General features: G+C 65.6%; 55 protein-coding genes, 1 pseudogene and 1 riboswitch (2 of these 57 running past the window's edge). Of the genes and pseudogenes, 31 read left to right on the forward strand and 25 right to left on the reverse strand.

Annotation, left to right across the window (positions count from 1 at the left end):
* From BLQ76_RS13760 to BLQ76_RS13775, 4 genes are all read left to right on the forward strand, one after another.
* Positions 1-763 carry the 3' portion of a branched-chain amino acid aminotransferase gene (locus BLQ76_RS13760; protein WP_090674813.1) on the forward strand. 104 nt of this gene lie to the left of the window's left edge, so only the last 763 of its 867 coding nucleotides appear in the window; the start codon falls outside the window, past its left edge; its stop codon occupies positions 761-763.
* A 114-nt stretch (positions 764-877) separates the two neighbouring features.
* A complete protein-coding gene (locus BLQ76_RS13765) occupies positions 878-1480 on the forward strand; it encodes a superoxide dismutase (protein ID WP_090674259.1) in 603 nt (200 codons plus the stop codon).
* Positions 1481-1629: 149 nt separating this feature from the next.
* Positions 1630-2082 (forward strand): c-type cytochrome, encoded by a 453-nt coding sequence (locus BLQ76_RS13770; RefSeq protein ID WP_090674262.1) that lies wholly within the window; start codon positions 1630-1632, stop codon positions 2080-2082.
* 12 nt (positions 2083-2094) lie between these two features.
* Positions 2095-3015 (forward strand): cytochrome c, encoded by a 921-nt coding sequence (locus BLQ76_RS13775; RefSeq protein ID WP_090674265.1) that lies wholly within the window; start codon positions 2095-2097, stop codon positions 3013-3015.
* Between the two features lie 7 nt (positions 3016-3022).
* Here BLQ76_RS13775 and BLQ76_RS13780 read toward each other — a convergent pair whose 3' ends face one another.
* Entirely contained in the window at positions 3023-5137 is a 2115-nt protein-coding gene (locus tag BLQ76_RS13780; RefSeq protein ID WP_090674267.1) for a S9 family peptidase, read from the reverse strand.
* A gap of 287 nt (positions 5138-5424) precedes the next feature.
* On the opposite strand from BLQ76_RS13780, the gene BLQ76_RS13785 reads away from it, so the two are divergent.
* From BLQ76_RS13785 to BLQ76_RS13825, 9 genes are read left to right on the forward strand one after another with little or no spacing between them, the layout of a single operon-like run.
* A complete protein-coding gene (locus BLQ76_RS13785; RefSeq protein ID WP_090674270.1) occupies positions 5425-7797 on the forward strand; it encodes a putative monovalent cation/H+ antiporter subunit A in 2373 nt (790 codons plus the stop codon).
* Positions 7794-8213 carry an MnhB domain-containing protein gene (locus tag BLQ76_RS13790; protein WP_090674272.1) on the forward strand — a complete coding sequence of 140 codons (420 nt, stop codon included), beginning with the start codon at positions 7794-7796 and terminating at the stop codon, positions 8211-8213. Before BLQ76_RS13785 ends, BLQ76_RS13790 begins: the two co-directional genes overlap by 4 nt.
* A 3-nt stretch (positions 8214-8216) precedes the next feature.
* Positions 8217-8594 carry a Na+/H+ antiporter subunit C gene (locus BLQ76_RS13795; RefSeq protein ID WP_090674275.1) on the forward strand — a complete coding sequence of 126 codons (378 nt, stop codon included), beginning with the start codon at positions 8217-8219 and terminating at the stop codon, positions 8592-8594.
* A gap of 14 nt (positions 8595-8608) precedes the next feature.
* Positions 8609-10297 (forward strand): proton-conducting transporter transmembrane domain-containing protein, encoded by a 1689-nt coding sequence (locus BLQ76_RS13800; protein ID WP_090674815.1) that lies wholly within the window; start codon positions 8609-8611, stop codon positions 10295-10297.
* Entirely contained in the window at positions 10294-10767 is a 474-nt protein-coding gene (locus BLQ76_RS13805; RefSeq protein WP_090674278.1) for a Na+/H+ antiporter subunit E, read from the forward strand. Before BLQ76_RS13800 ends, BLQ76_RS13805 begins: the two co-directional genes overlap by 4 nt.
* Positions 10764-11123, forward strand: a complete 360-nt coding sequence (locus tag BLQ76_RS13810) for a cation:proton antiporter (protein ID WP_090674280.1) — start codon at positions 10764-10766, stop codon at positions 11121-11123. Before BLQ76_RS13805 ends, BLQ76_RS13810 begins: the two co-directional genes overlap by 4 nt.
* A complete protein-coding gene (gene mnhG / locus BLQ76_RS13815) occupies positions 11120-11497 on the forward strand; it encodes a monovalent cation/H(+) antiporter subunit G (RefSeq protein ID WP_090674282.1) in 378 nt (125 codons plus the stop codon). The genes BLQ76_RS13810 and mnhG overlap by 4 nt, the downstream gene beginning before the upstream one ends.
* Entirely contained in the window at positions 11494-11865 is a 372-nt protein-coding gene (locus tag BLQ76_RS13820) for a DUF423 domain-containing protein (RefSeq protein ID WP_090674284.1), read from the forward strand. Before mnhG ends, BLQ76_RS13820 begins: the two co-directional genes overlap by 4 nt.
* A 49-nt stretch (positions 11866-11914) precedes the next feature.
* Positions 11915-12703: an SDR family NAD(P)-dependent oxidoreductase gene (locus BLQ76_RS13825; protein ID WP_090674286.1), complete on the forward strand. Its 789-nt coding sequence runs from the start codon at positions 11915-11917 to the stop codon at positions 12701-12703.
* A 6-nt stretch (positions 12704-12709) separates the two neighbouring features.
* Here the strand turns inward: BLQ76_RS13825 and BLQ76_RS13830 are convergent, their stop codons facing one another.
* Positions 12710-14119 (reverse strand): virulence factor family protein, encoded by a 1410-nt coding sequence (locus BLQ76_RS13830; protein WP_090674298.1) that lies wholly within the window; start codon positions 14117-14119, stop codon positions 12710-12712.
* Complete coding sequence (gene mprF / locus BLQ76_RS13835) at positions 14116-16722, reverse strand: bifunctional lysylphosphatidylglycerol flippase/synthetase MprF (RefSeq protein ID WP_090674301.1); 2607 nt, start codon at positions 16720-16722, stop codon at positions 14116-14118. Before mprF ends, BLQ76_RS13830 begins: the two co-directional genes overlap by 4 nt.
* Positions 16723-17648: 926 nt before the next feature.
* Here mprF and BLQ76_RS13840 point away from each other — a divergent pair.
* The 3 genes from BLQ76_RS13840 to BLQ76_RS13850 all read left to right on the forward strand — a co-directional run bounded on the left by BLQ76_RS13840 (position 17649) and on the right by BLQ76_RS13850 (position 20809).
* Complete coding sequence (locus BLQ76_RS13840) at positions 17649-17831, forward strand: DUF3606 domain-containing protein (protein WP_090674818.1); 183 nt, start codon at positions 17649-17651, stop codon at positions 17829-17831.
* 198 nt (positions 17832-18029) lie between these two features.
* Positions 18030-19361, forward strand: a complete 1332-nt coding sequence (locus BLQ76_RS13845) for a DUF4365 domain-containing protein (protein ID WP_090674304.1) — start codon at positions 18030-18032, stop codon at positions 19359-19361.
* On the forward strand, positions 19361-20809 hold the full coding sequence (locus tag BLQ76_RS13850; RefSeq protein WP_090674307.1) for an argonaute/piwi family protein: 1449 nt from the start codon (positions 19361-19363) through the stop codon (positions 20807-20809). The genes BLQ76_RS13845 and BLQ76_RS13850 overlap by 1 nt, the downstream gene beginning before the upstream one ends.
* An 82-nt stretch (positions 20810-20891) precedes the next feature.
* Here BLQ76_RS13850 and BLQ76_RS13855 read toward each other — a convergent pair whose 3' ends face one another.
* The 9 genes from BLQ76_RS13855 to BLQ76_RS13905 form a co-directional block, all read right to left on the reverse strand.
* On the reverse strand, positions 20892-22820 hold the full coding sequence (locus BLQ76_RS13855; RefSeq protein ID WP_090674310.1) for a TniQ family protein: 1929 nt from the start codon (positions 22818-22820) through the stop codon (positions 20892-20894).
* Between the two features lie 473 nt (positions 22821-23293).
* Positions 23294-23599, reverse strand: a complete 306-nt coding sequence (locus BLQ76_RS22800) for a LysR family transcriptional regulator (RefSeq protein WP_090674314.1) — start codon at positions 23597-23599, stop codon at positions 23294-23296.
* Positions 23600-23852: 253 nt separating this feature from the next.
* Entirely contained in the window at positions 23853-24629 is a 777-nt protein-coding gene (locus BLQ76_RS13870) for a hypothetical protein (RefSeq protein WP_090674316.1), read from the reverse strand.
* A gap of 377 nt (positions 24630-25006) precedes the next feature.
* Complete coding sequence (locus BLQ76_RS13875; RefSeq protein ID WP_090674319.1) at positions 25007-26953, reverse strand: AAA family ATPase; 1947 nt, start codon at positions 26951-26953, stop codon at positions 25007-25009.
* Positions 26954-27270: 317 nt separating this feature from the next.
* Positions 27271-27570: a hypothetical protein gene (locus BLQ76_RS13885; RefSeq protein WP_139184012.1), complete on the reverse strand. Its 300-nt coding sequence runs from the start codon at positions 27568-27570 to the stop codon at positions 27271-27273.
* Between the two features lie 337 nt (positions 27571-27907).
* Positions 27908-30286: a bifunctional diguanylate cyclase/phosphodiesterase gene (locus BLQ76_RS13890; protein ID WP_090674327.1), complete on the reverse strand. Its 2379-nt coding sequence runs from the start codon at positions 30284-30286 to the stop codon at positions 27908-27910.
* Between the two features lie 361 nt (positions 30287-30647).
* A complete protein-coding gene (locus tag BLQ76_RS13895) occupies positions 30648-31217 on the reverse strand; it encodes a DedA family protein (protein WP_090674330.1) in 570 nt (189 codons plus the stop codon).
* Positions 31218-31366: 149 nt separating this feature from the next.
* Entirely contained in the window at positions 31367-32290 is a 924-nt protein-coding gene (locus tag BLQ76_RS13900; protein WP_090674333.1) for a Brp/Blh family beta-carotene 15,15'-dioxygenase, read from the reverse strand.
* A 20-nt stretch (positions 32291-32310) separates the two neighbouring features.
* Entirely contained in the window at positions 32311-33018 is a 708-nt protein-coding gene (locus BLQ76_RS13905; RefSeq protein ID WP_090674335.1) for a bacteriorhodopsin, read from the reverse strand.
* 287 nt (positions 33019-33305) lie between these two features.
* Here BLQ76_RS13905 and BLQ76_RS13910 point away from each other — a divergent pair, with 287 nt between their 5' ends.
* Genes BLQ76_RS13910 through cyoD form a run of 6 tightly spaced genes read left to right on the forward strand, consistent with a single transcriptional unit; the run spans position 33306 to position 40055 of the window.
* A complete protein-coding gene (locus BLQ76_RS13910; RefSeq protein ID WP_210184177.1) occupies positions 33306-34307 on the forward strand; it encodes an SDR family oxidoreductase in 1002 nt (333 codons plus the stop codon).
* Positions 34308-34319: 12 nt separating this feature from the next.
* The gene (locus BLQ76_RS13915) at positions 34320-36104 is read left to right on the forward strand and encodes a glycoside hydrolase family 15 protein (protein ID WP_090674341.1); all 1785 of its coding nucleotides are present in this window, start codon (positions 34320-34322) and stop codon (positions 36102-36104) included.
* A 49-nt stretch (positions 36105-36153) separates the two neighbouring features.
* The gene (locus BLQ76_RS13920) at positions 36154-37065 is read left to right on the forward strand and encodes a cytochrome ubiquinol oxidase subunit II family protein (RefSeq protein ID WP_170842597.1); all 912 of its coding nucleotides are present in this window, start codon (positions 36154-36156) and stop codon (positions 37063-37065) included.
* Positions 37052-39118 (forward strand): cbb3-type cytochrome c oxidase subunit I, encoded by a 2067-nt coding sequence (locus BLQ76_RS13925; RefSeq protein ID WP_090674346.1) that lies wholly within the window; start codon positions 37052-37054, stop codon positions 39116-39118. The genes BLQ76_RS13920 and BLQ76_RS13925 overlap by 14 nt, the downstream gene beginning before the upstream one ends.
* On the forward strand, positions 39115-39741 hold the full coding sequence (locus BLQ76_RS13930; protein WP_090674348.1) for a cytochrome c oxidase subunit 3: 627 nt from the start codon (positions 39115-39117) through the stop codon (positions 39739-39741). The genes BLQ76_RS13925 and BLQ76_RS13930 overlap by 4 nt, the downstream gene beginning before the upstream one ends.
* Positions 39738-40055 (forward strand): cytochrome o ubiquinol oxidase subunit IV, encoded by a 318-nt coding sequence (cyoD, locus tag BLQ76_RS13935; RefSeq protein WP_090674350.1) that lies wholly within the window; start codon positions 39738-39740, stop codon positions 40053-40055. Before BLQ76_RS13930 ends, cyoD begins: the two co-directional genes overlap by 4 nt.
* Here the strand turns inward: cyoD and BLQ76_RS22375 are convergent.
* From BLQ76_RS22375 to BLQ76_RS13950, 3 genes are read right to left on the reverse strand one after another with little or no spacing between them, the layout of a single operon-like run.
* Positions 40040-40372: a hypothetical protein gene (locus BLQ76_RS22375; protein WP_090674353.1), complete on the reverse strand. Its 333-nt coding sequence runs from the start codon at positions 40370-40372 to the stop codon at positions 40040-40042. The genes cyoD and BLQ76_RS22375 overlap by 16 nt on opposite strands.
* Positions 40357-40806: a cupin domain-containing protein gene (locus BLQ76_RS13945; RefSeq protein WP_090674356.1), complete on the reverse strand. Its 450-nt coding sequence runs from the start codon at positions 40804-40806 to the stop codon at positions 40357-40359. The genes BLQ76_RS22375 and BLQ76_RS13945 overlap by 16 nt, the downstream gene beginning before the upstream one ends.
* Positions 40803-41276 carry a DoxX family protein gene (locus BLQ76_RS13950; RefSeq protein WP_090674359.1) on the reverse strand — a complete coding sequence of 158 codons (474 nt, stop codon included), beginning with the start codon at positions 41274-41276 and terminating at the stop codon, positions 40803-40805. The genes BLQ76_RS13945 and BLQ76_RS13950 overlap by 4 nt, the downstream gene beginning before the upstream one ends.
* Before the next feature lie 154 nt (positions 41277-41430).
* Here BLQ76_RS13950 and BLQ76_RS13955 point away from each other — a divergent pair, with 154 nt between their 5' ends.
* Positions 41431-43011 (forward strand): GMC oxidoreductase, encoded by a 1581-nt coding sequence (locus tag BLQ76_RS13955; protein ID WP_090674362.1) that lies wholly within the window; start codon positions 41431-41433, stop codon positions 43009-43011.
* Positions 43012-43286: 275 nt separating this feature from the next.
* Here the strand turns inward: BLQ76_RS13955 and BLQ76_RS13960 are convergent, their stop codons facing one another.
* Positions 43287-43817 carry a hypothetical protein gene (locus BLQ76_RS13960; RefSeq protein ID WP_090674365.1) on the reverse strand — a complete coding sequence of 177 codons (531 nt, stop codon included), beginning with the start codon at positions 43815-43817 and terminating at the stop codon, positions 43287-43289.
* Positions 43818-43825: 8 nt separating this feature from the next.
* The gene (locus BLQ76_RS13965) at positions 43826-45265 is read right to left on the reverse strand and encodes an SMODS domain-containing nucleotidyltransferase (protein ID WP_244519631.1); all 1440 of its coding nucleotides are present in this window, start codon (positions 45263-45265) and stop codon (positions 43826-43828) included.
* Positions 45266-45336: 71 nt separating this feature from the next.
* On the opposite strand from BLQ76_RS13965, the gene BLQ76_RS13970 reads away from it, so the two are divergent.
* From BLQ76_RS13970 to BLQ76_RS13975, 3 genes and pseudogenes are all read left to right on the forward strand, one after another.
* A complete protein-coding gene (locus tag BLQ76_RS13970) occupies positions 45337-46470 on the forward strand; it encodes an SAVED domain-containing protein (RefSeq protein WP_090674370.1) in 1134 nt (377 codons plus the stop codon).
* A gap of 88 nt (positions 46471-46558) precedes the next feature.
* A complete protein-coding gene (locus BLQ76_RS21745; RefSeq protein ID WP_139184014.1) occupies positions 46559-46963 on the forward strand; it encodes a hypothetical protein in 405 nt (134 codons plus the stop codon).
* Positions 46939-47625, forward strand: a pseudogene (locus tag BLQ76_RS13975) (IS3 family transposase); the annotation flags it as partial. The gene BLQ76_RS21745 and the pseudogene BLQ76_RS13975, both read left to right, overlap by 25 nt.
* Positions 47626-47753: 128 nt before the next feature.
* Here the strand turns inward: BLQ76_RS13975 and BLQ76_RS13980 are convergent.
* The 7 genes from BLQ76_RS13980 to BLQ76_RS14010 form a co-directional block, all read right to left on the reverse strand.
* On the reverse strand, positions 47754-48533 hold the full coding sequence (locus BLQ76_RS13980; RefSeq protein ID WP_090674373.1) for an LssY C-terminal domain-containing protein: 780 nt from the start codon (positions 48531-48533) through the stop codon (positions 47754-47756).
* Between the two features lie 534 nt (positions 48534-49067).
* Positions 49068-49580, reverse strand: coding sequence for a DUF305 domain-containing protein (locus tag BLQ76_RS13985; RefSeq protein ID WP_090674375.1), 513 nt, complete (start codon positions 49578-49580; stop codon positions 49068-49070).
* Between the two features lie 72 nt (positions 49581-49652).
* Complete coding sequence (locus BLQ76_RS13990) at positions 49653-50105, reverse strand: DUF305 domain-containing protein (protein ID WP_090674378.1); 453 nt, start codon at positions 50103-50105, stop codon at positions 49653-49655.
* A 232-nt stretch (positions 50106-50337) separates the two neighbouring features.
* Positions 50338-50667: a hypothetical protein gene (locus BLQ76_RS22380; RefSeq protein WP_244519648.1), complete on the reverse strand. Its 330-nt coding sequence runs from the start codon at positions 50665-50667 to the stop codon at positions 50338-50340.
* Positions 50549-51154, reverse strand: coding sequence for a DUF411 domain-containing protein (locus BLQ76_RS22545; RefSeq protein WP_244977959.1), 606 nt, complete (start codon positions 51152-51154; stop codon positions 50549-50551). Before BLQ76_RS22545 ends, BLQ76_RS22380 begins: the two co-directional genes overlap by 119 nt.
* A gap of 151 nt (positions 51155-51305) precedes the next feature.
* The gene (crcB, locus tag BLQ76_RS14005; protein WP_090674383.1) at positions 51306-51737 is read right to left on the reverse strand and encodes a fluoride efflux transporter CrcB; all 432 of its coding nucleotides are present in this window, start codon (positions 51735-51737) and stop codon (positions 51306-51308) included.
* Positions 51738-51795: 58 nt separating this feature from the next.
* Positions 51796-51859, reverse strand: a riboswitch (Fluoride riboswitch).
* Between the two features lie 90 nt (positions 51860-51949).
* Positions 51950-52753 carry a substrate-binding domain-containing protein gene (locus tag BLQ76_RS14010; protein ID WP_090674385.1) on the reverse strand — a complete coding sequence of 268 codons (804 nt, stop codon included), beginning with the start codon at positions 52751-52753 and terminating at the stop codon, positions 51950-51952.
* A gap of 188 nt (positions 52754-52941) precedes the next feature.
* On the opposite strand from BLQ76_RS14010, the gene BLQ76_RS14015 reads away from it, so the two are divergent.
* The 5 genes from BLQ76_RS14015 to BLQ76_RS14035 are packed head-to-tail and all read left to right on the forward strand — an operon-like array spanning position 52942 to position 56253.
* A complete protein-coding gene (locus BLQ76_RS14015; RefSeq protein ID WP_019998808.1) occupies positions 52942-53358 on the forward strand; it encodes a nuclear transport factor 2 family protein in 417 nt (138 codons plus the stop codon).
* A 7-nt stretch (positions 53359-53365) separates the two neighbouring features.
* Complete coding sequence (locus BLQ76_RS14020; protein WP_090674387.1) at positions 53366-53881, forward strand: RNA polymerase sigma factor; 516 nt, start codon at positions 53366-53368, stop codon at positions 53879-53881.
* Positions 53878-54690, forward strand: coding sequence for an anti-sigma factor family protein (locus BLQ76_RS14025; RefSeq protein WP_090674389.1), 813 nt, complete (start codon positions 53878-53880; stop codon positions 54688-54690). The genes BLQ76_RS14020 and BLQ76_RS14025 overlap by 4 nt, the downstream gene beginning before the upstream one ends.
* A gap of 10 nt (positions 54691-54700) precedes the next feature.
* Complete coding sequence (locus tag BLQ76_RS14030) at positions 54701-55600, forward strand: LysR family transcriptional regulator (protein ID WP_090674391.1); 900 nt, start codon at positions 54701-54703, stop codon at positions 55598-55600.
* The gene (locus tag BLQ76_RS14035) at positions 55597-56253 is read left to right on the forward strand and encodes a uracil-DNA glycosylase (protein ID WP_090674393.1); all 657 of its coding nucleotides are present in this window, start codon (positions 55597-55599) and stop codon (positions 56251-56253) included. Before BLQ76_RS14030 ends, BLQ76_RS14035 begins: the two co-directional genes overlap by 4 nt.
* 13 nt (positions 56254-56266) lie before the next feature.
* On the opposite strand, the gene BLQ76_RS14040 is transcribed toward BLQ76_RS14035, so the two are convergent.
* Positions 56267-56390, reverse strand: partial view of a DsbA family protein gene (locus BLQ76_RS14040; protein WP_090674820.1) — the 3' end only. It continues 536 nt past the right edge of the window; only the last 124 of its 660 coding nucleotides appear in the window; its start codon lies beyond the right edge, outside the window — the gene reads right to left on this strand; it ends in the stop codon at positions 56267-56269.

The raw sequence follows: 56390 nt of genomic DNA on the forward strand, positions 1-56390 counted from the left end.
GTCGGTCTTCGACGGCGCGCGCTGGTTCGAAGGGCTGGCGCCCGACCTCGACCGTCACGCCGCCCGCGTGAACCGCTCCGCCGAAGCGCTCGGCCTTTCGCCCACGATGGCCTCGGATGACATCGTTCGTCTGACCCGCGAAGGGCTCCAGCGCTTCGACGGCGAGACGGCGGTCTACATCCGCCCGATGTACTGGGCCGAGGACGGCGGCTACATGGGCGTTCCCGCCGATCCGGCCTCGACGCGTTTCTGCCTGTGCCTCTATGAATCGCCGATGATTCCGTCCGCCGGTTTCACGCTGGGACTATCGCCCTTCCGTCGGCCGACGCCCGAGTCGATGCCCACGCTCGCCAAGGCGGGATGCCTGTATCCCAACAACGCCCGCGCCATTCTCGAGGCGAAAAGCCGCGGCTTCGATAACGCTCTTGTCCGCGACCTGATCGGCAACGTCGCGGAGACCGGCACGTCGAACATCTTCCTCGCGCGGGACGGCGCGGTGTTCACGCCGGTTCCCAACGGATCCTTCCTGAACGGCATCACGCGCCAGCGCGTCGTCCAGCTTCTGCGCGAGGACGGCGTGGAGGTCCACGAAACGACGCTGACGCCGCAGGACTTCGCGCAGGCCGACGAGATCTTCTCGACCGGCAACCATTCCAAGGTCGTGCCGGTCACGCGCTTCGAAGACCGATCGGTGCAGCCGGGACGCGTCTTTGAACGGGCGCGCGAGCTCTACTGGCGCTTCGCGCGCGCAAGCGCGGCCTGACGCTGACATCCCGGCGCCGCGGCCCTAGCTAAGGCCCGGCCCGAACCTCAAGTTCCCGTCGCGGGTCCGGCTCGCGACGCGGAATCGAACGAGAAACCGCAAGGAGACGAACCGATGGCCTTCACGCTTCCCGAGCTTCCCTACGCCTACGACGCGCTTCAGCCCTACATGTCGAAGGAGACGCTGGAGTACCATCACGACAAGCACCACCAGGCCTATGTCGACATGGGCAACAAGCTGGCGGGCGACGCCGGCATGGCCGATGCCTCGCTCGAGGAGATCGTCAAGCAGAGCTTCGGCAAGAACCAGCCCCTCTTCAACAACGCCGGCCAGCACTACAACCACATCCACTTCTGGAAGTGGATGAAGCCGAACGGCGGCGGCAAGGCGTTGCCCGGCAAGCTGCAGACCGCATTCGACTCCGACCTCGGCGGCTACGACAAGTTCCGCAACGACTTCATCGAGGCCGGCAAGGGTCAGTTCGGCTCGGGCTGGGCGTGGGTCGCGGTCAAGGACGGCAAGCTCGCCATCATGAAGACGCCGAACGGCGAGAACCCGTTGGTGCACGGCGCCGAGCCGATCCTGGGCGTCGACGTGTGGGAGCACTCCTACTACATCGATTATCGCAACGCCCGGCCGAAGTACCTCGAAGCCTTCGTCGATAACCTCGTGAACTGGGACTACGTCCTGGAGCGTTACGAGGCGGCCGCGCGCTAAGGCTGCCGACCCGTTTTTCGATGCAAGGGCCCGCCGGTGGGTTTCACCGGCGGGCCCTTGCGCATGATGGACACGGGATCGAAAACGCGCTTCCCTCCGTTTGGAATTCGTCCAAACCATGACTGGACGTTTGTCCGGGGAGGATCGGAATGAAGCGCACCCACAAGGTTCTGGCCGGCGTCGCCGCAGGGTTCCTGTTGATCGGTTCCGGCGCACTGGCGCAGAACACCGACGTCATCAAGGAGCGTCAGCAGGTCATGAAGATGAACGCTCAGGCCGGCAAGCAGGCCAACGCGATCATCAAGGGCGAGACGCCCTTCGACGCCGCGAAGTCGGACGAGTTGTTCCGCATGCTGAATGCCGACGCGCGCAAGTTTGCGACGCTCTTCCCGGACGATTCCAAGACCGGCGGCAACACCGAAGCCTCGCCTGCGATCTGGGAAAAGCCGGCGGAGTTCAAGGCGGCCAACGACAAGTTCATCGCGGATACGCAAGCCGCCGTGGATGCCAAGCCGCAGGACGTCGCGAGCTTCGAGGCATCCTTCAAGACCGTCGCCGCCAACTGCCAGAGCTGCCACCAGCAGTTCCGCCAGCGCAACTGACGCATCCCGGCCATGCGTCGCGCAGCTGCGATCGCCGGGGTTGTCGTACTCGCCTTGGCCGGGGCGGCGACCTGGGCCCTTGTTCCGGCTCGTCTGCCGGCCACGGCGGTCGCCGCGGAAGGGACGGGCGATGCCGCGCGCGGCGAACAGGTGTTCTGGGCTGGCGGTTGCGCATCCTGCCATGCGACGCCGGGAGGCGAGGCGACGCAGCTGGGCGGCGGCGAACCTCTGGTGACGCCGTTCGGCACGTTTCACGCGCCCAACATCTCGTCGGACCGCGAGGCGGGTATCGGCGCGTGGTCGCTGGCCGACTTCGCGAATGCCATGCAGCGCGGTGTCGATCCAGCGGGCGCTCCGCTCTACCCGGCGTTTCCCTACACGTCCTATGCCCGCATGAGCGCCGGGGACGTCGCGGACCTCCACGCCTATCTCCTGTCGCTTCCGAGCGTCTCGGGCGTCGCGCCGCCCAACGACCTGCGCTTCCCCTTCAACATCCGCCGCGCGGTCGCCGTCTGGCAGAAGGTCTTCCTCGATCCTGAACCCGTGGCCGCGTTGACCCCCGACGCCTCGGATGAGGTGAAGCGCGGTCAGTATCTCGTCGAAGGACCCGGCCATTGCGGCGAATGCCACACGCCCCGCTCATTCGGCGGGTTGGGGGCGGTGGACCGCAGCCAATGGCTGGCCGGCGGTCCGGCGCCGGACGGCAAGGGCAGCATACCCAACATCACGCCGGGCGGACCGATCGGTGCGTGGTCGCAGGACGAGATCGCGGAGTATCTCGCCACGGGCTTCACGCCGGACTTCGATAGCGTCGGCGGCTCGATGGCCGAGGTTCAGGCGAACCTCAGCCATCTGCCGCGATCGGATCTGGATGCGATCGCGGCCTATCTGAAGGCCGTGCCCGCGATCGCCGGCACGGCAAGCGGTCGCTGACCGCCCCCTACCGGCGCGGCTCGGCCTCCGCCAGCCCCATCGCCTTCAGCGAGAACGAGTAGATCATCGCGACCTCATCGAGTTTGGCGAAGCGACCGGACGCGCCTCCATGGCCCGCTCCCATGTTGGTGCGCAGAACCACCGGCGCGTCGTTCGTCTTGCGTTCGCGCAGCCGCGCGACCCATTTCGCCGGCTCCCAGTAGGTGACGCGCGGGTCGGTCAATCCGGCCAGCACGAGGATCGGCGGGTAGGCCTGTGCGCGGACGTTGTCGTAGGGGCTGTAGTCCGCGATCGTCCGATAGTCGGCCGACGAGACGATGGGGTTGCCCCATTCCGGCCATTCGGGCGGGGTGAGCGGCAACGTGTCATCGAGCATCGTGTTGAGCACGTCGACAAAGGGGACGACGGCCACCATCGCGCCGAACTTCTCGGGCGCCATGTTGGCGACGGCGCCCATCAGCATGCCACCCGCCGAGCCGCCCTGCGCGACGATCCGCTCATGGCTCGTGAACCCTTCCGCGACGAGATGGTCGGCGCAGGCGACGAAGTCCGTGAAGGTGTTGCGCTTGTGCTCGCGGCGACCCGCCTCGTACCAGCGGAAGCCCTTGTCCTTGCCGCCCCGGATGTGGGCGATCGCCCAAACGAAGCCGCGATCCACCAAGGACAGGCAGTTCGTGTTGAACGACGCCGGGATCGTGATGCCGTAGGAGCCGTAGCCGTAGAGCATCAGCGGTGCCGAGCCGTCGAGCTTCGTGTCGCGGCGGTAGAGAAGCGAGATCGGAATGGTCTCGCCGTCGGCCGCCGGTGCCATGATGCGCCGCGTGACGTACGCGTCGGGATCATGTCCGCTCGGCACGTCCTGCGTCTTGAGCAATGTCCGCTCGCGCGTCTCCACGTCGTAGTCGAAGGTCTGGTTCGGCGTCGTCAGCGACGAGTACGAGAAGCGGATCGTCGTAGTGTTGAACTCGTAGGTGCCCGCCAGCCCGAGCGAGTAGGCTTCCTCGTCGAAGCTGATGACATGTTCGGCGCCATCGGCGAGGCGCTTCACCACGATGCGCGGCAGGCCGTCGCGCCGCTCCAGCCAGACGAGGTGACGCTTCAGAACGAGATGATCGAGGATCAGGCGACCCTCTTCGTGCGGAACGAAGTCGGTCCATTCGGCGCGCGAGGCGGCATTGGCGGGCGCCGTCACGATCTTGAAGTCGCGCGCTCCGTCCGCGTTGGTCAGAATGAAGAGACCGTCGTCGCCCTCGTCGACGTCGTACTCCACGCCGACCTCGCGCGGCGCGACGAGACGCGGCTCGGCGGCCGGGTTCGCCGTCGGAATGAGCCAGGCTTCGGACGTCTCGTGGTCGTGGATGTCGATGACGACGTGGCCACCCGACTGCGTGGTGCCGACGCCCATGAAGAAGCCCGCGTCGAGCTCTTCGTAGACCAGCGTATCGTCGGCTGGGTCCGAACCAACGGTGTGGTGGAAGATGCGGCTCGGCCGGTGATTGGCATCGAGGCGGGTATAGAAGAAGCCGCTCGAGCGACCGTTCCAGGCAACGCCTCCGCCGGTATCGGCCAGACGCTCGGCGTGGTCCTGTCCGCTTTCTAGGTCGCGGATCGCGAGCGTATAGAACTCCGAACCCTTGTCGTCGTAGCTCCAGGCGAGCCAACGGTGGTCCGGTGAGTGCTCGACGCCGCCGAGCGAGAAATAGTCCCGTCCTTCCGCCTCGATCTGGCCGTCGAGATACACCGTGAGCTCGCCGCCCTCGCGCGAGCCGCGCACGAAGCGCGGATACTCGGCGCCCGTCTCGTAGGCGACGCCGTAGCGGAACGGGCCATCGGGGGCCGGCACCGAGGAGTCGTCCTCCTTGATGCGGCCTCGCATCTCCGCGATTAGCTTCGCCTTCAGCGGTTCGAGATCGCCCAGCATCGCGTCCGCATACGTGTTCTCGGCATCGAGGTGCCGGCGGATCGCGGGGTCGAGCAGGCTCGTGTCCTTGAACATCTCCTGCCAGTTGTCCGCCCGCATCCACCCGTAGTCGTCCGTCCGTCGCTCGCCATGGAGTTCACTCTCGATCGGGCGGATCTCGGCCTGCGGTGGTCGGGTCGAAGCGGTATCGATGTTGGACATGATCTCTACGGACGCGGCGTGTTACTGGAGCACCCCGGCCGACGGCAAACGGCGGCCCGGGCGATGGAGCAGGACACGGTCCGGGCGAACGTCTGCGACCGCACGAACATGTGCAGGCCCGGCCATCGCGAATCGTGCCGCCGATAGCTAGGCAGAGGCAACGCCTGCCACAAGCGTTCAACCCATCGGATGACGCGGAAGCCTTGAAACGACGCCACTTCGGCGCATGTTAACAGCTATCGGACACATGGCCGGAGGCCTGACGCAAACGGGGAAACCACGCGCGGATGAACACGCTTTCGGACAGCCTGCTGTTTTTGGTCGTCGCGCTTCCCTTTCTCGGTGCTGTTCTCGCACCGCTCTCCATCATCCTTCTCGACCGCTGGGGAACGATCGCGATCGCGCTGTTTCCAGCTGCCGCTCTGGCGATCCTGTTTCAGCAAAGCGCGCAGGTGCAGGACCGGGTCGCGATCCTCTTCGGCTTCGACTGGATCCCGAGTTTCGGCGTCCGTTTCTCGTTCCGTCTGGATGGCCTGTCCTTCGGCTTCGCCTTCCTGATCCTCTTTATCGGCGCGCTGGTGGTCCTGTATTCGGGCGGCTACATGCCCAAGGGCGCGCGGCGCGGTCGCTTTCTCCTGTTCATCATGCTCTTCATGGGCGCGATGCTCGGGCTCGTTCTGGCGGACGATCTCGTCACGCTGTTCGTGTTCTGGGAGCTGACCTCGATCGCGTCCTTCCTTCTGATCGGCTTCGATCATGAGCGCGAGGCGGCACGGCGCGGCGCGATCCAGGCGCTTGTCATCACGGGCGGTGGCGGCTTGGCGCTCTTGGCCGGCCTCGTTCTAATCCGCGAGTCAACCGGGCTCTCTTCGATGACCCAGCTCATCGACGCGCCGGACGCGCTGCGCGTGGGGACGTCCTACGTTCCCATCCTGCTTCTGGTTCTGACCGGCGCCTTCACCAAGTCGGCACAGATGCCGCTGCACGTCTGGCTGCCCAACGCCATGGAGGCGCCGACGCCGGTCTCGGCGTATCTGCACTCCGCGACCATGGTGAAGGCCGGCATCTATCTCCTGATGCGAACCTTCCCGATGCTGGGCGGGACCGATCTTTGGAGCACGATTCTGCCGGTCTTCGGCGGCATCACGCTCGTGGTGGGGGCGACGCTCGCGCTCCGTCAAAGCGACATCAAGCTGATGCTGGCCTATACGACGGTCGCCTCGCTGGGTCTGCTCGTGATGCTGATCGGCATCGGAACGCCTCTCGCGATCGAGGCGGCGGTTCTCTACCTCTTCGCCCATTCGCTGGCGAAGGCCTGTCTCTTCATGGTGGCAGGCTCGATCGATCACGGCGCGGGAACCCGCGACATCCGCGCATTGGGCGGGCTTGCGGGCAAAATGCCGGTCACCTTCGTCTGCGCCCTTCTGGGGGCCGCGGCCATGGGTGGGCTGCCGCCGCTCTTCGGCTTCCTGGCCAAGGAAGAGGTCTACGCCGCGACCGCGACCGCCGATCCGATCGGATTTGTCACGACCGCCGCCGCGCTGGTCGGAAACGCCCTGATGTTCGCGGTCGCCCTTCAGGTCGCGATCCGCCCCTTCGTCGGGCCGTTGCCCTCGGGTCTTCGGCGTGCGCACGAGACCCACGTCCTCATCTGGATCGGGCCGCTCGTGCTCGGCATCATCGGACTGCTTGCCGCGATCTTCTCGGTCACCACGCATCAGTTCATCTCGAACCCGATGTCGCCGCCGGATCCGTCCGGCGCGCTGGCGGTCGATATCGCGCTCGGCTTCCATTGGGGTCCGGCCCTCATTCTCTCGATCGCGACGGTTGTTCTAGGCGCCGTGCTTTTCTGGCGAGCGGCGCGGGCGCGGGCGACGATCGCCGGCTGGTTGACCCGGATCGGCTGGGGGCCGGATCGGGGGTTCGACCAGTTCATGCGCGGGCTCGTTCAGGTCTCCTACAAGGTGACGATCGCCCTGCAGCCCGGTCTTCTCGACGTCTACATGCGCGTGACGCTCGCCGTGATCGTCGGCACCGTCTGGGTTACCATGGTCTGGACCAACAGCCTGCCGAGCTGGCCGGGCATGCCGCACCTCTTCTTCTACGAATGGGCGGTGATCGGCATCATCGTGATCGGCGTCCTCGTCGTGGTCCTGGCGGCGAGCCGCCTGACGGCGGTCGTCTCGCTCGGCATTCAGGGACTGGCCGTGGCGCTCCTCTTCATGCTGCTCGGCGCGCCGGACCTGTCCTTCACCCAGTTCATGGTGGAGGTTCTGTCGGTCTCGATCCTGGCGCTCGTCATGACGCGTCTTCGCCTGATGCCGGCCGACAAGCGCCCGTGGCGCGACATGGGCGCGGAGGCCGCGCTTTCGGTCGCCGGCGGCCTGGGTCTCGCCCTGTTCCTGCTCGCGATCGTCCAGCGCCCGTTCGATACCGCCGTCACCGACTTCTACGAGCGCTACAGCTATACGATCGCCCATGGTCGTAACATCGTGAACGTGATCCTCGTCGACTTCCGCGGCGTCGACACGATGGGCGAGATCGCGGTCGTTCTCACGACGGGCGCGGCGATCCTCGCGTTGGTCCGCATACGGGCGGCCAAACCCGATGCGCGTCATTCGCGCAAGCGGCGGCGCCGGGCAGGGGAGCTGCAGGCATGAGAACCGTGATCTTCCGCGTCGCGGCCCCCTATCTTACCGCGCTGATGCTCCTGTTCTCGTTGTTCGTGCTTCTGCGCGGACACAACGAACCCGGTGGAGGCTTCATCGGCGGGCTCATCGCGTCCTCGGCCATCGCGGTCTACGGCATGGCGTGCGGGGTGGAAGCGGTTCGCAACGCGCTCCATTTCCATCCGATCGCCTATGCGGGTCTGGGCCTGCTCCTTGCCGTGTTCGCCGGCTTCATGCCGCTTCTGGGCGGCGAGCAGTTCATGACCGGCCTGTGGCTGTTCCTGAACGTGTCGGGAAGCGAACTTGCGCTTTCGACGACGCTCCTCTTCGACATCGGGGTGTTTCTCGTGATCGTCGGCGCGATCTCCGCGATCGCGCTGTCGCTCGAAGACTCGCAGGCGGGCTGAGGCATGGAGGTCGCGCTCGTCGGTCTGATCGGCATCATGTTCTCGGTCACGATCTATCTGCTGCTGTCGCGCTACATCATCCGCATGCTGCTGGGCGTCGTGCTTCTCGGCAACAGCGTCAACCTCACGCTGTTCGTGGCCGGCCGCATCGATCCGATCGCGCCTCCCCTCATACCGGCCCAACTGACGACCCCGCCGCAGGATGTCGCCAACGCCCTGCCGCAGGCGCTGGTGCTGACCGCGATCGTGATCTCTTTCTCGTTCTTCGTGTTTTTGCTGGTGCTGGCCTATCGCGCCTATCAGGACCTGGAGACCGACGACACGCACGAGATGCGGGTCGCCGAGCCGGAGGACGAGGGGCTGCCGCCCCTCGGATACTGATGGAAGGCGGGACGATGAACGAGACCCAGGCCCTGATCGACGCCGCGATGGTAACGCGCGACTACACGTCGGATCAGGCTCTGGTCGTCTTTCCGGTGCTGATCTGCTTCGTCTTCGGCGCGGTGCTTCTCATGGCGCGGCGCCGTATGGACCTGCATCCGCCGATCGCGGTGACGGGACTGGCGCTTCTCCTGGTCGCCGACCTCGCGCTGCTCGCCCGCATCGCGGGCTGGGGTCCGATGTCGATGGCGATGGGCGGATGGCGTCCGCCCTTCGGCATCTCCTTCACCGTCGACCTTCTCAGTGCGCTGTTTCTCACGGTCGCGGGCTTCGCCGGCCTGGCCTGCGGCATCTATGCGGTCGCCTCGATCGATGAGGAGGGACGCCGCTACGGCTTCTTTCCGTTCCTGTTCATGGTTCTCGGCGGCGTGTCCGGCGCCTTCCTGACCGGCGACATCTTCAACCTCTACGTCTGGTTCGAGGTGATGCTGATCGGGTCCTTCGGGCTTCTGATCCTGGGGTCGGAGCGCGAGCAGCTCGACGGCGCGACGAAGTACGGTTTCCTGAACCTTCTCGGCGCGACGCTCTTCCTGCTGACGATCGGCTATTGTTACGGCGTGTTCGGAACGCTCAACATGGCCGATATCGCGCTGAAGTCGGCGAGCCTCGAGGGCAACGGCGTTCTGCTCACGATCGCCTCGCTCTTTCTGGTCGCCTTCTCGATGAAGGCCGCCGCCTTTCCGTTGAACTTCTGGTTACCGGCCTCCTACCACACGCCTCGTTTCGTCGTGTCGGCCCTGTTTGCGGGTCTTCTCACGAAGGTCGGCATCTACGCGTTGATCCGCGTCGTCCTGATGCTGTTCCCGCCGGAGCGCGGCGGCATCGGATTGATACTGGCATGGATGGCGGCGCTCACGATGCTCGTCGGGTCGCTGGGTGCGCTCGCCCAAAGCGACCTGCGCCGGCTCCTGAACTATGTCGTGATCGCCGGCATCGGTACGATCCTGGTGGGTCTGGCGGTTCCGCCCGTTCTGGAAAGCAACTCGGCCGCCATCACCACGGGCGCCGCGGCGGTCCTGCGCGAGCAATCCGGGTTGCCCTTCAACAACGGCGTCTCCAGCGATGGCCCGCTCGCGACGGGCTTGTCCGGCGCGATCTTCTACGCCGTCCACTCGATCGTGGTCATGACGGCGCTGTATCTCGCCGCCGGCGTCGCCGCCTTCCGGACCGGCACGTCCTCGCTGCACGAGATGGGCGGCATGTGGCGGCGCCACCCGCTGTTTTCGGTTCTGTTTCTGGTGCTGCTTCTGGGCGTTGCCGGGTTGCCGCCCTTCTCGGGGTTCTGGCCGAAGCTTCTTCTGGTCCGCGCGTCGATCGCAGCCGATCTGCCTTGGCTCGCGACCACCGTCCTGGTGTCCGGCTTCCTTCTGACGATCGCGAGCGCCCGTATCTTCGCGCTCGCCTTCTGGCGTCCGCTGCCTGTGCTGGCCGACGCGAACGAGCCGCATCCCCACTCCGAGGACGGCTTCCGTGCGCCGCCGCCCGGACGCCCGCTCGCGCTCGTGCCGCTCGTCGCTCTCAGCCTGTTCGTGGTCGCGATCGGTATCTGGCCGGAGGGACTGGGACGGTTGAGCTTCGAGGCCGCGCATCAGGTGCTCTCGCCGAGCGCCTATCTCGCCTCGGTCCTGGGAACCGCGCCATGAATCCCTTCGTCGCCAATCTTCTGCTCGCTCTGGTCTGGCTGGTGGTGACCGGCACCTTCAGCCTCGGCAACCTCATCTTCGGTTTCGTCTTGGGGGCCGGCAGCCTGTTCCTGATCCGCGAGCAGATCGGCGCGGTGTCCTATTTCCGCCGTGGCAAGAAGATCGTCTCGCTCATCCTGTTCCTGATCTACGATCTGGCGATCTCGGCCTGGCGCGTGGCGCGAACCGTGCTGAACCCCAAGCTCGATGTCCGGCCCGGCGTGTTCCTGTATCGGCACCGCGTCTCCTCCGAGTTCGAGATCGCGCTCCTGTCGAACCTCGTCGGCCTGACGCCGGGAACCCTGATCTTCGACATTTCTGACGACGAACGAACGCTTTTCATTCACGCGCTCGATTGTTCGGATCCCAACGCCCGCCGTCGCGAGATTCGCGACGGATTCGAGCGCCGGATCTTGGAGCTCTTCGCATGAACCTCCTTCAGTTCTCCGACCTCTTCCTCGACGTCTGCCTGTCGATCGCGCTCGCGCTTTTGTGCCTGGCCCTGTTACTGACCGTCGCCCGCATCTGGAAGGGACCGACCCTGCCGGACCGGGTCCTCGGTCTCGATGTCCTGACGTCCTCCGCCATCGGCTTCATCGCGGTGATCGGCATCGACACGGGCTTCACGCTCTATGTCGACATCGCCATCGCGCTCGGCCTCGTCGGCTTCCTCGCCACGATCTCGTTCGCGCGCTTCATTCTGACGCGTGGCGACACGGAACGCTCTCCGGTCTATGGCGCGCCTGAACCCGCCGACTTGCGCGCCCGCCGCGAGGAGGACGAATGAGCGGCATCGGCAACATCCTCGCCGGTATCTTCGTGGTCATGGGCGCGGGCTTCGCCCTGATCGCGGCGATCGGTATCCTGCGCCTGCCTGATTTCTACACGCGCATCCACGCGGCCTCGAAGGCGGGAACGGTTGGTTCGGTCCTGGCGCTGCTCGCGCTCGCCATCGTATCCGACGAGTCCGCCGAGGTGCTGCGCGCGATCGCCGCCATCGTGTTCTTCTTTCTGACCGCGCCGATCTCCGCCCATCTTCTCGGTCGATCTGCTTACACGGCGGGCTATCGCATGTGGGAGGGGTCCGTGCGCAACGAGATGCAGGAACTCAAGGAAACGGGCCGGGTGGAATCGGCGCCGAGTTCCGAGGCGCCGAGTTGAGGCCGGGGCGCCTCGATCGGCTCGCCGTCGCGCTGGCCGGCCTCCTCGGCGCGCTGGCGACTGCAGGCGCGGCGCTGGCCGCTCACGGGCGCACGGAGGGGTCGTTCCTGGCGATCGCGGCCGCCGTCGCCTTCGTCCATGCGCCCGCGCTGCTGGCACTGGGCCTCGCGGGCTCGGCCTTGCGGGCGCGAGCCCTTCCGATCGGGTTGATGACGCTGGGCACGCTACTCTTCTCCGGTGACCTCGCATCGCGCGCTCTGCTCGGTGGCCGGGCTTTCCTGAACGCGGCGCCGACCGGCGGAACGCTGCTGATCCTCGGCTGGCTGTCGCTCGTGGTTCTGGCAGCTCTGCCCGCACGCCGAGCTTGACGCAGGCGCTCCTTCCGCTTCTACGCGAAGCGCAAACGGGAAGGGCACGATGATGACCGGGTTCGACAGGGCGCTGTTCGAAGGGCGAAGCGTGGTGGTGACGGGTGCCGGACGTGGCATTGGCGCCGCCGTGACGGCTGGCTTCCTGGCCTGCGGCGCGCGCGTCGTCGCTCATGCGGGGCGTGATCTCACCCATGCCGAGACCGACCTTCTGCCCCGATTGTCGGATGGGGAGCGCGCACGGCTTCAACTCGTAACGGGCGACCTTGCCAAGCCCGATGGCGGCGAGCAACTGGCAGCCGCCGTACTGGCTGCGGCAGACGATGCGGTGGATGTGCTCGTCAACAACGCCGGGACGATGGGCGGCCGCGTCCTGGCGGGCGACACCACACCCGGCTTCTACGACGAGGTGCTCGACCTCAACATCCGGCAGGTCGTGACGTTGACGGCGGCGTTGTTGCCGGCGCTGCGGCGAGCGAGCGATGCGGCGATCGTCAACACGGTGTCGATCTCGGCGCGGCAGGGCGGCAGTGCGGGTTCGTCCCTGTATTCGGGCACCAAGGCCTTCGTCGCCGCCTGGAGCAAGTCGCTCGCCAAGGAGCTGGCGCCGGACGGCATTCGCGTCAACGCGGTCTCGCCCGGTACGATCATGACCGACTTCCACCGGCGCTACTCCTCCGAGGAGAAGCTGCGCGCGACGGCCGAGACCATTCCGCTGAAGCGTCTCGGGACGGCCGAAGACTGTGCCCCGGCTTATCTTTTCCTCGCTGCGCCTGCGCTGTCCGGCTACCTGACGGGGCAGGTGATCGAGGTGAACGGCGGTCAGCTCATGGCCTGACGACCCTCACGGCGTGGTCGCCGTGACGGCAGCCGTCACGGCCGCGGGCGGTCCGCCCTTGAGGGCGGCGAGAATGCGCTCGGCCATCGCATCGTAGTTGCCGTCGAAGTGATGGCCACCGTCGATCGGCAGCTTCGTCACGCTGGCGAGCTTGGGATCCAAGCAGGCCGTGTCGGTCTCCTCCGTGCCGTAGACGCAGAGCAACTTGGCGGCCGGGATCGACGCCGCCGAGGCGACGACGCCCCGGTCGCCCGTGGACATGCCGAGCCAGCCGCCGACGGAGATCTGGAAGCCGGTCTGGAGCGAGGGTGCGAGCAGGCCCACCAGTGTGACCCGATCTTGCAGCGCCTGCGGCAGGAAACCGTAGGCGAAGGGCAGGGTATCGGCGCCGAAGGAGTAGCCCATCAGGGCGACCGGGATGCCGGGCCGCGGCTTGGCATCGGCGAGCATGTCGCCGATGTCGGCGGCCATCTGCTCGGGCGTCTTTTCGCTCCAGAAGTAGCGCAGGGAATCGACGCCGATCACCTCGACGCCGTGCTCGGTGAGCCAGTCGCCGATCGTCTTGTCGAGATCGCGCCAGCCACCGTCGCCCGAAAAGAAGATCACGGTCGCGACCGGATCGCCCTTGGGTTTGCCGACCACGATCGGGAGCGCAGAGTTGTCGGCCTCGGCGATGCGCACCGCGGCGTCGACGCCCGCGTCCTGTCGCTCATCGGCCGCCGCACCGATCTCGGTGCCCGCGTGAAGCGTTCCCGTCAGCGGTGTCGGTGCCGCCGTGCCCGCATCCAGCACGAAGGTGAAGGGCTGGGGCAGTTCCGCCGCGCGGTCGTAGCTGAACGTGTTGTGGCCTTCCGGCGTCGCCTTGGCGCCTTCGCAGACCGGCAGGCGCGAGCGCGCCGTATCGGAGGGCTGGATCGCGACGCCGCCCGCGAGCGTCGCCGCCGGTGCGTCGGCCACGGCGGCATAGGCCATGGTGCCGCCTTCGCCCCGTCCGATCACGACCGGATGGAAGTAGGTGTCGAGCTGCAGCGCGCGCAACGCTTCCTTTGCGATCCCTTCCAGGTCGGAGCCGAGATAGATGCAGTCGTCGCCCGTCTCGATCTCGGACTCGACGCCCGCGCGCCACCGGTCGAGGTCGACCGGGAGAACGATCAGCCCGCTGTCGACGAGGTCCGCCGCCAGCGATCGATCGGCGGCCGTCAGTCCGCCGCCGTCGGAGATCAGGACCGCAAGACCCGTCGCGTCGCCATCGGGCGACAGGACCGGCACGTTGGTCATGTTTTCGTAGGAGACGGTCGTGGCCGGCACGGCCTCGGCGGTATCGGTGCCGACGGCCTGCATGACGAGCGCGCCGGTGGCGACACCCGCGACGACCACCGCGCCGATGGCGGAGAGAACGAGAGCGATGCGGTTCATGGCAGCTTCGGGCGTCCTGAGATGAGCGTGGTCACGTCGACGAGGACCTTGGCCGTGTCGAAGCCGCCGGGACAAACGAGGTAGTGCGGCGTCCAGACCGGCCCGAACTTCTGCTTGAACGCCTTCAGGCCGTCGAAATGGTAGAAGGATCCGCCGCGCCGGTAAAGAAACGAGCCGAAGCGGTTCCAGCGCGAGGCGCCGCGCCGGTCAACGAGGCCCGAAAGCGGTGCCGCTCCAAGATCGAACCATTGGTACCCTTCGGCCTTGGCATGCAGCATCAGACGCGTGAAGAGCGCGTCCATGATGATGCGCGAGACGTTGGGCAGGAAGCGCATGAGATCGATCGATATCTCGTGCCTGTCGGCTCCGCGCCAGAGGTTCGCGAAGGCGACGATCCGCCCCTCCTTCCGGAGCACCGCCATGTCGAAGTGCTGGAGGTAGGCGGGGTCGAAGTAGCCGAGCGAGAACCCCTTCTCGGAGCCCGACTTGATCGCAAGCCAGGCGTCCGAGACGGCGCGCAGCTCGTCCATCGCAGCGACGACCTCCTCGCGGCTAATGATCGAGAACTCCAGCCCCTCGCGCTCGGCGCGCCGCACGGCCGTGCGTAGGTCCTGACGCTTCGGACCGTCCGTGTTGAACTTCGTCAGATCGACGCGCGCGACCTCGCCGAGCTTCAGGGCCACGAGACCCATGTCGAGAAACAGGGGCAGGCTTTCGGGGCGCACCTGGTAGAAAACCGGGCGCTCGGCTTCACGATCGGCCTTGTCGCGAAAGCTCCAGGCCAGGTCCGCCATGATGTCGGGCGGCGCGACGGGCTCGCCGAGCGCGATCAGGCTGCCGCCCGAGCGCGCGTACATCACGAAGCCGCGCTTGTCGGGTGAAAACAGGAAACGCTTGTCGCCGAGGAGCGCAAGGGCCGATGCCGTATGAGGCGAGGCGGCGACGATCGGCGCCACCTCCGGGGGCACGTCGGAGCGCTTCTGGACGCGTTCGGTGCGCCGATGGATCGCGACGTCGAGACCCACCGCGGCCAGCACCGCGAAGGCGACGACACTGGCGCGCAGGAAGCGCGGCGCGTTGGCCTCGGTGGCGAAATCGAACCAGAGCGTGTTGGCGTAGTCGACGTGGCGATAGGCCAGAAGTCCCAGCCAGACGCTGGCGATCAGGGTCGCGCAGACGGCGGCAAGCCAGCCCCAGGTGATCGCAAAGGGATTGATGCCGGAGCGGCGGTAGAAGGCATGGCGGAAGCCGAGCAGCAGGACGGCGAGAACGAGAAGAATGACGGCTTCTTCCCAGTCGAGGCCCTTGAGGAGCGAGAAGAGCGCGCCCGCCACAAGCAGACCGATCGAGACGAGCCACGCGCGCCAGAGACGCTTGGCAAGACCGCGTGCGATGACGAGCAACGCAACGCCGACCACGGTCGCGGCCAGATGCGACATCTCGATAAAGGGCAGCGGCACGAAATCGTTGAGGACGGTCAACCGGTCGGCGATGCCCGGCGTCGAGCCCGAGGCGAGAAGCACAATGCCGCCCGCAAAGGCGAGGACGGCAACGGTCGGCGGCACCATGGGTTCGAAGACCCGTACGAACTCGCGCGTCGGTCCCTTGATCGCATCGCGCCGACGCACCGCCTCGACCACGAGAAGCGCGACCACCGTGAGGACGAGCGGCAGAACCGTGTAGATCAGGCGATAGATCAGGAGCGCGGCGACGACATCGGCGCGATTCTGAAGGCCGAGGCTGATGACGATCGTCGCCTCGAAGGCACCCAGACCGCCCGGCGCGCTGGAGGCGACACCCACCACCACCGCCACCGCGAACACCACGGCGAAGAGCACGAAGGAGCCGACGCTGTTCTCGGGCAGGAGCACGTAGAGAACGCCAGCCGCGGCCGCGAGGTCGACGATGCCGGCCGCGATCTGCACCAGCGCGCCGTTGCCCGAGGGCAGCGGCAGCGACAGCTTGCCGACGCTGGCGCGGCGGTCTCCGTAGGACAGCCAGACCACGAAGCCGACGACACCGATCACCAGCGCGGCGCCCAGCGCGATCTCGGCGGCAAGGCCCAGATCGCGCAGGACGGGCACCTCGGTCGGATCCACCAGCAGCGCCGCGCCCACCATGAGCGCGAGCGCGAACCAGAGGGCGAACCAGGACGTGCCGACGATCCGTCCGATGTCGGCCAACTCGATGCCGCCGGACTTGTAGACGTGGTAGCGCAGGGCGCCACCGGTCAGAAGCGGGAAGCCGAGCGCGTTCGACACCGCGTAGCCGGCCGCGCCCACCGCTGCGGCCACCGGCCGGGTGACGCGTCCCGGCGCGATCGTATCGACGGCGACCACGTCGTAGAGCGAGACGGCGGCGAAGCTCAGCCCCGTCAGAAGAACGGCCATCACGAGATCGGCGGTGCTGACGGCGGAGAGGGCACCCCGCACGTCGGCGAGCGAGATCTCCGACACCATGCGCTCCAACGCCACGAAGGCCGCGAGCGTGATCGCGACTCCGATGACGATCGGAAGAAACCGCTTCCACGCCGGTGCGGCTTCAGCGTTGGGAAGCCCCGGTGCGGACAGGGACGCTTCGGTCCGCTCGACCCCAGTTGTCATGGCCAGATGAGTCCGTGGTTGAGGACGGGCGCGCGATCCTGCTGGACCGGACGCAGGCGCATCTACCGAAACGTTCGGGCGACACAAGAGGAGGTGCCTTACCTTCCGGCAATTTAATCCGACGCGGACCACCGCGTGCAGACCGCAGACTGTACCGACTCCATATCCGGACGTCAGCGTGCGTCGTCACGACAAGGCTGACCCGGGAGACGGGATGAAACGGGTTTGGGTCGTCGGGAGCGACCCGGCCGTCGCGACATCCCGGCTCTCGTTTCATCGTTGTCGCTCGAATCTAACCCTATGGCCTGCGCTCGATCGGGATAGGTCATTCGCCAAGGCAACCTACGACGAACGACCCATCCCGTTAGGGAACGTGCTGGGATGGGTGTCTGCTTTGGCACATTCGATGCCGCCCGGCCGAACGTCCGTTTAGACGTCGTGCTCCGCTTGGCGCGCCGGAAGCGATCCTGACCGCCCGTACCGGACCGAAACGACGGGGCGGACGTGGCGCTCCTCATTATATCGCCGACCGCAGGGTTAGGCATGTGCGGCGACCGTGTCAGTTTCCCACGGCTCAGAGGCGGGGTTTCCTGACAATGCCTACAGGATGTGCGTCGTCACGGAACCCTGACTCGAATTCAGGCGATCTGCGGCTCGTTGGTCAGAGAACTCCGACTCGAAAATCGTGGAAGTCCGACTCTGCGACAACCCTCGTCGCGATAGTCCGACTCTGCATCGAAGCGCGAGGGTGACCGAAGGTGTCCCTGCCTCCCCAATCAATCCCAACGGACGCATGCGTTGGTGCGAAACCAACGAGATGGCGAGATTGTTAGTTGTCCGGCTGGTCGCGGACACTCGTCCCTGTTGTGGCCTGCCCATCATCCAAACGCGGACGTCGATCCGCTATGCTTCAGGAGGAAATGGTCATGGCCGACAATCTCAAGCGGCGTCAGCCGGAGGATCCAACGAAGGTCAACGTCAACGAGAAGTGGGAGGTCGACTACTGGACCAACAAGTGGGGCGTGACGGAACAGCAGCTTAGGGATGCCGTGAAGTCGGTCGGCGTGATGACCAAGGACGTCGCGAAGAAACTCGGCAAGACGGCCTGAACCCGGCTCCCAATGCTACTGACAGCAGACGCAACCTGGGGGTTCGGTCACCTCCGGGTTGCGTCCGTAGGCCAAAGGTCACCTGCGATGGGCGTCTTCGACGATCCACTAGGCACAGGAGCGTCCCAGGTCCGATCAGAATGGTGCCGTTAGTCTTTGTGCGCTACGTTCATGTTTTGATCTCAAGGGGCCTGTCGAATGAAGACCGTGACCGATAACCAGATCAACGGTGAATTCGGCGAGTCGATGGTTCGGACAAGGGTTCTGTCGATGGGGCAGGTCTTCGAACAGAATGGCCGCCTGGAGACGGGGATCGACGGGATGATCCATCTGCGCGATCCGAAGACCGGGATGGCGCTCGGCAAGATGATCGGCGTTCAAGTCAAAACGACGACGGCAGGAACCTACTCCGGTGAAACGGAACATGGCTTCGACTATCTGCTGAAGTCCGACGATCTGGCGTTCTGGAGAACGACGAACGTCCCGGTCATCATCGTTCTGCTGCGTCGGGCGGACGAAAGCTTCTTCTGGAAGAGCGTGGACGCGGGCGTAGCCGGGGAGGAGCGTCGGCTTCGGTTCGACAAGAAGCAGGATCTCTTCGACAGGTCCGCGGTCGACCGGATCGCCCAACTGTCGATCGATCGTTCCACGCACGGAGCGCATCTGCCCCCGCTACAGTCCGGCGAGGAAGCCCATCTGAACCTCGTCGAGGTTTTGCCCCCATCCGAGATCTTCGTCGCAACCTCTCCGTTTAGGGACGCCCGAGCTGCCATCGCCGAGATGCTTCGTCACGACGATCGCGACTTCGACTGGGTCCTTCGTGGCGGGCGTTTTCTTTCGTTCCGTGATCCTAGGACCAATGCCGCAGCATGTATCGTTGACGATGAAAGCGTCGAGGCCGTGGAGACGTCCATCATCGCCGACAGCGACGATCGGGACGACGAGATCGCTTTCATTGAGCTTCTCAGGCGGACAATGGGACGCCAGCTCGAACCGGACATCGGTTTCGACAAGGACGGACGCAGCTACTACTTCCGTGCTCCCGAACGTCGGAAGGGCCGTTCCTACGCTTACACGGCGACGAGAAATCAGGCCAAGGCCGACGTCGTCAAAGTGTACATGGACAAGAAGGATAAGACGCGGATCAGCAGCGTCCGACATCACGCGTTCGTCCCACGCTTCCTGCCGATCGATGGACGCTGGTTCGCGTCGATCAGTCCGACCTTCGTCTTCACCGAGGATGGTTCGAGGACCCATAGGTTCTCTTCGACCCTGCTGACCGGAAAGAAGAAGCTCGAACGCAACGACGCGATCCGCGGGCAATTCGTCATGTGGCGTCACCTTCTGATGGAAAGTGGAAAGCCGACGGCACCTAGCCTCTTCGGGATGGGAGGTGAGATTGAGCCTGGAAGACTGAGGTTCGCTCCCGTGCGCTCGATAGAGATGGAGAGGTCGGTTCCCGAGGAGTCATGGAAGGTCCAGGACCCCAACGCGGATAGACTGAAGGCGAACGAGCCGGGGCTGTTCTGATGGACTTCCGCTCGAAGGTACTTGAAGAACCCCTGCTCGAGTTCGGCGACAAGCAGACTTCCGTCGATCCACGCTACGGACTGACTGAGTTCGGTCCCCTGCAACCTGCTTTGGGTGACAGAGTACGAATTGGGGTCATAGGCACTGCGGAGACGATGGATGGTTTCTCCTCCTTCCTCGAACGTGCCATGGCCGGCATCCCGAACGATAGCCGCTACGTCAATCTCAATCCGAGCTTTCCAGGACTGGGGAATCGGAACCCATTCCGGTGCTCGTTCGAGGTGGACAGGGAAGGGTCAAGAGTACTTCCGAACCGCGACATCAAAACCGTTCTCGCGGTGCCACGCCACGACGATGCGGTCAGATCTGCGGTCGATGTCTTCATCGACCAAGCCCGTTCACTGCTCGAGGGATCGAGTCGACCGGACGTCATCGTCCTCGCTCTACCGAAGCAACTCATCGAGAAGGTCGTCAACGCGAGATCGGCCGACGAGGATGAGGGTGACGATAAGGACGAGCCGGCTGCGACATCCCTCGTCGACTTCAGGGACCTCTTCAAGGCACGCGCACTGTCTCTCAACGTTCCGACGCAGATCGTCTGGCCGACGCTATGGGACGACCATGCGACCATAGGACGGAAGTTCAGAGGCACGAGGACCGTGCAGGCACCATCGGTACGAGCCTGGAACCTCCTGAACGCGCTGTTCTACAAAGCCGGCAAGGCTCCTTGGCGGCTCCCCGTCAAGGACGACGAGTATCGGACGAGCTATCTTGGCATCGGCTTCTATCGTGACCTCGATGGGCAGCGACTCTGGACCAGCACGGCCCAGATGTTCGACGAACGTGGGAAGGGAATCATCCTACGCGGAGCGCGAGCCCATACGGACCGACCCGGCAACCACCCCTATCTCACTCGTGAGGACGCATACGCCTTGCTCCGCAAATCGGCTGATGCCTACCGGATGCAGCATCGGCACTATCCAGCGAGAGTCGTCGTCCTGAAGACGTCGCGCTTCGAGACGAGCGAAGTCGACGGCTTCGAAGCGGCGCTCGACGAGGTAGGCGTCGATATCTCAGATATGGTCTGGGTGCAGGAGTCGACGCCGTTGGCCCTTATGCGGGAAGGGGACTATCCGGCTCTTCGAGGGAGCTTCGTCGATCTTGGACGAAGCGCCATCCTCTATAGTCGTGGAAGCGTTCCCTACTACGGCACCTATCCTGGCGCACGGGTTCCCCGCCCGTTGGAGCTACGTCCAGCCCCTGGAGGTGACACGCCGTTGGCGCAGATCGCCGAGGAGATCCTGGCGTTGACCAAGATGAACTGGAACTCGACCCAGTTCGACCAAGCTTTGCCGATACCCATCCGGGCGGCACGACAGGTGGGTCGGATCCTCAAACACGTCAGCTACGGGGACAGAGACCAGAGCGATTATCGCTACTACATCTGATCTGTTCCGGCGTCGGCAACGGGTGTCTCGAAGTAGGACATACCCAAAGGGCTCCATTCGGAGTAAACGGGCACGAATTCGGCTAGACTAACGCTTGTTCACGGGCTTTCTGCCGTAGTTGCGCTCTGCTGCGCTCGCTCCTGAACGCGTCCTTCTCGAGCGCTTCGACCTCGGCCCGCCGATAGAACGAGGAGGCGCGTCCGATTCTCGGCGAGGGCCGGATCGGGACGGCGACCGCCAGCCCTGCCTCGCCCAGCTTCCTCCCGACCACGCGGACGTGGCACCCGAGGTGGTCCGCGGCCTCCGCCATCGAGACGTAGTCGCGATCGAAGGCGTCCAGGTCCGCGTCGCGGATGCATTCCGGACGTCGTCCTTCGAGCACGCCGGCCCTGACCTCGCTCCGGAGCACGCCTGTGTCGACGAGTTCCCGCAGAACGTAGATCGTCGTCCGGAGACGCTTCATTGCCACCATGATCGGCGACCATTCGCCCATGTCCCGGTCGAGAAGGCGGCGCATCTCTCGGACGTCGACGAGGACGCTCGGCCATGGCTTCGCGTTCGCGAGCACGCCGCGGCAGGCGAGTGTGCCGTCCAGGAGGGCCGCGACGATGCGATCGATCGAGGCTTGTCCGACCGCGCTGGCGCCGACCAGGGAGACGCACCCGTCGGGCACGTCGTCGACCACGGGCGCATCGCGACGGAGCCGGCCTATCCACGCGTCGAGTTCGCTTCGGCGGTAGAGATGGATCCCGCCCTCCTGCTCGCCGGGCACGAGCCACGGCGTCAGCGTGTTCGACGCCATGAGCGGTCGAAGCGTCCCCCGCGGGATCCCGTAGATCTCCAGCAACTCGATCTGGTTGATGGAGTCCCGGATGGCGGCGAGGGCCTCCTTCGCCCGCGGCGCGGGCACGAAGATCCTCCAGACGTCGCGCTGCGCGTTCTGTTCGTCCAGGATCCCCAGGCGGACGAGGACCTGGATCACCCGCTCCCGGCTCGTCCTGGCGGCGGTGTGGATATGGGCCGGGGTGTAGATCGCCCGCTCCCCGATCAGTCGGCCGAAGAACTCCTCCTTCGGGTTCACCGGGAACGATGCGAGCGCGTGGTCTCGGATCATGGCACGGACCCGGTCGTAGACAGGGCCGGACTGGGTCGCCTTCCTCTCGTGGTTCAGCCACGTGTAGAGCGCGCCATAGACGACGTTGGGCCCCCAGTTCCCCTTCGGCGGGTCCGCCTTTTCAAGCATGCGGTCGAAGAACGCATCCGGATCGCTCAGGGCGTGGAAGCCGGCCGTCATGACGTCGTGGATGTCGACGTCCGGATCTCGTCCATGATCACCGACGCCCAGCACCCCGACGAGACCGAACTGTCGGATCAACGCGATGGCGCGACCGAGCGGTAGTTCGTCCAGGAGGGACGAGGACGTCGGCTCCAGGAAGCCCATTCGACCCAGGAGGTATCGTTCGCAGGATACGTCGGCGACGGGGCGCGAGGGGACGTCCATGAGGCTTCCGACGCCATCGCCACCGTCCGTGGGGTCGAGGTGGAGCGGGTGGACGCGGAAGATCTGCGAGCCTTTCCGGCCGCGCTCGAGCATGACGGAATGGACCGGACAGACGCCGATCGTCCGCAGGAACCACCATTCCCGCCAGTGACCTCGCAGATGCGGATGGCTTGTGCCTGTCGCCGCATCGGCCCGCAGGCACTCGGGGCAGACGAGATGCACGCCGTTCTGGACGTTCTGCTTGAAGAGCGTCTCCCGCCCATCCGGCCCGGTCCCGAACCTCTCTCCGTCGACCCGGAACGTGTTTCGCCGCATGAGGTCCAGGTCGTAGCCGCCCGCCTCGGCGAAGTGCTCCAGGTCGCGACCACGCGTGATGGCCGTGTAGTCCAGTCCGTAGTCGTTGCAGAACTCGCGGGCGCTCGGCACGGCGCATAGGCGGGCAAGCCGATGGAGGATGCTCCAGGCCGGCTCGTCGGGCCATTGTTCGACTCGGATGGGTATGCGCGTCACGGTCCCTCCACGAGTGGAGGGTGCCGATTCTTCTAGAAGGCTCGATTAAAGTCCGAGACGACCTCCATCCCTGCCTGGAGTATATCGATGGGCTGCGGCCCTTGGCACAACCGAATCACAATGCCTTGGACTAGCCCGGACAGGGCATTCCACGCCTCTGTAGGGCGCTTCGCCTCCGCAGCCTTGGGACCCAAGCTACCTCGGGCTTCGAAGCGCATCACAAGTAGTGAGATGCCAATGGTTTCCACTCCCCAACAGAAACTGCCAATTCCATCGTCAAAATGCACCGAATATGAGTCTGACCTTCTTTTGCACGCCGATCTGACGTCCCATTCCAACGCCGCGTGACACCTAACGCGTTGGAACGAGCGGATTAAGCCGCTGCGTCGGCAGTTAGGCGAAGCCTAGTCCGCTCGTTCTGGACGATTCAGCAAATATCCTTGGAGGGTAGCAATTAAACTCTGTCGCTGATGCTACGCGGTACCCCGTAATTGTTTGGACAGATCTGCCATTCTTCGGTCAAGTTCGTCCGAGGCCGCCAAGATGCGTATCGCATGGTCACGTAGCACGATGCCAGCCTCTGTCGGGTCAACTCCGCGTCCGTTGCGCACCAGGAGGCGGAGACCGAATTCCTCTTCTAGATACCTGACGGTCCGACTGAGGCTAGGCTGTGATATTCCGAGGCGGTCACCGGCCTTCGACAGATTTCCAGTCTCGCAGATTGTCTTGAATATACGTAGATCGCGGAGCGTCGTCTCGTGGCGATCCTCGGCAGACATGTCGAACCGTCGGCTTCCTAGCCGACGTGAGGCGTTGTCGGCAGATCACTTTGCCCGACATCGAGACGACAAGCAACGCTGCCAACCGACACGCGCGTACACGGAAGATCATGGCGTGAACAGTAATCGATGTCGATCGGTCTTGCTTGTCGACCTTTCAGAAACAGGCCTCAGAGGCGGGTCGCCGACGATCCGCCGGACTCCGCCACCCATGCGAGGGCAGCGAAGTCCACATGCGGGCCGGATCCGTCGGTCAGCTCAACTCGCGCATCTCCGCCGACCCGCCTTGCGCATGAAGGCGATGGCGTAGCCAGGCGACCTCGACGAGCGCCGAACGGTAGGGGCATACGAGCGTCCAGCACTTGCCCGCACCACCGACGCCATGGTTCCAGCGGTAACCTCTGACCTTCAGGTCGTCCCTGATCGCATACGTCGGCCCGGTCGCCACGACCTCGACGCGACGCTCGTCGATCCGGTGACGGATCTGCGCGAAGGGGGGATCCTCCGTCATTAGCCAGCGACCGGCCGAGAGGGCCACGACGAGGGCCTCGCAACCTTCCCTGGGCGTCTCCACGTCGGCGAACAGCCCGAAGCGTGCCAGGATGGACGCCAGACCGTCCCCGTCCACGCCCAGACGCCGCCAGTCGACGGCCTCCCGGGTGCGGGCCCAGGGGAGAGCGCGGAGAAGCGGGAAGCGCGATCGCAGGGCCTCCGGTAGGGAGCCGCCGTCGTGCGACACGCAGAGGTGGATGCGTCCCGCGAACGCATCGAAGGCTCCCGCCTCCAGTGTGCCTGTCGCCGCCGGCCTTACCGATCCGGAGAAGGCGAGGCTGCCCTGCGACTGCCCGTCCAGGACGGCGACGACGTCCCTCAGACCGGCATCGTCGTAGCTCGCGAGGACGACCGACGCGTTGTCCAGTTGCGATCCGCGCCGTCTGGGGACGCCCGGTCTCGAATGAGCGACCAGGACCAGTCGGTCGTCGGGGCCGAGGGGGCGCGGCTCCACGGACCGGGATGGAAGCCGTCGCATGACGCGGTACCGGCCGGACGCCTCCAGGCGACGGGCTGTCGTCTCGAGTTCGTCGCCACGACCGGCCGGGTGGCGCCTGCGCGGAAACGGAACGACGTCGCATCGTACCGCCCGGATCGCTCGGTCGGCGATGCCGAGAGGGGCTCGCCCTCTTGGTCGCGGGACAGGGAGATTCATCGTGCGGCGGTCCGGGCCAGGAGGCGTTCCACACCGTGAGGCGATGCCGCCTTCGGGGCAGGCCTGCCGAACCTCGTCGCCTGCGGTAACGTCGCCTCGACCGGCGACCGGACCGCTCGGCGTCTCTTTGTTCTCCGGTTCGTTCGACACTGCGCCCATACCGGGGCCGGAGGTCGATCTGGACTTCGACTTCGATCCGCTCATCGGGCCACGCCCTCCGACGGTGCCTGGGCAACTGCGCCGAGGAGGTCGTGACGGGCGGCGAACTTCGTGATCCTGTCCTTGTTCATGTATCCCGAAGACATCAGGAGTTCGGCCAGCGCGGTGACGGCGGACTGGTGGCGGACCATCAGGGCGAGGGCATCGGAGTATGCGCGCCTGAGGATCGCCTCGACCGCGTTCTGCTCCGGTCGAGGACGGAAGACGAGCGAGGCCCCGAAGGCGTAGGCGCCTTCGAAGTCCGTGGCCAGACGCGTCGCGTTGGCAAGGTCGGAGTCGTCGTGACCCCCGGCTCCCGCCGACACGGATCCGATAACGATCTCCTCGGCGGCCCGTCCCGAGAGAGTGACGAGGATCTCGCGTCGGACGGTGTCCGCCGAGATCTCCGTGACCGGGACGGGGTCGAAGCGGACGGCGCCGCCCCCCGTGATCGAATCGACGAGGCTGACCGCGTACGGGACGACGCCCGACGCCAGCGCCGCGACGACGTGCCCGGCCTCGTGGATGGCGATCACGCGACGCACCTCCTGCGACCTGGTGTCGGGCGGGAGGATCGCCGCCTGGACGTCGGCGACGCGGACCGCCCTTCCGGCCTGGCGCGCCGTCCGCCTAGCCTCCCTCGCGACCTGGACCATGTCGGCGCCGGTGGCCCTTCCCGCGACCGCGTCGCAGAACGGACGCACGCTCTCGGGCGAGACCGCGCCGTCGAGCTTCGAGGCGAGGATGCGCGACAGGTCGGTGGCGTCGGGCAGGTCGATCCGGACGGTCCGGTTGAGCCGCCCGGCCCGCGTCAGGGCCGGGTCGAGACGGTCGCCCCGGTTACAGGCCGCCATGACCGCGACACCGTCACGGCCCGACAGCCCGTCGATCTCCTCGAGCAGGGCGTTGATCACGGCGAAGTACCACGACCTGTTCCGGCCTTCCGATCCCCGGACCGGAAGCGAGTCGATCTCGTCGACGAAGAGGATGGAGGGTGCCACGGAACGGGCATGCGAGAAGTCGTTGTGGATCGCCCGGAGCACGTCGCCCAGGTGACCTTCCTCCGACCTCTGCCACGTCGAGTAGGACGTGGCGACGATCGGAATGCCAGCGGCCTGTGCCACCCTTCGGGCGAACTCGGTCTTGCCCGTGCCAGGAGGTCCGGTGAGGACGAGCGTCGAGTCGACCTCGCGCCAGGGCAACGCTCCGGACCGGAAGGCAGCGAGGTCCTCGACGAACCGCCGGGCCCAGACCTTCGCCACACCGTACCCGACCATGTCGGCCAGCGGATCCGAGAGGGCCGCGTAGTCGGACGGACCGACGGCTCCCGTGTCTGCGATGTCATTCAGGAAGGCGAGGGCGGTCTCGACGGTCGTCGCCTTCTTGCAGACGAGATCGAGCATCGAGAGCGGCGCTCCGGTAGGCCAGGACCAGCCCGGGTCGAGTTTCGCCTCTTCGCCGAACACGTGACGCAGCGTCGCTGCCACGTCGGGTCCGGTCAGACGGGTCAGATCGACTTGGGCATCGAAGAGCGGGGCTGGATCCGGCCCCGTCACCTCGTCCAACACCACGACGATCTCGTTGATTGCGACCTGGCTGCCGAGGAACTCTAGATCGAGACGCCGGACCAGATCCCTGTCCACCGGGCTGGCGGCGGCGCTCACGAAGGCGACGGAGGTGCGACGGTTTCCTCCGTCGGCGATCTCGAACACGGCCTCGATCGTCGCCTCGACGATCTTCCGGTCGGTCTTGGAGACGACGACGCGAAGGACGTGCTGCATGTCCTTTCGCGTCGTCGGATCGTACTGCCTCAGAAGGGCGTGCTCGATCGCGACCTGCGTCGGGTCGAGATGGGCGCGCAGATGGGCGACTAGGGCCTCGCGGTCCGCCTGCGTCCGATCCGTCGAGCGGGGCTCGCCCCCGAAGTTGGTGATGTCCGACACGCTCACGACCGTCCCTCCTGCAGATCCATGCGCTGCAGCATGGCGAGGGCGAGGCCGGAGGACGTGCTCCCGCCGTCGGCCTGGCGCCGGAGGGCACAGAGGATCCTCCCGTATTCCCTCCTGTCCCGACGCCGACGGGATCGATGGCGGATCGCCGCACCGATGGCGACGGTCGAAGGCATCTCGACGACGTTGGTATCCGACGTGCGGGTGTGTGTGGGCGGGGACCTGCGTCCTGCCGTCCTGTTCTGATGTCTCATGATCGTATCCCTGGCCGCTTCCGGGCCGTTTCCGAGGTTCGCGATGGAAGGCGTCGGCGAGCGTCAGACGCGCCGCAGGACGATCTCCGGATCGGCGTGGGATCCGTCCTCGAAGTCGGCGGCGAGCAGGCCCCGGTTCATGAGGACGACGATCTGGACGTAGGGATTGCAGTGGTGGCGACCGACGATGGCGAGCGCCTCGTCGAGCGGAACCGACGAGCCCGGGGCGGGGATCTGGTTCAGGAGTTCGACCTGACCGAGCGCGAGTGCTCGGTACGGAAACTCGTCGTTAACCACGATCCGATCGTGGATCTCTTCTGCATTGCGGACATGGTCCGCCATGGCGTATGGATGGTTACCCATTACCTGTAGCTCCTTAACAGCTATGGTTGTGGCAAGGCCGGAGAGTGGTTGCACCCGCTCTCTGGCCTGCTTTGCGTTGCCGTAGTTGGCAATGTGAAAGATATACCCGTAATGTTATAACGGGAAGGCGCTTCCCAATTTTCCGACCACCATGGTGAACGCGGTGTTATCGTGCGTGTTCAGATGGTTTCCGTGGGCGCATGTGGCTGTGGCATTGCTCGCCAAAGATGCTCGGTGAACCTATCCCTTAAGGGTACATCTCCAAATCTGGACGTCTTGGCCACACCGGTTGATCTTCAACCCCGGTCCATCATGTGCCGTGACTGAGCACCTAGAATCAGTTTGGCGCCAAACGAAGTCTCAGCTGCATCTGTGTTCGTGCGATGGCATCGGCTTCATCGCACACTAGCGGACGGCCGAGCAGATAGCCTTGCGCTGTCCCGCAGCCGAGTTCCAGAAGGTTCTGCAACTGGCTTTCCTGTTCGATGCCTTCAGCCGTGGTGTCGATATTCAACTCCCGTGCCATGGACACGACGGCACGTATGATGGCTGCGGCGCCTGGATCGCTTGTGGATGCTGCGATGAAGCTTCGGTCGATCTTGATGCGATCGACCTTGAATGCACGCAGATGAGCGAGCGACGAATAGCCCGTTCCAAAGTCATCCATCGCGATGCGAACGCCCAACGCGCGCAGGCTTGTGAGGGTTAAAGCGATCTGAGCGCTATTCTCGACCATGGCGGTTTCCGTGATCTCGATCTCGATCCGCTTTGGGGATACGCAGTGCTTCGTAAGCGTCTGCGCAAGTTGTGAGACAAGCGCTGCCGATCGCAACTGGATGGCCGACACATTGATCGACATGTAGACGTGATCTGGCCACAACGCGGCCTGCCGACATGCGGCATCGATCACCCAAGCACCAATCGAGGTGATCATCCCGGAGCTTTCGGCAATTGGGATAAACTCGGCGGGTGAAACGATGCCGCGTTGAGGATGACGCCAGCGCAAAAGCGCCTCGAACCCGGTCAGTGTTCGTCCGGGCAGACTGTAGAGAGGTTGATACCAAAGTTCGAGTTGATCGGCGTCGAGAGCTTCGGAAAGATCCTGTTCGAGAAGGCGCTTGTTGGCCTCGTCTTCCAACATCCCGTCCCGGTATGTCTCGAACCGGTTTCGACCTCCGTTCTTAGCGGCGTAAAGCGCCAGATCCGCCTTCTGCTGAACGATCGAGGTATCATCGCCTGGCTCGGCCGCGGCGATCCCGATGCTGCACCCGATCGCCACGACGTGCGGATTGATCTCGAATGGGATGGCTATGGATGTCGTAATGTCCTGGGCCAGAGCGATCGCCCGTTCCCTGGGTGCCGATACGAGCACGGCCAACTCGTCACCGCCAAGTCGGAAAGCTTGTTCTGACGGTTGAAGGAGTGTCGAGATGCGGGCCGTGACGTGTCGTAGGAGTTCGTCGCCGACGGCATGCCCCAGACGGTCATTGACGCTCTTGAAGCGATCGAGGTCGATCATTAACATCGTCACCCGGCCTTGAGAGAGGAGATCCTCCATCGACTGCGCGAACATCCGGCGGTTCTTCAGTCCCGTCAGGGCATCGTGGAATGCCATGTGGGCGATCGTCTTCTGTCCGTTTCGCGCTTCGGTGACGTCCTCATATGTCAGGATCGCTCCGCCTCGCGCGACAGGTTGGCAAGCGACGGCGAGGATGGTGCCGTCGTCGAAGTGATGTTCGAGACGGGTGGGTGTGATCGACCGCATCCAGGTCTGATGGTTGTCGAGAACCCGCCTGACGCGCTCGCTGTCCCATCCGGCTCGACGACCGATGGCTGCTATGTAGCTCTCCAGCGTCATGCCGATCCTGAGCTCGTCCTTGCCCAAGTGAAACAGGGCATGAACTCGCTCATTGACGAGCGTCACCAACCCGCTGGACGAGAGCATCGTCAGTCCGTTCGACATATTGGCGAGGGCGTCAGACGCCGTTGCCCGGGCCTTCGTATCGATAAAGCTACTCGCGAAGCCCGATCCGACGATAAACGAGCCGACGCAGGCAACCGCAAACGCAAGGGCGTTCAAAGCCTCCGGATCGGAATAGGATCCATCGATCAGCATCGGCGAGACACGAAACGCCGTCATGCCTGTGAAGTGAAGACCGATGATGGAAAGAAAGAAGAGAAAAGTCGCCAGATGAGGGCGGACGTGCTCGTCCCCAACTCTGAGTGCCGCATGCAAGCTCGCCGCAGAGAGCACGCAGGAGATGAAGATCGAGGCGGCTAGGAACGACCGGTCCCAACTCACGATACCTTGGACGCGGTAGGCGAGCATTCCTGTGTAGTGCATCACCACAATGGAAAGACCAACGACGGCGCCCCCGATCGCTGGTGCGCTCGGTCGTTTCGAGGTGGCGATAAGGAAGCCGATGCCGGAGCCTGTCATGGCCACCAGCAGCGAGACGATCGTCAGAACCGGATCGAAGCCGATCGGTAGACCGGGCTCATAGCCCAGCATTGCAACGAAGTGAGTGCACCAGATCGAGGCTCCGGTGACGAAGGCCGACAGTACGACCCAGGCCAGCTTCTCCAACGAGTCGGCTGTCGCAGCTCGAAGAAACAGGCGAACCATGGCCCAGGAGCCGGAACCGCAGATGACGGCTGCCATGAGCACAAGCCATAGATTGTGGTGTTCAATGATACATCCGACGACCGTCATCATGTTGGAACGATAAATCTTGCCTCGAGGAGGAGCGTGGACAGAATCGAATGCGATTCGAGGTGCCAGCGCCCCAACCTATCGCGCGTCAGGTTATTGCCTGACTAAAGGTCGGTGACAAAACTGTTGGGCTTGGATGCATCAGACGTGAGTGCCGCGCGATTTCGGAACGCCACTCTACTCATGACTGAGCTTCCACAGCGCACAGCGAAGCGACAGAGTGGAGCCGGTGAAATGAACCTACCCATCGTCATCGCGGCGAAACCAAGCTCCTGCTTGCCTTTGGTGCCAGATTCGGCACTGCGAGACGCTTTCCGCGGTGACGCTTGAGATCGTAGCTGTGTTCGAGAACGGCTTGCCGCGCCTACGAACGAACCAGCGCCCAACGGCGTCGCGTCCACAGGGCTAGGGCGCCAACGAACAGAAGCGCACCGACGATGGAAACGAGAAGGCGGTGATGCGAACGCAACTGCCCGAAGATCGTCTCGATGCCATGTCCGAACCAGTACCCGGCGGAGACAAAGACGAGTGCCCAGGTTGCAGCCGCAGCGGCATTGATGACGACGAAGCGCAGTGCTGGAAGTTGTGTGGTTCCGATCGCGATCGGGCTAACGGTCCGGAAGCCGTAGACAAACCGAAAGCCGAAGGTGAACAGGAGGGGGCGTTTCTCGAAGGCGTTCAAAGCCTTTGCAAAGAACGGTTTAGCGCTGATCCGTCGGACGAAGCGTGCGTTACGAAAGAAGCGCCCGCAGACGAAAAAGATCTGATCGGCCGTGAACGAGCCAAGGCCCGCCGCCAGGACCGTCGGCCAGAAGCCGAGCGTTCCTGCATGGGCGGCGACGCCAGCCAGAACCGCAACGGTCTCCCCCTCAAAACCGGCACCGAGGAAGATGGCCGGAAGACCGTACTGCGCGACGAGGGTCTCGATCGTCATTTGGACTCATGAAATGAACATACGGTGCGGGGGCGAAGTAGTTAGAGATATGGATGAGACCGCTACAAACAGTTCATCGCAGAACGTTCGATAGGCAGTGTATCTGATCGTGGTAGGCGTCCTCCGCCACGGGTAAGTCGTCGTCAGACTCAACGTTCAGACGGCGCTGCCCGCCGTTCAAACAACGGGGTCACCAGCATGTGCGGCACGGTCAGGGCTGCAAGACCGATGAACACAACGTTCAGTGCAGGCGCCTGACCGCTAGCGAACAGAGCTGCTAGCGACGCGAACAGGATGGCGGCACCGACCAGCGTCGGCGAGCAGGCCAGGAGATACGCACGAAGGGTCGGCAGGTGAAGTGTCGCCATGCGTTCGTGCGTCTGGCCTCGGCTGTGGACGAGCGCGAAGACCAGCGCAAAGCCGACCAGCGGCGAGAAGGTCAAGAGGGCTCCCGCAATTAGCACCAGTTCCAGCGCTGATGCGCGTTCCCGGTCCCGGAGACGTAAGACGACGGCTAGCGACGCCAAGGCCAGCACTGGCAGCGCGAGGAACGAGGCCACTCCTGCGAGCGCATCGCCTCCCGGTGATGTCGAGAGCGCCGCGAAGAGCTGCGCCAGCGCCTCGGCATGGAACAGCGCGGGAAGCGTGATCGGCATCAGGCCTCGAGCCACGCGCTCGGCCCAGCGCATTCCATCCGACACGTCGTCGATCGCGAAGTGCACGGCGGACAAGGCCAGGAAGGCCGCTAGCGTCGCGCCGGGTGCTGCATGCCAAAGGACGAGCGTGATGGCGACGGCGCCGAGATAGAGAACGAGAAAGGCGAGAAGGCGGACGGGGTCGTCCCGCATCCGGCGTCCCGCCATGGCCGCCAGATGGTCGCTGGCCCCGTGTGGAAGACCCAGACCGAGGATCAGGATCGCAGCGAACACAAGAGGCACGGGGCCGGCGGCGATATCGGCCGCCAGTCCCAGGAGCGCGAAGCCGCCCGCCCACAGAAGGCGGCTGGAGGGCCGCCTCGATGATGCGACGCGTCCGGATGGAAGCGTCGCGGGGGTCAGGTGAACGAGCGTCATCGAAAATCGCGTCCCTGCCGTCAGGCGAGGCGACGCTCTTCGCGCTTCACGAGTTCGGGCTCTGCCTTCTTGAGACGCTCGCCAGCGGTGAAGCCGTAGACGACCTTGGCGATGATATCGAGGATCAGGATGGCCCAGACGCTGGCAGCGCCGGAGATGATGCCGAGACCCTCGGGACCGACCGCGAACACCACCGGGTAGATCAGCCAGACCACGGAGAGCTGAAGGGCGTTCTTGCGGTAGACCTCGTTGAGCGCACCGCCGTAGCTAGCCGAGCGCTCGCGCAGCGGTCCCCAGAGCATGAAGTAGACGCCCGCGAACGCCGCGCAGGACCACAAGAACCAGACGAGGCGGGTCGAGCCGTCGAGGCTCATGGCCGACAGGAGACCCGTCAGGATCATGAGGGCGTCGAGACCGACGATAGCGACGACGTAGCCGCCCTGGCGAGGATGCTCGTGGAGCGCGAGGGCAACCAGGCTCGACAGGAGCAGAGGTGTCGTGAAGATCCAGTCGCCGTAGCGTGGCACGTAGAGGGTGACCCCGTCCCCCCGGTCCATGACGAAGGTGCCGAGATACATGGCCAGATAGGCGGTGGCCGCGATGAACGGCACCAGCGCATGGATCTGTGTGTGGTGTCGGATCGCACTGGCCTTCGAGCCGGTAACGTAGATCCCGATGGATGCGATCGACATCACGATGAAGCCGATCAAAAGGGCAGTGCTTTCCATATGTCCCAACCTTACGAGAATTTAACGTCGCGGACATGTGTCCAAGCGGAATTGCCGCAAGAGGTTGCCACGCAATTTAATGTTGCGGGTTGATGATCGGGTGCGGTCATAAGTTATGTAAGCTACTGTTTGTGATACATTATTGAGTTAAAATCTCGGGCTTCCGCCTATTCGGCCGGATGTTTCTTCAACCGATGAAACGACCATGTACGGAACATTAAATTTCAAGAGGGGGCATTGCCCATTTGGTTCAGCCGGCGAATTAGTCGTCCACAAAGAGTGGCTGGATGGAACCCTTGAATAAGATTGCTGTCATTACGGGCGCTGGCGCCGGGGTTGGGCGTGCAACGGCCGACGAGTTCGCCCGTGCGGGCTACGACGTGGTTCTCCTGTCGCGGGATCCCGAACGGTTGGAGCGCGCGGCAAGCTACGCGCGGAGCCAAGGCGTTCGAGCCCTCGCGATCCCGACCGACGTGGCGGACGCCGCGGCCGTGGAAGCTGCCGCTGATCGGGCCGAACGCGAACTTGGCGCCATCGACGTATGGGTCAACGTCGCCATGGCAACGGTGTTCTCGCCCGTATCGAAGCTGACACCCGAGGAGGTCGAGCGAGGGACGCGCGTGACCTATCTCGGTCAGGTCCACGGCATGATGTCGGCGCTCAAGCGGATGCGCACTCGCGACCGCGGCGTCATCGTGAACGTCGGCTCGGCCTTGGCCTATCGCTCCGTTCCCCTCCAGTCGGTCTACTGCGGCGCCAAGGCGGCCATCCGGGGCTTCACGGACTCGCTGCGGTCCGAGATCATCCACGACAAGCTGAACGTCCGCCTCACCATGGTGGACCTTCCCGCCGTGAACACGCCGCAGTTCGACTGGGCGCTGAACAAGATGGGGCGCCGTCCCCAGCCCGTTCCCCCGATCTTCGAGCCCGAGGTCCCGGCCCGCGCCATCCGTTTCGCCGCGGAGCACGACCGGCGCAACGTCTGGGTCGGCTACCCCACCGTCCAGGCGATCCTTGGGAACCGGATCGCGCCGGGGCTTCTCGACCGCTACCTCGCCCGGAGCGGCTATTCCGGCCAGCTCACGCAGGAGCCGAAGCCGGAGGACGCGCCGAGCAACCTCTTCGAGCCTGTGAAAGGCGACTACGGCTCGCACGGACGCTTCGACAGCCGCTCCAAGCCGCGCAGCATCCAGATGTTCACGGACCGCCACCGCACGGCGTTCTGGGGTCTCGCCGGGCTTCTGGCGATCCTCGGCCTCCATCGCCTCGCGCGTCGCTTCGACGTGTGACGGGCGGAGCCGTTGACCGTTCCCCTCGAAGACTACGCTATGGTCGGCGACGGCGAGACCGTCGCCCTCGTTTCGAAGCACGGATCCGTGGACTGGCTCTGCCTGCCGCGGTTCGACTCGCCCGCCTGCTGCGCCGCATTGCTCGGTGACGGCCGCCACGGGTTCTGGAGTCTTGCCCCGGACGGCGAGGCGCTGGAAACCTGCCAAGGCTACCGTCCCGACACGATGGTCCTCGACACCGAGTTCCGGTGCGAGGGCGGCACGCTCGTCGTCACGGACTTCATGCCCGAGCGGGACGGTCGCCCGCTCCTGATCCGCATCGCCCGGGTCGTGAAGGGACGCGTCGAACTCGTCTCGCGCGCGGCCTTCCGCTTCGACTACGGCAACATGCCGCCCTGGATCGTACGGGAGGGCACGGGGCTGGCCATGCATGTCGGTCCCGACAAGCTCGCTCTCCACACCGAAGCGCCGATGTCGGTCGAGAACGACGCCGTCGTTTCACGCATCACTCTTCTCGAGGGCGAAAGCTGTGCCTTCGTTCTCGTCTATGGACGGTCCAACGAGATCGTCGGCGACGGGATCGACGCCGAGGCCGCGCTGCGCGAGGCCGAGCGCGAGGGTCGCGACTGGATCGCACGCCTCGCGACCGACGGCCTCGCCTATCCCGAGGCCGTGCGCCGTTCCCTGCTGACGCTGAAGACCCTCATCCACCGCCCGACGGGCGGTCTCGTCGCGGCGCCCACGACCTCGCTGCCCGAGCAGCCCGGCGGCACCATGAACTGGGACTACCGCTACTGCTGGCTGCGCGACGCCGCCTTCACGCTGGACGCGTTCGTCGAATGCGGTTTCGTCGACGAGGCCCGCGACTGGCGCGACTGGATCCTGCGCGCGGTCGCCGGCGCCCCGGAGAAGATGCAGATCATGTACCGGGTCGACGGGTCGCGCCGGCTCGACGAGGCGGAACTTCATTGGCTGCCGGGCTATCGGTTCGCCAAGCCCGTGCGCGTCGGCAATGCGGCCGCGGGACAGCTCCAGCTCGACGTCTGGGGTGAACTGATGTCCGCGCTCCACATCGCGGAGGGCGCCGGCATGGAGCGGACGACCCAGGGCCGGCATATGGAGCATGCCGTGGTGGACCATGTCGCCAGGGTCTGGACCCAGCCCGACCAGGGGCTGTGGGAAAGCCGAGGCGAGCCGCGCCACTACGTCTACTCCAAGGCCATGGCCTGGGTCGTGCTGGATCGTTTCCTGAACGGCCGAGGCGCGCAGGAACTGGCGGACGAGCGCCGCTCGGACCTGGACACCCTGCGTAAGCATATGCACGCCACGATCTGCGCCGAAGGTTTCGACACGGGACTGAACAGCTTCACGTCCTTCTACGGTGGGGCACAGGTCGACGCCTCGCTGCTTCTTCTTCCCAAGATCGGCTTCCTGCCGATGAGCGACGCGCGCATGGCGGGCACGCTCCAGGCCATCGAGGCGCAACTTGTTGAGGACGGCTTCGTGCGGCGTCACCGCATGGAGGCCCTTGTCCCGGAGGGCGCGTTCCTGGCCTGTTCGTTCTGGCTGGCCGAGTGTCTCCTGGGCGTCGGGCGCCGCGCGGACGCGGTGAGGACGATCGAGGCGGTGATCGGTGTCGCCGGCGGCACCGGGCTCCTGTCGGAGGAATACGACATGCGATCCCGTCGCCTGGCGGGCAACCATCCGCAGGCCCTCAGCCATCTCGCGCTGATCCAGGCCGTTCTTGCCCTCAAGCGGTTCGATGATGGCGAGCGAGGCGACGATGCCGATCTATGAAGGGATATGCCGCCGCATCGTCCGACGTTGGGGGAGGCGTCTTGCGGTCATGGCACCGCTTGTTCTCCTGGCGGGATGCGGTTCTGGGATCAGCTTCCTCGATCCGCACGGACCCGTCGCCGCGACGCAGCGCGACCTCTTCTTCGAGGTCACCGCCTGGATGATGGTCGTCGTCCTGCCGGCAATCCTTCTCGTCCCCTTCGTCGCCTGGCGCTTCCGGCGCACGGCCAAGAACGCGGCCTACCATCCGAACTGGCGCTTTTCCTGGCCGCTGGAGATCCTTGTCTGGGGCGTGCCGGTGATCCTCGTCTGCATTCTGGCGACGCTGATCGTCGGCAAGGCCCGGTCGCTCGACCCCTATGCCGCGATCCCGTCCGACAAGGCGCCGCTCGAGGTCGAGGTCATCGGCCTCGACTACAAGTGGCTGTTCGTCTACCCCGAGCAGAACGTCGCGAGCGTCGGCGTCCTGGCGCTGCCCGTCGACCGCCCGGTGCGCTTCCGGCTGACAAGCGACACGGTCATGCAATCCTTCATGATCCCGGCGCTCGGCAGCCAAATCTACGCCATGGCCGGCATGGTGACGGAACTCAACCTTCTGGCCGACCGGCCCGCGGTCCTCTTGGGACAGAACACGCAGTTCAACGGCTTCGGCTTCCAGAACCAGAAGTTCGACGCCCTCGCCGTGCCGGAGGGGGACTTCGACCGCTGGATCGCGAGCGCGAAGGGCGTCGGGCGTCCGCTCGACGAGGGCGCCTACGCGATCGTCTCTCAGAAGGGCAAGCTGGCGGACCTGCGATCGCGGTTCGACTTCGACCCGGCCAAGGGCCTGATCTTCTCGAGCGTCGACCCGACCCTCTTCACGACCGTCGTCGCCCGATACCGGCCCGATGCCGCCCACCGGCACGAGAGCGACGAAGCCGCCAACCATTCGAACGGGGGACACGCCCATGCCAACCACTGAGGGCTGGTGGCCGCTCGTCTTGGGTCGGCTGTCCTACGACGCGCTACCCTTCTACAGCGGGATCGCGACGGCCGCCGCCTCGCTCGTGGTGGTGGGCGCGATCACGGTCGCGGCGCTTCTGACCTGGCTCGGCCGCTGGGGCTGGCTCTGGCGCGAATGGCTGACCAGCCTCGATCACAAGAAGATCGGCATCATGTACGTCGTGATCGCCATGGTGATGCTCTCGCGTGCCGTCATCGAGGGCTCGCTGATGCGCGCCCAGCAGGCGATCGCCTTCGACAATCCCGGGTACCTGGAGCCGGAGCACTTTGCCCAGCTCTTCTCCACGCATGGCTCGATCATGGTCTTCTTCATGGCCATGCCGTTCCTCACCGGGATCATCAACTTCGCCCTGCCGATGCAGATCGGCGCGCGCGAGGTGTCGTTCCCGCTTCTGAACTCCATCTCGCTCTGGCTGACGGCCGGCGGTGCCGGGCTGATGATGGTCTCGCTCGTCATCGGCAAGTTCTCGACCGGCGGCTGGAGCGGTTACCCACCCTACACGGATGCGACCTACAATCCGGGCGTCGGTCCGGACTACTGGATCTTCGCGGTGACGCTGGGGTCGCTCGCCTCGACCATGACCGGCATCAACGTCGCGGTGACGATCTACAAGAAGCGGTGCGGCGGCATGAACCCGTTCCGCATGCCCTTGTTCTGCTGGACGGCGCTGTGCACGTCCGTCCTGATGATCTTCGCCATGCCGCCGCTGACCGTGGCCACCGGCCTTCTCGCCCTCGACCGCTACCTCGGCGCCCACTTCTTCACGAACGACGGCGGTGGCAACATGATGAACTTCGCCAACCTGTTCTGGCTGTTCGGCCACCCGGAGGTCTACATCCTCATCCTGCCGGCCTTCGGCGTCTACTCGCAGGTGATCTCGAACTTCTCGTCCAAGATCCTCTACGGCTACGACTCGCTGATCATCGCGACCATGTGCATCGCCGTCCTCTCGTTCACGGTCTGGGTGCACCACTTCTTCACGATGGGGCAGAGTGCGGATCTCAACGCGGTGTTCGGCGTCGCCACGATGACGATCGGCATCCCGACGGGCGTGAAGATCTTCGACTGGATCCTGACCATGTCCTGGGGGCGCGTGCGCTTCACGGTGCCGATGCTCTACGCGCTGGCCTTCATGGTGCTGTTCACGATCGGCGGGCTGACGGGCATCCTCCTCGCCAATCCGGCTATCGACTTCCAGGTCCACAACTCCGTGTTCCTGGTGGCCCACTTCCACAACATGCTGATCCCCGGCCTCCTCTACGGGATGATCGCGGCCTACACCTACTGGTTCCCCAAGGCCTTCGGCTTCCGCCTGGACGAATGGTGGGGTCGCGTTGCCTTCGGTTGCTGGGTCACGGGCTTCTGCCTCGCCTTCCTGCCGCTCTACCCTCTCGGCCTCATGGGGATGCCACGGCGCACGCAGGAGTTCTTCGAGCCGGCCTATCTGCCGTTCACGATCGTCGCCGGCATCGGCGCCCTGTTTCTTCTGGCCGCCCTGGCGAGCCTCGTCGTTCAGCTCGTCGTCTCGATTCGTCGGCGCGCGTCGCTCGCCGTTCCCGGTGGCGATCCCTGGAACGGGCGCACGCTCGAATGGGGCATCCCGTGTCCGGCACCTGAATACAACTTCGCGGTCCTGCCGATCGTCGATGCCCGCGATGCCTTCCACGCAGCCAAGGAGAACGGCACCGCCTATCCTACGCATCGCTTCTACTCAGACATCGAGGTGCCGAAGAACTCCATGACCGGCGTCGTCTTCGGTATCTCGCTGGCCGCGGCCGCCTTCGGACTCGTCTGGTACATCTGGTGGCTGGCCGCCCTCGGTGTCCTAACGGCCGTGGGTGCGGTCGTCGCACGGTCCTTCGTGCTCGACACGATGCGCATCATTCCCGCCGAGGAGGTCCGGCATCAGGACCAGGCATGGTTGGCTCTCGTGCGCACGCTTCCCTGCACCGACCGTGCTGCCGAGACGATGCCCGAGAACCAGGGCTTGGCGGAGGCGGCTGCGGCATGAGTTCCGTGACCCAGCACCGCCATCCTGGCATCAACCTCGGGCACACCGATCCGGAAACCCATCGCCAGGCCGAGGAGACCCTCTTCGGCTTCTGGGTCTTCCTGATGAGCGATCTCGTCCTGTTCGCTCTCCTGTTCGCCACCTATGCCTCGATGATCGGGGCGACCGATGGCGGTCCCGGGCCGCGGGACGTGTTCGAGCTGTCATCGGCCGCGCTGGAGACCGGGGTCCTGCTCCTGTCGAGCCTCACCATGGGCATGGCGTCCATCGCCATGAAGTACGAAGAGCCCCCGCATCGGCTTTACGGATGGCTGGCCGCCACGCTCGTCCTCGGTCTTGTGTTCCTCGGCCTGGAGGCACGCGACTTCGTCAAGATGGCCTCGGAAGGGGCCACGCTCCAGCGTAGCGGCTGGTTGTCGAGCTTCTGCGCGCTCGTGTCGACGCACGGACTCCACGTCACGGCGGGATGCGTCTGGCTCGTCCTGTCGATCATCCAGCTCGCGGTGTTCGGGCTGCGATCCGAGGTCAAGCTGCGCATCATGCGCCTGGCACTGTTCTGGCATCTTCTGGACGTCGTCTGGATCTTCATCTTCTCGGTCGTCTACCTCGGAGGGCTGGCATGAGCGTCGACGTCGACGAGCACGAGAAGCGGCGCGAGTTGAGATCCTACATCGTCGGGTTCGCCATGGCGGTCGGTCTGACCGCCATCGCGTTCCTAGTCGTGGTGGCCGGAATGGCGTCGCCGACGGCCTATGCGGTGATCGGCGTCGCCGCGCTCGCGCAGGTCGTCGTCCACTTCCGGTTCTTCCTCCATATCAGTTGGCAGCGCTCGACCCGCGACGACCTCCAACTCATCCTCTTCACGACCCTGATCATCACGTTGATGGCGGGAGGAACGATCTGGATCCTCGCGAACCTCCATCACCGGATGATGTAGCGTAAAGGAGAGCGGGTGCGCTGGAAGCGGAAGCGGTGCCCGTCCGGATCGACTTCCGAACGGTTTCCGGTCCCACGTCTGCCCCCTGGCGTTACCCGATGGCTCCTGGTGCGCCCGCGCGGCAGGTCTTGGAAGAGAAACGTCGCCCAGTCGCCCATCCAGACCAGCCCCTCGATCCAGCGAAAGCCCGTCGCCAGCACCTCCACCGGCGCGTTCGAGAGCGTCAGCTGGTCGAATTCGGGCTCCACCGTTTCGAAACGGAAGTCCGCCATCGCCAGACCCGCGTCGGGCACGCCGGGGTTCAGCGGAAGCGGCACGGCGTCGTCTGGTCGCGCTTGGAATCGAACTGAACCACCATGAGGACGGCCGGCTCGTCGCCCGCCGTGCCCGACATGTGGCCCTTGCGACCGTCCTTCTCTCGCGTGCCCTGGTCCTCGCCGAACGAAATCTCGCCCGGCCCCATCTCGACGCGCGTGCCGTCCATGGATTCCACCCACCAGCGGCCGGAGAGCGGGATGATCCATTGCGGCGCGGGGTTCTCGTGCCAGGCGCCCTCCCAGCCCACCGGCTGCACCGTCACCATCACGGTCATGCCGTCGTGGTGCTTCTCCCCTTGCCATTGCGGGGCGGCGGGCGGCTGCATGCTTTTCAGCTCGAACTGCGTCATCTCGCACCGGCGCTGCCGGCTGACGCCGTCCGAGTCGGCGTAGAGGTGCCAGTAGGGCACGCGGGGCGGGGTGTCGTCGCTCATGGCTGCGTCTCGGTGAGGCTGTAGGGATGGGTCGAGCCGAACGGGTCGGCGAAGAAGCGGTCGACGCTTCCCGCCGTCGGCCCGAAGGTCACGAGCAGGAAGCCGCCAGCGACGGCGAAGTTCTTGAGGAAGTCCCACAAGGTCTCGCGCCCCGTCGACGGGCCGCGAAGCCGGAAGTCCGGCGCGCGCCAGAACTGCTTGAACAGGACGGCCGTCACCGCGCAGTAGCCGGACAGGATGAAGGCGGCGAGCCGGTCGGCGACGCCGGTCAGGACCCCGAGCGACATCACCACCTCGACAAAGAGACCGGTGAGGATCAGCGCCTTCGCAACCCCATGGCTGCTCGTGGCCTGCCCGGCCTGCTTCGTCGCATCCGCGAAGTTCAGCACCTTGTCGAGCGCGCTGAACGGCAGGAACAGGAGAACCAGCGACAAGCGCGTCAGGAAGGCGACGAGGATCTCGAACGTCATGGTGGCAGGCGGTCCTGGCTGCGGTTTGCGGGTTCCGAGGGTTCGAGACGGCATGCCGATCCGTCGGGTTCCCGTCCTTCGACGACGAAGATGGAGGAACGATCCGCGGCGCCTAGTCTTTAGCCGCAACTCGAAGCCGGCAGGAGCACAGGATATGACCGAGGACCGCTACGACGTCGTGATCGTCGGCTCGGGGCCGGGAGGGGGCACCATGGCCTGGCGCCTGGCGCAGACCGGCAAGCGCGTCCTCCTTGTCGAGCGCGGCGACTACCTGAAGCGCGAGCGCGAGAACTGGAGCACCGAGGAGGTCTTCGCCAAAGGCCGCTACCAGGTCGATGAGACCTGGGTCTTGTCGAACGGCGACCGGTTCAAGCCGGGCCTCCACTACTTCGTCGGCGGCAATTCCAAGGTCTACGGTGCGGTCCTGTTCCGGTTGCGCACCGAGGACTTCGACGACGTGCGCCATCCCGATGGCATCGCCCCGGAATGGCCGATCAAGTACGACGAGTTCGAACCCTACTATCAGGCGGCCGAGGAACTCTTCGAGGTGCGCGGCGCACGCGGCGAAGACCCCACGGAACCGCCGGCGCGCAAAGGCTACAAGCACGAGGCGATCCGGCACGAGCCGCGCATCCAGCAGCTCTCCGACGACTGGGCGCGCGAAGGGCTCCATCCCTTCCACCTGCCGATGGGCGCGCTCCTCGACCAGGACGAGACGGGCGCCGCGACCCCGCACTCGCCGCTTCTGCGCTGCGATCCGTTCGACGGCTACCCCAGCCTCACCAACGGCAAGTCGGACAGCCAGGTCATCTGCGTCGATCCGGCGCTTCGCGACCACCCGAACCTGACGCTTCTGAAGAACGCCTATGTCGAGCGCCTCGTGACCAACGAGGCGGGCACGAGCGTCGTCGGCGTCGAAACCGTCATCGAAGGTCGGACGCATACGATCCGGGGCGACATCGTGGTTGTCGCCTGCGGTTCGCTCTCCTCGGCCCTCTTGTTTCTACGCTCCGGCAACGACCGGCATCCGGACGGACTCGCCAACGGCTCGGGCCAGGTCGGGCGCAACTACATGCGCCACAACAACGCGACCGTGCTCGCCATCTCGAAGGACCCGAACCCGACCGAGTTCCAGAAGACGCTCGGCCTCAACGACTTCTACCACGGGCATGCGAAGTCGCCGCGGAACCCGTTCGAGTATCCGCTCGGCCATATCCAGATGGTGGGCAAGTCCGACGGCACGCAGATCGAGGCGGAAGGGCTGCCGGGCTTCCTCCAGTGGCTGCCCGAGAAGCCGTTCGACTGGATCGCGCGGCACTCGATCGACTTCTGGGTGACCTCCGAGGACCTGCCCAAGCCGGAGAACCGCATCTTCTACCGCAACGGGCAGGTGCATCTCGATCTGACGCAGACCAACATGGAAGGTCATCACGCACTTCGGGAGATGCTGAGAACCATCTGCAGCAAGGGCGGAATCCATCCGCACCTAATGGACCGCAAGCTCTACCTCGGGAAGGACACGCCGATCAGCGGCACGGCTCACCAGGCCGGCACGCTGCGCTTCGGGCCGGACCCGGCACGCGACGTCCTCGACCTCGACTGCCGCGCGCATGGGATCGACAACCTCTACGTCACGGACGCGAGCTTCTTTCCCTCGATCGGCGCCGTGAACCCGACGCTCACCATCATCGCCAACGCCCTGCGCGTGGCGGACCGGATCGTCGAGCGCCTGTGATCGCAGGAACCTGTTGAGTGCGAACTACGGTTAGGTTTGCTGCATTTGAATGTCCGCTTGTGGGTTAGGGGCTGTCATCGCTTGAACGTCTTGGCCGACGACAGACCCCTTGAGACTGGACGACAGGTTTTGCGACTCGGTCGCGGCTACATGCCCTCTCGAAACCGCGTCCTAGTCCGGTCGGATCCGGTTCGCCAAGGATTCGACATTCCGCGCAGATGGGTGCAGCCGAGCCGCGACAGCCGTCCGTGCTCTCCGATGGCCGAAGTCCGAGGTCAGTCGGACACGTGAACTTCCCGCTGGGGCGGCCTGCCCATGCAGTCGAGCAGGTGTTCAGCCGCGACCTTGGCGTCGAAAACGAGTACCGACGCATCCCGGTCGGACCAGTCGCGACGGGCCTCCTCGAAGGCGGCGAGGGCATCGACGCGGACAAGCCTGTCCCCGCTGACGATGACGTATCGTCCAGGGACGTGATCCGGATGCGTGGTCCTGACCATCGGCCCGCTCATATCGTAGCGTGCCCGCGCCGCTTCGGACGCGAAGGCCAGGAGCGGCATCATCGACAAGCTTGCGCACGCCGACCTTGTGGTGAACTCGTCTTGGGGTTCGTCCCCGACACCCATTTCGGTGAACCTGCACCAGGCGAGGACGAAGCAGGCATCCTTGAAGGAAACCGGATCCCCCGGCATCCCCGAGGAGATGAGGCGCCGGCGGCGCAGGTCGTCGACCATCGCAAGCGTCGCGCCCGTTATGTCACCGAGTTCTTCTTCGGACAGGCTGGCGTCCTCGATGCGGATCGAAACCATCTTTTCCCTCACTCCACGACAACGAAGAAGCGCTCGCTGCGGCCGACGCAGACCTTGTCCCGTCGCCGGATCAAGAGCGCCTCGACCCAATGCGGGCCGCGGTACAGGGTCGCCTCCCAGCGCTGCCCGTGGCCGGCCTCCGACTTGTAGAAGCCGCCACGGAGGTTGCTGACCTGCCGAGCAGCCTCCTCGTCCGTGTTCACGACGCGCCACCTGACATCGTAGTCGGTGGGGAATGGGTTGCCGAGGTTGTTCACCGCACTCAGCAGGAGTTCGCGCCCCTTCGAGACGATCTCTCCGGATTGGAGGGGTCCGAGGCGCCTGCCGCCGACCCGCGCGTTGTAGACGTCCGCGCGCACGTTCACCGTCAGCGTCGGTGCCATGTGCCACGGTATCTTCTTGACCCAAGGCAGGGTCGCCGGGATCCGGCTCAGGACCTCGCGGCCCGCCGCGCGCACCAGCGCGACCGCATCACCGACGACCGGAACCGCCGCCCGCGTCGCCATGGTGCCGCGGATCGCGCGGGCCTCCTCCATCAGCGTCTGCGCGGCGAACGCCTCGCCGAAGACGCGGCGCCACTTCCGGATGCTCTCGTTGCGATCCGGTTCATCGAACGCGTCGTCGATCCACGACCTGTAGGTCGCGATCTTGGCCCTGAAGTTCGCGTACTTGTCGGCGTCCCAGTGCCTCGTGAAGCTCTCTTCCGGCCAAGCGGGGTTCCTCACGTCTGGCATGGTCGGGTTCTGCTTCAGGTGGTCGTCGAGCCGTCCAACGACGACTTTCAGCGTGGTCACCGCGTCCGGCAGGGTGCCGAGCACGGAGTCGAACGCGTTCACCCGTTCGCCGACCATCGTGGTGAGCAGCACCGACTTGGCGGAGAAGGTGCCCTTGATGTCGCGAAGGTACTTCAGGAGGCGGACTGCCTCGCGAAGCGAGTCATCGGATGCGTAGCGGCAGCGGCCGTCCCACCACTCCGCGTAGCCCTTGCCGTCGGTTCCCTCGTAGGCATCCTCGTACCTGTTGCAGATCTCCTTGCCGAAGTAGGTCTGGCGCCCGACGACGCACGGGACGACGTCGAGGCTGAAGTCGCCCGCGTAGGTCACCACCACGCACCGCGTCTTGCGCGACACCATTTCCCGGTAGGTGCCGGACGCGCGGAACGGCTCGTAGAGTTTCTCGACGTAGTCCGCCGCCGACCAGCCCGGCTCCGGCTCGACCATGACGAGGAGGTCGGCATCGAACCCGCGGTTGCCCGGCGGCTTGATGATGGTCTTGTGCGCCCAGGAACCCTGCCTACTGAACTCCCGGATCTTCGGCGTCCAGGTCGAAGACTCGATGAAGCGCTCGATCGTTTCCACCCTCGTTTCCAAGGTGCCGATCCTCGTCTTGTTGAGGTTTACGTCATCGGCGAGGAAGCGGGCGAATTCGTCTGAGAGCTGCAAGGACACACCGTGTTTGGCGGGCAGGACCCGGTGGGGTAAAACAGGAACACATTACAGCAATTCCCACGCGAGGCGAAATGTCGAGCTCGTCCATCCCCCAGAAAACAAAGACGGCGCTGTGGGCACGTGCAGCGGGACGGTGCCAGTACCGCGGTTGCAACGAGGATCTCGTCGGCGACCTGGTGGCGGGGCGCGAGGACGGAACGTTCGGATTCGTCGCCCACATCGTTGCGGACGAGCCGGGCGGTCCCCGCGGCGACCCGGTGCGCTCGAAGAAGCTGGCTAAGGACATCGGGAACCTGATGCTGCTCTGCGGTCGTCACCACAAGCAGATCGACGTCGACGGGAAGGACCAGCACGACGAGGACATGCTCCTCTCGATGAAGCACGAGCACGAGGAGCGCATGGCCGTCCTCACCGGGATCGACCGGAGCCGAGGCTCGCACGTGGTCCGGTTTCTCGCGAACATCGGCAAGAACGAGGCGTCAGCCGCGAAGCAGGACATCTTCGATGCCATGCGGCCGGAGCGTTTCCCCGCCACGGAGCGGACAATCGACCTCGAGATGACGGGGGTGACCTTTCAGGATCACGAGGAGGCATACTGGACGCTCCAAGGGGCGAACCTTCGGCGCCAGTTCGACGCGCAAGTCCGAGGACGAATCGAGCGGGGGGAGATCCAGCACCTCAGCGTCTTCGCCATCGCCCCGCAACCGCTCCTGATCGAGCTGGGTCGCCTGCTCTGCGACATCGTTCCCGCGCGGATCCACCAGCGGCACCGCGAGCCGCAAACTTGGCGGTGGCAGGATGACCAGCCGGCCATCCGGTTCGCGATCACCGAATGCGGCCGTGTCCCCGGCGGCCCCGTTGCGCTCAAGCTCGCTCTGAGCGCTGAGGTCAAGGACGATCGGATCCATGCGGTCTTGGGTAAGGACGCGAACATCTGGTCCGTGACGGTCGACGGCACGCCGCACAACGACATTCTGCGCAGGGAGGACGACCAAGTCGTCTTCCGGCAGCATGTCCGTCGCCTGCTGGACCGCATCAAGGCGGTCCACGGCGAGCAAGCGACGATCAACGTGTTCCCAGCGTTGCCCGTCTCTGCCGCGGTCGACGTCGGACGGGTGTGGATGCCGAAGGCTGACCTTCCGATGCGGATCTACGACCAGAACAGGGGATCCGGGGGCTTCTTCCCGACACTCCTGATCGAGTGAGGCATCCGTCCGCACTAAGGACTTGAGTGCGTTCGATTGTGGTTTGCCGCCCCGAAGCGTCGTCTCGGACATCAACCGGGAGCGCCGCATGTCCGTCACCGCAGCCTTTTCCACCGCCGTCGCGACCGCGGTTGCCGACTGGGGCAAGTCCGCCAAGGCGACGTTCCGCCTCTCGGCCGGGGCAGACAAGGCCGTCGCCAAGATGGGCGAGGACACGCTGGAGCTTTCGACGAAGACGGGCAACCTGACCGTCCGTCCGCCCTCGGGTCGCGCCGTCGCGGTCGTCGGCATCGGGGTCGACGGCGTGCTCCGCATCGATTGCGGGAACGGGCCGGCCGAACTCGGGGACGCGAAGCTGGCGGAGGCCGTCGCGGCGACCGTCCGGACGGTGAGGGCCGCCTACGAGCGCTCGTCGGCAAGGGGCAACCGGACATCCTTCACCCTCGCGCCAGCCGGCGAGGCGGGCAGCTGCATGCGGCCGGCTGGTCGGTGAACCACAAACGGGTGGAACGGATCTGGCGACGCGAGGGGCTGAAGGTGCCTCAGCGACAGCCGAAACGTGGTCGGCTGTGGTTGAACGATGGCTCGTGTATTCGGCTGCGGCCGGAATATCCCGGGCACATCTGGGCGTACGACTTTGTCGAGGCACGGACGCACGACGGGCGCAAGTTCCGCATCCTCACGATCATCGACGAGGCCAGCCGCGAGTGCCTAGCGCTGGTGGTCGCCCGTCAGCTTCGCCACGAAGATGTGCTGGCGGCCCTGGCCGAGCTGTTCATTGACCGGGGCCCGCCTGCCCGTATCAGATCGGACAACGGCAGCGAGTTCATCGCCACCGCAGTCCAGAAATGGCTTGGGCAGATCGGCGTGAACACGCTCTACATCACGCAAGGCTCGCTATGGGAGAACGGCTACAACGAGAGCTTCAATGGCTCGCTGCGTGACGAGCTGCTCAACGGAGAGATCTTCTACAGCCTCGCCGAGGCCAGAGTGCTGATCGAGGCATGGCGGCGCCACTACAACACCATCCGGCCACATAGCAGCCTGGGCTATCGCCCACCCGCACCAGAAGCGGCGACACCGCCATTGCCGGCCTCCGGTTCCGCTTCGCTCCACCTGCGCCCGGCAATGGCGGCGGAGACGACAATGCACTAACTATCTACCCGGACCACCCAGTGGGGGCTGCTCACACGCCGTAAGCGCCGCTCCAGGCTCTGCTCCATAGCGGACGATATAATGCCGGGACTGAACACCTAGGCTGCTGCGCCAAGGCGTTGCACGTCTCAGTTGGAAGCGGCGTTCCACATCGCGTTCTTGAGGTCGATCAGCGGCGGGTTGGGCAGGACGGGAGGCGGCTGGCGACCGGGCTCCCCTAGGACCGATAGGATGGAGAAACGGACCTCGCCATCTGTGTAGTAACGGTCTCCCTCTCCGTTGCGACCGTTCAGGGTCAGGCCGACGCCGGTCACTTCGTAGACCTCGGCAACACGCCCGGTGCTCGCAAGGTCGGCGGCCAACTCGTCACGCATGGCATCGACGTCTGGAGAGATGGCATGGGTTATCGCACCCGTGTAATGGCTGAGCCCAACGCCGACATCGAAAGAGGCGGATCCAAGCCAGACGGGTCGGCCCTCCGCCCCGACTGGAAGGACATTCCAGAAGCGCACATGCTGACGCCGGTCTGCGCTACGTCCGACCGCCTTCTCAAAGGCGAGGTCTTGCTGCCGTCCCTGGTAGAAGAGCGGACTGACCGGGGCATCGCGGTAGGCGCGGTCGAGAACCACACTACCGACGATCTCAATGCTGGTACGCAGCGTCACTGGGTCGGCCGGCGTCCACCCCGCGGCTGCCATGGCCGTAACGAGTTCGCCCCGGGATCCGACGACGCCGACGTTGAGGGGATCGCCCGCCTCCCCGTCCGCCGTACGCGTCACCATCTCGAAGCCGTCGAGCGCCATCTGATGCTCGTAGTGGCGCAGCGCGAACGGCAGGATGAGATACGCCGTGCAAACCCACGCGACAACAGTTGCGCCGACGGTAAACGCTAGGCGTCGCAGAACCATGCGCCCCTGTCGCCGACGTCGGGCCGGTATCGGTTCACCGGGCCAGTCGCTCATACGTCCCGCATCTCGCGGTCGCAAAGACCCTTTTTCGTCACTGTAGGCTCCTCCCACACCGCGAGCTTTTCGAGCGCACGCAGCCGACACTCCCGGTTCTCTTTTGGTCATGACCAGATCAACAGAGCAACGCATGATGAATGGGAAGCGATTGCATCGCCGGCCCGGTCGCCCTCCCTGTCCAACAATCTTTACCTTTTCGCGGCGGTTAGCCTTGCGGTCTACGCGAAGCCCCGCTTCCCGTCGGTGAACGCCTGCGGCGTCGTCGCGATGCCGTACTGAGCCTCGGGGGTCGTGCGTCAGCGGTCGTCGACCCCAGAATCTCATCCGCTTCAGAAGGTCGGCAGCGCGCAGCTCCTACGGGCAGATGTGCTTGGGCATGACCATCCGGTAGACGGGCGTCGTCTTGGCCTTCGCCGCGGTCGACGGGGCTGCGGCCCCGTCCGCGGTGGTCGTGGACATGTCGGTATCCTTTCCCGGTCAGTTGCCGGCCGCGATCGCGGCCTCGGACATTCGCGGCGCGAGGTCGTGCGCGCCAGCGGCGGGCGGGTTCGCCTCGAGGTCGGCGATCAGGCGCTCCATCTCGCCGATCTCGCGGACCTGCGCCTCGACGATGCCGTCGGCAAGCTCGCGCACACGCGGATCGCGGATGTGCGCCCGCTCGCTGGTCATGATGGCGATCGAGTGATGAGGAATCATCGCCTTCATGTAGGCCACGTCCCCGACCGTCTCCTGGCTGCGGACAAGCCAGAGGGCGCCGGCGAAGACGACGACGCTCGCTGCGACGATGCCGAGGTTCGCGCCGCGCCGGGGGTACATTCCCCACATGAAGCCGATCATGATCAGCGCCATCACGGCGCCCATGACGACGGCCATCCACGTCCGGGTCTGGCTGTAGAAGACGTGGTCCAGTGCGTAGGTGTTCAAATACATCAAGCCGAACATCACGACCGTCGAGGTCGCGATCATCGCGGCGAAGCGTCCGTAGCCCATGGGTCCTGCTCCCGTTCTCTGTTTGGTCGGGTCGCCCCGGGCGCGGCCGCGCCCGGGGCATTGGTCCGGCGCTTACTTGGCGAGGGCCTCGACGCGGGCCGTCATCTCCTCGATCTCTTGTCTCTGCGCGTCGATGATCATCCGGGCCATTTCCTTGGACTTCTCGTCCTTGCCGGCCTTCAGCTCGACCTCGGCCATTGCGATGGCCCCCTGGTGGTGGGCGATCATCCCGCAGTTGAAGGCGAGGTCCGGGTCCTTGATCATCGCGGCCTTCATCATCGGGCCGCGCATCTTCATCATGGCGTCCATGTTGCCCTTCTGGGCCGCGTCCATCTGTCCGCCGGACATCATGTTCTGCATGCCGCCCATCATGGACGACATGTCCATGGATCCGGCGGCGGCTTCGCAGGCCGCGGGGAGCGTCACCTGCTCGGACGACATCGCCATCCCGCCCTTGTCCTGCGCGGACGCGTGGGAGACGGCGAAGGCGGCGAGGACGGCGGAGAGGATCGTGATCTTGCGCATGGGTTGGTTCCTTTTTGGGGTCCGTCGGGACCATTCGTCATGAGTTCGGGGTCGGCGGCGGGACTTCCCGCGGCCGTCGTCGGGCCCGCCGCCTCGGGGCCGCCGTCTCTTGGCAGCTCTCGGCGCGGCGACGCGCGGGCCTGAAGCCCGTCGTCGAGTTCTGGTCGGTTGGGTCAGGTCGCGCGGCGAGGACGCGGGGTCCGGCGCGGGCGCGGGTGCGGCGCGTGGCCGCTCAGGCGACTTTGGGAGGCCGCTTCAAGCCGGGAGGGAGGACGCCCGCGCGTGCGTCGGTGACGACGGCGACGGGGTCGGAAACAGGAAGTCGCTCGGCAACCTGCGTGGGCTGTGGGAAGGGCAGCAGGCTCGCGCAGGACTTGCCGCAGCAGGACATGCCGTCGGCGCCCGCCTTCGCCGCGCCTTGGCCCGCATGGTCCGCGTGGCCGTCAGCATGGGCCGCGGCATGGGGGCCGGCGGCACCGTGGTGGCCCGGCATGCCCATCTGCCCGGGCATGGCCATCGCCGTGCCGTGGCCGGCGAACGCGGCGACCGCGACCAGCGACAGCAAGACGACGAGACTGCGCAGGCACTTTCCGAGCATCGAACTTCCCATGGGTCGATGGCGAGAAACCTCGCGGCTCCACGTTGGTTCCGTCAACCGACGCCGTGTACGGATCGTTCGCCCCCGCGGTACCCAGTCGGGTCCGCGAAGGGCGCATCCCGTTCGGGCCCGCCGGCCCGTCAGTCGTTGCCGGCGCGGCGGACGCGCCGCCGAACGAGAGGACGTCGAACTCGGCGTCCAGGTCGTCGCCCATCCCCGGCGAGCCGGCGGGCATGCCGGGCGCGGCGATCCCCGCCACCTGCGGCCGTTCCGCGAGCAGCCTGTCGACGGCCTCCATCGGAACGTGGCCCTCGACGACGTAGCCGCCGATCCTCGCCGTGTGGCAGGACTCGACCGCCTCCGTCACGCCGAGGGAGCGTTTGACCGCCGTCATGTCCTCGCGGTCCTCGACCGTCACGTCGAAGCCGTGCTTGCGGGCGATGTCGGCCATGCCGCGCCGGCTGGACGGCCGCCGTCTACCTGTCGCGCTTCCGGCGCGCCGCCACCGTCGTCAAGACCGGGACGAGCAGGGCCTGCTGGATCCCGATGAGCCAAAACATTCGAAACTCCTTTGAAGCGGACATTGCCAACCATCCTTCGAGCTATGCCTCCTCCTCGATGTCGATCTGCGCGATGCGCTGGGCGCTGTCGTTGAAGCGGGATGCCACGAAGTGACCGAGGGCGACGGCCGCCACGCATAGGACCACCGACAGGGCGACGTTCAGCATGGCGCGCGGCACGGCACCCGCCCGCAGGAGATCGAGCGTCTGAAGGCTGAACGAGGAGAAGGTCGTGAAGCCGCCGCAGATCCCGATCATCACGAAGAGACGCAGGTTCTCCGAGGCCGGGAAGCGACCGGAGGCAAGTGTGAGCGTCCCGAACAGGCCGATCGCGAACGAGCCCGCGATGTTGATGAGGATCGTGCCCCAAGGCAGGTCGCGGCTGATCGGCAGGGCAAGAACCGAGATGGCGTAGCGCAGGAACGTGCCGAGAGCGCCGCCCAGCATGACGATGGCGCAACTGGTGAAGGACATGGCTGTCTCCTATCGACGTGGGTTCGCATCCTCGGAGAGGATCCGAGCATGCGCCGTGGTTTCGATAGGAGTCATCAGCCCGACGCGGGCGGTTGCGGGGGAACCCCATCCCCGTCGTGGTCAGACGCTAACGCCCTTTTCGCAGGTTGGGAAGCCACCGTTCCGTTCGCCGACGCCGTTCACGACGCGACCGATCCGAGCGGCGCCGTGCGTCACCGCTCCCAGCCTTCCGTGCGCATCAAGGCCTGCGCTTCAGGCGTGATCAGGAAGTCGGCGAACTCGCGAGCCTGCGGATCGGCGTCCGGGGCGACCGCAAGGTTCAGGTCGCGCCAGATCCGGCGGTCCGCATCGATCGGCACGGCGTCGAGAACGTCGCTCTTCGTCACCGTCCAGTCCGGCCAGGTGATCCAGGCGTCGGCGTCGAGATCGTTGAACGCCTTGAAGCTGGCGCCCGAGCCCGTCGAGAAGCTGACGATGTTGCGGCGGAAGCGCTCGATGTCGGACAGCCTGCCGAGGCGGCCCGCCACGTCCTCCCAGGTCCCCGTGCCCGACGTGTTGGCAACGCCCGACCCTTCCGTGACGACGATCTTCACGCCGTCCTTCAGGAGGTCCTCGAAGCCCTGGATCCCCTTCGGGTTGCCCTTCTTGACCGCGATCACGGTGGGGCGGACGTAGATCGGCTCGACCTCCGTCGAGGAGAAGGTCTTGTAGGTCTGGAGGAAGGCCGTCATCGACTGCTCGGACGTGCCCCAGATGATGTCGGCATCACCCTGCGCCTTCTTCGACCAAGTGCCCTCCGGTCCCGCGGTGATCTCAACCGTGTTCCCGGTCTGCCGCATCCAGAGGTCGGCGACCTTCTTGAACGCGGTGTGGGGGCCACCGGCGCCGTAGAGACGCACGACACCGTCCTTCGGCTCATGCCGGATGGCAGGGTCGAACAGCACGGTGTCCTGCGCCTGCACGGTGGCGCAGGCGAGGAGAAGGGCGGCGCTGGCAAGGATCGGGAGGCGAAGCATCGGAACTCCTGGCGGTTCACGTCGATCGGTCGGGGGCCCTTGTCTCGGGCCGGCTTGCGGGAAAGACGCCGCGCTTTGCCGTTTATTCCGTCCGGGACAGAGAAGTTTTTTCCGAGCCATCGGGAATAAGGGATCGTCGGCGGCGTCTCGGCATGGTCAGGACCCTTCAACGCCGAGGACGAGCAATCATGAAGACCCTTCTCACCGCCGCAGCCATCGCCGCATTCACGACAACCATTGCCCACGCCGGCCCCGCCGCCGACATGGCGCAGGCCCGCATCGCCTCAATCGCCAAGGGGGACACCGCAGCCGTCGCCGGAGCCTACAGCGATGGCGCCGTCCTTCATTGGGTGGGCGGCCCGCTCGACGGCACCTACGAGGGCGCTGAGATCAAGGCCGTCTGGGAGAAGTTCGCAAAGGCCCAGCCGAACCTGACCGCGAACGTGATGGACGTCTCGGAGGCGATGAACCCGAAGGGCGCGACGGTCACCGCCAACGTCGTGTTCGCGGGTAAGGACAAGATCCCGGTGCGCTACGTCATGCTGTTCCGCGAGGGCAAGCTGACCGACGAGATCTGGCAGGTCGACCCGGCGCTCGCGAAGTAAACCCGGCATGAGCGAGGACGAGATCGCACGGCTGGTGGAACCCATGATCCCGGGGCTGAGGCGCTATGCCTATGCCTTGGTGCGGGACAGCGCTGCCGCCGACGATCTCGTCCAGGACTGCCTGGAGCGGGCGGTCGGGCGCTGGCACCTGCGCCGCTCCGACGGCGACCTGCGCGCCTGGCTCTATGCCATCCTGCGCAACCTCCATCTATCGGCCCTGCGCCAAGGCCGCCGTCGCGGAGAGCACGTCGGGCTCGACGACATGACCGAGCCGCCCGGCGTCGATGGCGGTCAGATGGAGCGGGCCGAGTTCCGCGACGTTCTGAGCGGCCTGGAGGCTTTGAGCGAGGAACACCGCACGGTCCTCCTTCTCGTCGGCGTCGAGGATCTCAGCTACGAGGAGACCGCGAAGATCGTGGGCCTGCCGACCGGAACCGTGATGTCGCGGCTGTCTCGTGCCCGGGAGCGCCTGCGCGCCTATCTCGACCAGGGCGCAAGGCCGAACCTCAGGAGGGTCAAATGAACCGTATCGACCTTCCCGTCGGCGAGGACGATCTCCAGGCCTATCTCGACGGACGCCTCGGCCCCGACCGCCTAGAGGCGGTGCGGCGCTACCTGGAGGAGCACCCTGCCATCGCAGGCGACCTGGAGCGGGACCGGATGCTGCTCGGCGAGTTGCGCGATCGTCTCGGCTCCAAGGCTGCGGAGCCCATTCCAGCCCGCCTTCGCATCTCCAGCATCCGTGCCGGTGTGCGACGCCGGCGTTGGTCGAACGTGCGGTCGGTTGCCGCCGTCTGCGCTTGGATCGCCGTCGGCGGACTGGGGGGCTGGATGGCGAACGGCCTCCTGGTGACGTCAGATCCTGCCCCCGTCCGTATCGCCCGCATAGCGGAGGACGCGATGGCGGCCTACCGCACCTTTGTGGTGGAAGTGGTCCACCCCGTCGAGGTGCGGGCGGACGAGGAAGCCCATCTGGTGGGCTGGCTGTCGAAGCGGCTGCGCACGCCGATCACCGCCCCGGACCTCACTCCGCTCGGCTACCGCCTGATGGGAGGCCGCCTCCTGCCGGGTGGTTCCGGTCCGGCCGCCATGCTCATGTACGACGACGACGCAGGGTCGCGACTGACCCTCTACGTCAAGACGGACGAGACCGAGGAGACGTCCTTCCAGTTCCTGGAGGAGGACGGCGTCTCGGCCTTCCTCTGGCGCGACCGGGGCCTTGGCTACGTGGTGACGGCAGGAACGTCCCGCGAGGCGTTGATGCCGGTCGCCCGGCTCGTCTACGACGAACTGGAGCGGCAACCGGAGCCCAAGCCTGCGAACCAACTCTGAGGGACGACCCGTGACGCTTGACCAGCTCCGCATCTTCGTCGCGGTCGCCGAACGGAGCCACGTGACCGAGGCTGCAAGGGCCTTGAATCTCACGCAGTCGGCCACGAGTTCGGCGCTGGCCGCGCTGGAGACCCGGCACGGCGTCCGGCTCTTCGACCGGGTCGGGCGCGGCATCGAACTGACCGAGGCCGGACGGTTGTTCCTCCCCGAGGCCCGCGCCGTCCTGGCACGGGCGGCGGAGGCGGCGTGCGCGCTCGACGATCTGACGAACCTGCGACGTGGCCATGTCGCGTTGGTGGCCAGCCAGACGGTCGCCAACCATTGGCTTCCCTCGCACATGCGACGCTTCCGGGAACGCCATCCCGGCGTTACCCTGTCCCTGCGCATCGCCAACACGCGGCAGGCGGGCGAGGCGGTGGCCGCGGGAGACGTCGATCTCGGCTTCGTCGAGGACGAGTTGGGCGATCCCCGTCTGCGCTTGACCCGCGTCGCACACGACCGGCTCATTCTCGTCGCCTCCTCCGATCATGGTTCGACCGAGGCAGGCCTTCAACGCGTCTCCGACCTGGCGCGGGCGACTTGGATCATGCGCGAGCCCGGTTCCGGCACACGCAACATCCTGGAGGACGCGCTGCGCGTTGGCGGCATCGATCCCACCACGTTGTCTGTCGAGCTAGAGCTTCCGTCCAACGAGGCCGTACGAGCGGCCATCGAAGTCGGCGGCGTCGTGGGCGTCCTGCCGCTGGCGGTGGCCCAGCCGGGACTCGCATCCGGCGCGCTGGTCGAGATCGGCTTTCCCCTGCCGTCGCGCGGCTTCCACGCGGTGGAGATGAAGGATCGAAGCCTCGGCCGAGCGGCGTCTGCGTTCCTGCACGAGGTTCACGACGGCGATCCGGGCCCGAGCGCGTGACACGCGAACCCGGGGCGCGGCTTGATGACCTCGTCCTGCATCTCGCCGCGCTGGCGGGAACGCCGACGCTGTTCAACCCCTACGCCGATACGGACCCCGCGGTTGACGGTTCGGATGCACCCGCGATCCGACGCGGCAACCTCGGTCGCTATCTCCGGGCCTTCACGGACCGCGACGAGATCGACCTCTGGCTGGGTGAAGCGCCTTCGAGGTTCGGAGCCCGCCGCACCGGCGTGCCCTTCTCGGGCGAAGGTTACTTGGCCGACCTCTCCTCACGCCTTGCCATCGCACCGTTCGGGATCGCGACGGTTGACGCTCTCGCCACACGGCCGTCCGGCACGTCGCGACAGATCTGGAGCGCGCTGCCGGCCCGGTTGCCCCTGTTCTGGAACGCCGTCATGCATCATCCGCACCGGGTCGGAACCCCGTTGCGCAACCGAACGCCGACGCGGTTCGAGATTACCTGCCACCGCGAGGCACTGACGCTCCTCATCGCAGCGATCCAGCCACGGCGCATCCTCGCGATCGGGCGTGTGGCGGAAGGCGCGGCTGCTGGGTATGACGTGCCGATCACCTACGTTCGCCATCCCGCTCAAGGCGGCGCCGCTCAGTTCCGCGCCGGGGTCGCCGAGTTCGGTCGGGACGCATCGTGAGGGCGGTGGCCGCTCATGTCTGCGCGTCCACCAGGGCACCAAGATCGGCGGCGGCGATCATGCCGACCTGACGCTGGCCGCCGACGAAGAAGGTCGGCGTGCCGCTGACCCCGAACTCGCGACGCCCACGCTCCTGG

It is taken from the genome of Aureimonas jatrophae, assembly GCF_900104035.1.
Lineage (GTDB): Bacteria > Pseudomonadota > Alphaproteobacteria > Rhizobiales > Rhizobiaceae > Aureimonas > Aureimonas jatrophae.

Coding starts and splice junctions, on each gene's coding strand:
- BLQ76_RS13770 (WP_090674262.1), top strand. CDS start 1,630: ATGAAGCGCACCCACAAGGTTCTGGCCGGCGTCGCCGCAGGGTTCCTG.
- BLQ76_RS22800 (WP_090674314.1), bottom strand. CDS start 23,599: ATGTCTGCCGAGGATCGCCACGAGACGACGCTCCGCGATCTACGTATA.
- BLQ76_RS13985 (WP_090674375.1), bottom strand. CDS start 49,580: ATGGGCTACGGACGCTTCGCCGCGATGATCGCGACCTCGACGGTCGTG.
- BLQ76_RS13805 (WP_090674278.1), top strand. CDS start 10,294: ATGAATCCCTTCGTCGCCAATCTTCTGCTCGCTCTGGTCTGGCTGGTG.
- BLQ76_RS14020 (WP_090674387.1), top strand. CDS start 53,366: ATGAGCGAGGACGAGATCGCACGGCTGGTGGAACCCATGATCCCGGGG.
- BLQ76_RS13970 (WP_090674370.1), top strand. CDS start 45,337: ATGTCGAGCTCGTCCATCCCCCAGAAAACAAAGACGGCGCTGTGGGCA.
- BLQ76_RS13910 (WP_210184177.1), top strand. CDS start 33,306: ATGGAACCCTTGAATAAGATTGCTGTCATTACGGGCGCTGGCGCCGGG.
- BLQ76_RS13790 (WP_090674272.1), top strand. CDS start 7,794: ATGAGAACCGTGATCTTCCGCGTCGCGGCCCCCTATCTTACCGCGCTG.
- BLQ76_RS13920 (WP_170842597.1), top strand. CDS start 36,154: ATGGCACCGCTTGTTCTCCTGGCGGGATGCGGTTCTGGGATCAGCTTC.
- BLQ76_RS14010 (WP_090674385.1), bottom strand. CDS start 52,753: ATGCTTCGCCTCCCGATCCTTGCCAGCGCCGCCCTTCTCCTCGCCTGC.
- BLQ76_RS13895 (WP_090674330.1), bottom strand. CDS start 31,217: ATGACGATCGAGACCCTCGTCGCGCAGTACGGTCTTCCGGCCATCTTC.
- BLQ76_RS13780 (WP_090674267.1), bottom strand. CDS start 5,137: ATGTCCAACATCGATACCGCTTCGACCCGACCACCGCAGGCCGAGATC.
- BLQ76_RS13825 (WP_090674286.1), top strand. CDS start 11,915: ATGATGACCGGGTTCGACAGGGCGCTGTTCGAAGGGCGAAGCGTGGTG.
- BLQ76_RS13955 (WP_090674362.1), top strand. CDS start 41,431: ATGACCGAGGACCGCTACGACGTCGTGATCGTCGGCTCGGGGCCGGGA.
- BLQ76_RS13765 (WP_090674259.1), top strand. CDS start 878: ATGGCCTTCACGCTTCCCGAGCTTCCCTACGCCTACGACGCGCTTCAG.
- BLQ76_RS14025 (WP_090674389.1), top strand. CDS start 53,878: ATGAACCGTATCGACCTTCCCGTCGGCGAGGACGATCTCCAGGCCTAT.
- BLQ76_RS13990 (WP_090674378.1), bottom strand. CDS start 50,105: ATGCGCAAGATCACGATCCTCTCCGCCGTCCTCGCCGCCTTCGCCGTC.
- BLQ76_RS13785 (WP_090674270.1), top strand. CDS start 5,425: ATGAACACGCTTTCGGACAGCCTGCTGTTTTTGGTCGTCGCGCTTCCC.
- BLQ76_RS13885 (WP_139184012.1), bottom strand. CDS start 27,570: ATGGGTAACCATCCATACGCCATGGCGGACCATGTCCGCAATGCAGAA.
- BLQ76_RS13775 (WP_090674265.1), top strand. CDS start 2,095: ATGCGTCGCGCAGCTGCGATCGCCGGGGTTGTCGTACTCGCCTTGGCC.
- BLQ76_RS13925 (WP_090674346.1), top strand. CDS start 37,052: ATGCCAACCACTGAGGGCTGGTGGCCGCTCGTCTTGGGTCGGCTGTCC.
- BLQ76_RS14015 (WP_019998808.1), top strand. CDS start 52,942: ATGAAGACCCTTCTCACCGCCGCAGCCATCGCCGCATTCACGACAACC.
- BLQ76_RS13900 (WP_090674333.1), bottom strand. CDS start 32,290: ATGACGCTCGTTCACCTGACCCCCGCGACGCTTCCATCCGGACGCGTC.
- BLQ76_RS13810 (WP_090674280.1), top strand. CDS start 10,764: ATGAACCTCCTTCAGTTCTCCGACCTCTTCCTCGACGTCTGCCTGTCG.
- BLQ76_RS13890 (WP_090674327.1), bottom strand. CDS start 30,286: ATGATGACGGTCGTCGGATGTATCATTGAACACCACAATCTATGGCTT.
- BLQ76_RS13795 (WP_090674275.1), top strand. CDS start 8,217: ATGGAGGTCGCGCTCGTCGGTCTGATCGGCATCATGTTCTCGGTCACG.
- BLQ76_RS13840 (WP_090674818.1), top strand. CDS start 17,649: ATGGCCGACAATCTCAAGCGGCGTCAGCCGGAGGATCCAACGAAGGTC.
- BLQ76_RS13930 (WP_090674348.1), top strand. CDS start 39,115: ATGAGTTCCGTGACCCAGCACCGCCATCCTGGCATCAACCTCGGGCAC.
- crcB (WP_090674383.1), bottom strand. CDS start 51,737: ATGTCCTTCACCAGTTGCGCCATCGTCATGCTGGGCGGCGCTCTCGGC.
- BLQ76_RS13960 (WP_090674365.1), bottom strand. CDS start 43,817: ATGGTTTCGATCCGCATCGAGGACGCCAGCCTGTCCGAAGAAGAACTC.
- mprF (WP_090674301.1), bottom strand. CDS start 16,722: ATGACAACTGGGGTCGAGCGGACCGAAGCGTCCCTGTCCGCACCGGGG.
- cyoD (WP_090674350.1), top strand. CDS start 39,738: ATGAGCGTCGACGTCGACGAGCACGAGAAGCGGCGCGAGTTGAGATCC.
- mnhG (WP_090674282.1), top strand. CDS start 11,120: ATGAGCGGCATCGGCAACATCCTCGCCGGTATCTTCGTGGTCATGGGC.
- BLQ76_RS13945 (WP_090674356.1), bottom strand. CDS start 40,806: ATGAGCGACGACACCCCGCCCCGCGTGCCCTACTGGCACCTCTACGCC.
- BLQ76_RS13950 (WP_090674359.1), bottom strand. CDS start 41,276: ATGACGTTCGAGATCCTCGTCGCCTTCCTGACGCGCTTGTCGCTGGTT.
- BLQ76_RS13830 (WP_090674298.1), bottom strand. CDS start 14,119: ATGAACCGCATCGCTCTCGTTCTCTCCGCCATCGGCGCGGTGGTCGTC.
- BLQ76_RS13905 (WP_090674335.1), bottom strand. CDS start 33,018: ATGGAAAGCACTGCCCTTTTGATCGGCTTCATCGTGATGTCGATCGCA.
- BLQ76_RS13870 (WP_090674316.1), bottom strand. CDS start 24,629: ATGCGACGGCTTCCATCCCGGTCCGTGGAGCCGCGCCCCCTCGGCCCC.
- BLQ76_RS13845 (WP_090674304.1), top strand. CDS start 18,030: ATGAAGACCGTGACCGATAACCAGATCAACGGTGAATTCGGCGAGTCG.
- BLQ76_RS21745 (WP_139184014.1), top strand. CDS start 46,559: ATGTCCGTCACCGCAGCCTTTTCCACCGCCGTCGCGACCGCGGTTGCC.
- BLQ76_RS13980 (WP_090674373.1), bottom strand. CDS start 48,533: ATGGTTCTGCGACGCCTAGCGTTTACCGTCGGCGCAACTGTTGTCGCG.
- BLQ76_RS22545 (WP_244977959.1), bottom strand. CDS start 51,154: ATGGCCGACATCGCCCGCAAGCACGGCTTCGACGTGACGGTCGAGGAC.
- BLQ76_RS13850 (WP_090674307.1), top strand. CDS start 19,361: ATGGACTTCCGCTCGAAGGTACTTGAAGAACCCCTGCTCGAGTTCGGC.
- BLQ76_RS13800 (WP_090674815.1), top strand. CDS start 8,609: ATGAACGAGACCCAGGCCCTGATCGACGCCGCGATGGTAACGCGCGAC.